This window comes from Syntrophotalea carbinolica DSM 2380 (genome assembly GCF_000012885.1).
Classification (GTDB): Bacteria; Desulfobacterota; Desulfuromonadia; order Desulfuromonadales; family Syntrophotaleaceae; genus Syntrophotalea; species Syntrophotalea carbinolica.
In genome coordinates this window covers 1-57,671 of record NC_007498.2, presented here as the reverse complement: position 1 = coordinate 57,671, position 57,671 = coordinate 1, and the positions used below count along the sequence as shown (strand labels likewise).

48 protein-coding genes and 1 pseudogene (1 of these 49 running past the window's edge) are annotated in these 57,671 nt (G+C 57.2%); 9 read left to right on the top strand and 40 right to left on the bottom strand.

Annotation, left to right across the window (positions count from 1 at the left end):
• Positions 1–768: the 5' portion of a heterodisulfide reductase-related iron-sulfur binding cluster gene (locus PCAR_RS00800; protein ID WP_011339695.1), read on the bottom strand. Its footprint begins 639 nt before the window's first position; 768 of the gene's 1,407 nt are visible here — the first part of the coding sequence; the start codon lies at positions 766–768; its stop codon lies off the left edge, out of view.
• Between the two features lie 83 nt (positions 769–851).
• On the bottom strand, positions 852–1,190 hold the full coding sequence (locus PCAR_RS00795) for an ArsR/SmtB family transcription factor (RefSeq protein ID WP_011339694.1): 339 nt from the start codon (positions 1,188–1,190) through the stop codon (positions 852–854).
• A gap of 253 nt (positions 1,191–1,443) precedes the next feature.
• Between PCAR_RS00795 and PCAR_RS00790 the strand changes: the two genes are divergently transcribed.
• The 3 genes from PCAR_RS00790 (at position 1,444) to PCAR_RS19175 (ending at position 7,648) form a co-directional block, all read left to right on the top strand.
• Positions 1,444–4,644, top strand: a complete 3,201-nt coding sequence (locus PCAR_RS00790; RefSeq protein WP_011339693.1) for an autotransporter domain-containing protein — start codon at positions 1,444–1,446, stop codon at positions 4,642–4,644.
• 210 nt (positions 4,645–4,854) lie between these two features.
• Positions 4,855–6,561, top strand: coding sequence for an ArnT family glycosyltransferase (locus PCAR_RS00785; protein WP_041531190.1), 1,707 nt, complete (start codon positions 4,855–4,857; stop codon positions 6,559–6,561).
• A 28-nt stretch (positions 6,562–6,589) separates the two neighbouring features.
• A complete protein-coding gene (locus PCAR_RS19175) occupies positions 6,590–7,648 on the top strand; it encodes a glycosyltransferase family 2 protein (RefSeq protein WP_011339691.1) in 1,059 nt (352 codons plus the stop codon).
• Between the two features lie 4 nt (positions 7,649–7,652).
• On the opposite strand, the pseudogene PCAR_RS18940 reads toward PCAR_RS19175, so the two are convergent.
• Together PCAR_RS18940 and PCAR_RS18720 are read right to left on the bottom strand one after the other, a co-directional pair.
• A pseudogene (locus PCAR_RS18940) lies at positions 7,653–8,462 on the bottom strand (lysylphosphatidylglycerol synthase transmembrane domain-containing protein); the annotation flags it as partial.
• Entirely contained in the window at positions 8,455–10,077 is a 1,623-nt protein-coding gene (locus tag PCAR_RS18720; RefSeq protein ID WP_011339689.1) for a hypothetical protein, read from the bottom strand. The pseudogene PCAR_RS18940 and the gene PCAR_RS18720, both read right to left, overlap by 8 nt.
• Before the next feature lie 278 nt (positions 10,078–10,355).
• Here PCAR_RS18720 and PCAR_RS00765 point away from each other — a divergent pair, with 278 nt between their 5' ends.
• Positions 10,356–11,762 (top strand): sodium:solute symporter family protein, encoded by a 1,407-nt coding sequence (locus PCAR_RS00765; protein ID WP_011339688.1) that lies wholly within the window; start codon positions 10,356–10,358, stop codon positions 11,760–11,762.
• A gap of 217 nt (positions 11,763–11,979) precedes the next feature.
• Positions 11,980–12,699, top strand: a complete 720-nt coding sequence (locus PCAR_RS00760; RefSeq protein WP_011339687.1) for a response regulator — start codon at positions 11,980–11,982, stop codon at positions 12,697–12,699.
• Between the two features lie 54 nt (positions 12,700–12,753).
• Here the strand turns inward: PCAR_RS00760 and PCAR_RS00755 are convergent, their stop codons facing one another.
• Positions 12,754–14,532: an ABC transporter ATP-binding protein gene (locus PCAR_RS00755; protein WP_148204265.1), complete on the bottom strand. Its 1,779-nt coding sequence runs from the start codon at positions 14,530–14,532 to the stop codon at positions 12,754–12,756.
• Complete coding sequence (locus tag PCAR_RS00750; protein ID WP_011339685.1) at positions 14,529–16,259, bottom strand: ABC transporter ATP-binding protein; 1,731 nt, start codon at positions 16,257–16,259, stop codon at positions 14,529–14,531. Before PCAR_RS00750 ends, PCAR_RS00755 begins: the two co-directional genes overlap by 4 nt.
• A 29-nt stretch (positions 16,260–16,288) precedes the next feature.
• Between PCAR_RS00750 and PCAR_RS18715 the strand changes: the two genes are divergently transcribed.
• Positions 16,289–16,429, top strand: coding sequence for a hypothetical protein (locus tag PCAR_RS18715; RefSeq protein ID WP_158447387.1), 141 nt, complete (start codon positions 16,289–16,291; stop codon positions 16,427–16,429).
• Here PCAR_RS18715 and PCAR_RS00745 read toward each other — a convergent pair.
• The 15 genes from PCAR_RS00745 to PCAR_RS00675 all read right to left on the bottom strand — a co-directional run bounded on the left by PCAR_RS00745 (position 16,398) and on the right by PCAR_RS00675 (position 33,340).
• A complete protein-coding gene (locus tag PCAR_RS00745; protein ID WP_011339684.1) occupies positions 16,398–16,988 on the bottom strand; it encodes a Gx transporter family protein in 591 nt (196 codons plus the stop codon). The genes PCAR_RS18715 and PCAR_RS00745 overlap by 32 nt on opposite strands.
• Positions 16,969–17,349, bottom strand: coding sequence for a NusG domain II-containing protein (locus PCAR_RS00740; RefSeq protein WP_011339683.1), 381 nt, complete (start codon positions 17,347–17,349; stop codon positions 16,969–16,971). Before PCAR_RS00740 ends, PCAR_RS00745 begins: the two co-directional genes overlap by 20 nt.
• Complete coding sequence (locus tag PCAR_RS00735; protein ID WP_011339682.1) at positions 17,346–18,341, bottom strand: FAD:protein FMN transferase; 996 nt, start codon at positions 18,339–18,341, stop codon at positions 17,346–17,348. Before PCAR_RS00735 ends, PCAR_RS00740 begins: the two co-directional genes overlap by 4 nt.
• A 44-nt stretch (positions 18,342–18,385) precedes the next feature.
• Entirely contained in the window at positions 18,386–19,714 is a 1,329-nt protein-coding gene (gene rimO, locus PCAR_RS00730) for a 30S ribosomal protein S12 methylthiotransferase RimO (protein ID WP_041531445.1), read from the bottom strand.
• A 60-nt stretch (positions 19,715–19,774) separates the two neighbouring features.
• Complete coding sequence (locus PCAR_RS00725; RefSeq protein WP_011339680.1) at positions 19,775–20,260, bottom strand: YajQ family cyclic di-GMP-binding protein; 486 nt, start codon at positions 20,258–20,260, stop codon at positions 19,775–19,777.
• Positions 20,261–20,411: 151 nt separating this feature from the next.
• Positions 20,412–21,158 (bottom strand): LolA family protein, encoded by a 747-nt coding sequence (locus tag PCAR_RS00720; protein WP_148204263.1) that lies wholly within the window; start codon positions 21,156–21,158, stop codon positions 20,412–20,414.
• Positions 21,155–22,939, bottom strand: a complete 1,785-nt coding sequence (locus PCAR_RS00715) for a chemotaxis protein CheA (RefSeq protein WP_011339678.1) — start codon at positions 22,937–22,939, stop codon at positions 21,155–21,157. The genes PCAR_RS00720 and PCAR_RS00715 overlap by 4 nt, the downstream gene beginning before the upstream one ends.
• Before the next feature lie 2 nt (positions 22,940–22,941).
• The gene (locus PCAR_RS17565) at positions 22,942–23,382 is read right to left on the bottom strand and encodes a chemotaxis protein CheW (RefSeq protein ID WP_011339677.1); all 441 of its coding nucleotides are present in this window, start codon (positions 23,380–23,382) and stop codon (positions 22,942–22,944) included.
• Positions 23,382–24,659 (bottom strand): methyl-accepting chemotaxis protein, encoded by a 1,278-nt coding sequence (locus tag PCAR_RS00705; RefSeq protein ID WP_011339676.1) that lies wholly within the window; start codon positions 24,657–24,659, stop codon positions 23,382–23,384. The genes PCAR_RS17565 and PCAR_RS00705 overlap by 1 nt, the downstream gene beginning before the upstream one ends.
• 172 nt (positions 24,660–24,831) lie before the next feature.
• A complete protein-coding gene (gene thiL / locus PCAR_RS00700) occupies positions 24,832–25,821 on the bottom strand; it encodes a thiamine-phosphate kinase (RefSeq protein ID WP_011339675.1) in 990 nt (329 codons plus the stop codon).
• Complete coding sequence (lon, locus tag PCAR_RS00695) at positions 25,818–28,193, bottom strand: endopeptidase La (protein ID WP_081424966.1); 2,376 nt, start codon at positions 28,191–28,193, stop codon at positions 25,818–25,820. Before lon ends, thiL begins: the two co-directional genes overlap by 4 nt.
• Positions 28,194–28,283: 90 nt before the next feature.
• On the bottom strand, positions 28,284–29,048 hold the full coding sequence (locus PCAR_RS00690) for an NRDE family protein (RefSeq protein WP_011339673.1): 765 nt from the start codon (positions 29,046–29,048) through the stop codon (positions 28,284–28,286).
• A gap of 2 nt (positions 29,049–29,050) precedes the next feature.
• Positions 29,051–29,626: a methyltransferase domain-containing protein gene (locus PCAR_RS00685; RefSeq protein WP_041531189.1), complete on the bottom strand. Its 576-nt coding sequence runs from the start codon at positions 29,624–29,626 to the stop codon at positions 29,051–29,053.
• A gap of 108 nt (positions 29,627–29,734) precedes the next feature.
• Positions 29,735–30,682 (bottom strand): ADP-glyceromanno-heptose 6-epimerase, encoded by a 948-nt coding sequence (gene rfaD, locus PCAR_RS00680; RefSeq protein ID WP_011339671.1) that lies wholly within the window; start codon positions 30,680–30,682, stop codon positions 29,735–29,737.
• Between the two features lie 102 nt (positions 30,683–30,784).
• A complete protein-coding gene (locus tag PCAR_RS00675; RefSeq protein ID WP_011339670.1) occupies positions 30,785–33,340 on the bottom strand; it encodes a helicase C-terminal domain-containing protein in 2,556 nt (851 codons plus the stop codon).
• A 186-nt stretch (positions 33,341–33,526) separates the two neighbouring features.
• Here PCAR_RS00675 and PCAR_RS00670 point away from each other — a divergent pair, with 186 nt between their 5' ends.
• Together PCAR_RS00670 and PCAR_RS00665 are read left to right on the top strand one after the other, a co-directional pair.
• The gene (locus PCAR_RS00670) at positions 33,527–33,967 is read left to right on the top strand and encodes a DoxX family protein (RefSeq protein ID WP_011339669.1); all 441 of its coding nucleotides are present in this window, start codon (positions 33,527–33,529) and stop codon (positions 33,965–33,967) included.
• A gap of 144 nt (positions 33,968–34,111) precedes the next feature.
• Positions 34,112–34,543, top strand: coding sequence for an iron-sulfur cluster assembly scaffold protein (locus PCAR_RS00665; RefSeq protein ID WP_011339668.1), 432 nt, complete (start codon positions 34,112–34,114; stop codon positions 34,541–34,543).
• Here PCAR_RS00665 and PCAR_RS00660 read toward each other — a convergent pair.
• The 10 genes from PCAR_RS00660 to PCAR_RS00615 form a co-directional block, all read right to left on the bottom strand.
• The gene (locus PCAR_RS00660; RefSeq protein ID WP_011339667.1) at positions 34,494–35,387 is read right to left on the bottom strand and encodes an SDR family oxidoreductase; all 894 of its coding nucleotides are present in this window, start codon (positions 35,385–35,387) and stop codon (positions 34,494–34,496) included. The genes PCAR_RS00665 and PCAR_RS00660 overlap by 50 nt on opposite strands.
• Positions 35,388–35,400: 13 nt before the next feature.
• Positions 35,401–36,843, bottom strand: a complete 1,443-nt coding sequence (locus PCAR_RS00655) for an RtcB family protein (RefSeq protein WP_011339666.1) — start codon at positions 36,841–36,843, stop codon at positions 35,401–35,403.
• A 31-nt stretch (positions 36,844–36,874) separates the two neighbouring features.
• Positions 36,875–37,396: an archease gene (locus tag PCAR_RS00650; RefSeq protein ID WP_158447386.1), complete on the bottom strand. Its 522-nt coding sequence runs from the start codon at positions 37,394–37,396 to the stop codon at positions 36,875–36,877.
• Positions 37,359–37,877 carry a BCAM0308 family protein gene (locus PCAR_RS00645; protein WP_011339664.1) on the bottom strand — a complete coding sequence of 173 codons (519 nt, stop codon included), beginning with the start codon at positions 37,875–37,877 and terminating at the stop codon, positions 37,359–37,361. Before PCAR_RS00645 ends, PCAR_RS00650 begins: the two co-directional genes overlap by 38 nt.
• Before the next feature lie 330 nt (positions 37,878–38,207).
• Positions 38,208–38,474, bottom strand: coding sequence for an ATP synthase F0 subunit C (atpE, locus tag PCAR_RS00640; RefSeq protein ID WP_011339663.1), 267 nt, complete (start codon positions 38,472–38,474; stop codon positions 38,208–38,210).
• A 101-nt stretch (positions 38,475–38,575) separates the two neighbouring features.
• A complete protein-coding gene (gene atpB, locus PCAR_RS00635) occupies positions 38,576–39,280 on the bottom strand; it encodes a F0F1 ATP synthase subunit A (protein WP_011339662.1) in 705 nt (234 codons plus the stop codon).
• 16 nt (positions 39,281–39,296) lie between these two features.
• Positions 39,297–39,665 (bottom strand): ATP synthase subunit I, encoded by a 369-nt coding sequence (locus tag PCAR_RS00630; protein ID WP_011339661.1) that lies wholly within the window; start codon positions 39,663–39,665, stop codon positions 39,297–39,299.
• Positions 39,649–39,897: an AtpZ/AtpI family protein gene (locus tag PCAR_RS00625; protein ID WP_011339660.1), complete on the bottom strand. Its 249-nt coding sequence runs from the start codon at positions 39,895–39,897 to the stop codon at positions 39,649–39,651. The genes PCAR_RS00630 and PCAR_RS00625 overlap by 17 nt, the downstream gene beginning before the upstream one ends.
• 150 nt (positions 39,898–40,047) lie before the next feature.
• Positions 40,048–41,046: an HD-GYP domain-containing protein gene (locus PCAR_RS17560; RefSeq protein WP_011339659.1), complete on the bottom strand. Its 999-nt coding sequence runs from the start codon at positions 41,044–41,046 to the stop codon at positions 40,048–40,050.
• Positions 41,047–41,088: 42 nt separating this feature from the next.
• The gene (locus PCAR_RS00615; RefSeq protein ID WP_011339658.1) at positions 41,089–42,393 is read right to left on the bottom strand and encodes a pyridoxal phosphate-dependent aminotransferase; all 1,305 of its coding nucleotides are present in this window, start codon (positions 42,391–42,393) and stop codon (positions 41,089–41,091) included.
• Positions 42,394–42,980: 587 nt separating this feature from the next.
• Here PCAR_RS00615 and PCAR_RS00610 point away from each other — a divergent pair.
• The gene (locus tag PCAR_RS00610) at positions 42,981–45,374 is read left to right on the top strand and encodes a penicillin-binding protein 1A (protein ID WP_011339655.1); all 2,394 of its coding nucleotides are present in this window, start codon (positions 42,981–42,983) and stop codon (positions 45,372–45,374) included.
• 6 nt (positions 45,375–45,380) lie between these two features.
• Here PCAR_RS00610 and nth read toward each other — a convergent pair whose 3' ends face one another.
• The 9 genes from nth to dnaA all read right to left on the bottom strand — a co-directional run bounded on the left by nth (position 45,381) and on the right by dnaA (position 57,594).
• The gene (nth, locus tag PCAR_RS00605) at positions 45,381–46,031 is read right to left on the bottom strand and encodes an endonuclease III (protein ID WP_011339654.1); all 651 of its coding nucleotides are present in this window, start codon (positions 46,029–46,031) and stop codon (positions 45,381–45,383) included.
• A 125-nt stretch (positions 46,032–46,156) separates the two neighbouring features.
• Positions 46,157–46,891 carry an endonuclease/exonuclease/phosphatase family protein gene (locus PCAR_RS17555; RefSeq protein WP_011339653.1) on the bottom strand — a complete coding sequence of 245 codons (735 nt, stop codon included), beginning with the start codon at positions 46,889–46,891 and terminating at the stop codon, positions 46,157–46,159.
• 29 nt (positions 46,892–46,920) lie between these two features.
• Positions 46,921–47,922 (bottom strand): NAD(P)H-dependent glycerol-3-phosphate dehydrogenase, encoded by a 1,002-nt coding sequence (locus PCAR_RS00595; protein ID WP_011339652.1) that lies wholly within the window; start codon positions 47,920–47,922, stop codon positions 46,921–46,923.
• 12 nt (positions 47,923–47,934) lie between these two features.
• Positions 47,935–48,816 (bottom strand): tetratricopeptide repeat protein, encoded by an 882-nt coding sequence (locus tag PCAR_RS00590; RefSeq protein ID WP_041531188.1) that lies wholly within the window; start codon positions 48,814–48,816, stop codon positions 47,935–47,937.
• Positions 48,746–51,253 carry a DNA gyrase subunit A gene (gyrA, locus tag PCAR_RS00585; RefSeq protein ID WP_011339650.1) on the bottom strand — a complete coding sequence of 836 codons (2,508 nt, stop codon included), beginning with the start codon at positions 51,251–51,253 and terminating at the stop codon, positions 48,746–48,748. Before gyrA ends, PCAR_RS00590 begins: the two co-directional genes overlap by 71 nt.
• Before the next feature lie 67 nt (positions 51,254–51,320).
• On the bottom strand, positions 51,321–53,708 hold the full coding sequence (gene gyrB / locus PCAR_RS00580; RefSeq protein WP_011339649.1) for a DNA topoisomerase (ATP-hydrolyzing) subunit B: 2,388 nt from the start codon (positions 53,706–53,708) through the stop codon (positions 51,321–51,323).
• Positions 53,709–53,724: 16 nt separating this feature from the next.
• Entirely contained in the window at positions 53,725–54,816 is a 1,092-nt protein-coding gene (recF, locus tag PCAR_RS00575) for a DNA replication/repair protein RecF (protein ID WP_011339648.1), read from the bottom strand.
• A gap of 57 nt (positions 54,817–54,873) precedes the next feature.
• Positions 54,874–55,992: a DNA polymerase III subunit beta gene (dnaN, locus tag PCAR_RS00570; RefSeq protein WP_011339647.1), complete on the bottom strand. Its 1,119-nt coding sequence runs from the start codon at positions 55,990–55,992 to the stop codon at positions 54,874–54,876.
• A gap of 249 nt (positions 55,993–56,241) precedes the next feature.
• Positions 56,242–57,594, bottom strand: a complete 1,353-nt coding sequence (gene dnaA / locus PCAR_RS00565) for a chromosomal replication initiator protein DnaA (protein WP_011339646.1) — start codon at positions 57,592–57,594, stop codon at positions 56,242–56,244.
• Between the last annotated feature and the right edge of the window lie 77 nt (positions 57,595–57,671).

Here is a 57,671-nt window from a genome sequence, read left to right as displayed (position 1 = left end):
CAGGAAAAAGCCGCAGGTAGGGCAGGAGTAAATGAGGTCATCGCCGCCGCGCACCGATTCAAGCAGCTTCTCCATATTGGTTCGGGCCAACTGCAGGGTACGATTGCGGTCCCCCTCCACCAGGAAGGGCATACCGCAACATTGCTGTGGCGGCACATAGACGTTAGCACCATTGTGTTGCAGGATCTCCACCACGCTACGACCAATCTGGGGGAACAGATACCCTGCGGTACAACCAACAAAGTAGGCGACTTGGTGATCGCCGTTTTGCGGCTTGTCCAGCCCCTTGGCTGCCGCCCACTTGAAAAAATTCTGTTGAGGAAAGGAGGGCCATTGCCGGTCAGGGTGGATGCGGGTCGCTTTGCGCAACAAAGGACCGAGGATCTTATTCTCCTGCATGGCTTTAACCAGGCGGGGAAAAGTACCGCACAGTCGGGCCATGCGTGGGACATCATTGAGCAGGCGCGTTGCCAGGGGAAGGCCCTCCCGTTCAACATAGCGGGTCTTGGCCTCCATCACATCCATGGGGACTTTCGGACAGGGACACAAGCCGCACAGAGTACAGAGTTCGGCCAGGTAACGCAGTTGCGATTCGGTAATGGGGATTCCTTCTTCCTGCTCCTGATCAACAAGCCGGTAGAGTTCGATGAAAAATGCGCAATCCTCCTCCATCATGGTGCGGCAGGTGTCACAGTCAGCGCATAATCGCATAACGTCACGGAGAACTTCCTGCGGCGTCTTTTGTTTTTTATCCACTTTTCGATCCATCGTTTCACCTTCCTTTACGCTGGCACCATCCCTGAATCCGGGCGATATATCCGAAAATCCGGATATATCGCCCGGAAAAAAAATCAGGCGCAATTTTTCCGGTGCAATGCCTCCAGGAGCCTCTGGCGATTCCTGGCTCCCTCTTTGGTCTGCGGCAGATGCGCCCCCAGAACAGCCAACAATCGGTCCGCCAGGGCGTCGTGGCCATGGGCAAGAGAGTAGTGCACCCAGGTGCCGTCGCGGCGATCCTCAACCAGCCCGGCGTTCTTCAAAATAGCCAGATGGCGGGAAGCGGTCGATTGAGGCAGATCCAGAATCTCCATGATCTTGCAGACACACACCTCCCCGTCGAGCAGCAGGCAGAGAATATGCAACCGTGTCTCGTGGGCCAAGGCTTTAAAAAGGTCCGTCGTTTTTTTCATGCCTTAAAAGTTAATCCGTTTTTCCGGATATAGCAAGATTTTTCTGAACGCATGTTTTTTGTGCAGAATAAGATCGAAAAAATCAAGCCATAGGGCCCTCTGGATAGGCCCATTAGAACAGCCTTTCCCTTTCTTATTGTTTGTGGAAATTTTCTAATTGGATTTTCTATGCCTGCCGCGTGTATGTTTATTTGCTTCAATGAAGTATTCGATTTCATCAAACACTACCCGAGTTTTAGCCGTGGAGAGAATCATGCGTTTCATTCCCCTGCTCTGCCTTCTTCTAGCTTTTGTGTTCTGCAATTACGCCGGTGGCGCGGACCTGCCCTCCTCCTTTGACCTGCGCAACATCGACGGACGCAGCTATATTGGGCCGGTGCGCAACCAGAAAAAGTGTGGCAGTTGCTGGTCCTTCGGCACCCTGGCCGCCGCCGAAAGCACCTGGAACCGGGTCCATGGCCTGTATGACGACCAGGCCATCGACTTTTCCGAAGCCTTTTTGACCTGGAGCCTGAGTCCTCTGTACGATGGCCTGCATGGGTGCGATGGCGGCAGTCTGGATCTCCAGCAAAACACGGCACTGATCGAGTATGGCGTACCACTTGAATCGGACTTTCCCTACACCATGACAGATCCAGGCAGCGATCTGCACTGGGATGCAACGCGCTATAGTTTTCTGGACTGGTACCGCATTCCCCCCAGCGACATCGAAACCACGCGCCGCATTCTCTACCACATTGGAGCGGTTACCGCCGGCGTACTGGTCGAAGATGACTTTTACGCCTACTCCGGCGGCATCTTGACCAACCAAAACACCGCCATCAACAATCCCTTGCCTTACGAATCCTCCGCCAACCACCTTGTTGCCCTGGTGGGCTGGAACGATGAACCCGGGGACGACGGTCTAGGCTATTGGATTTTACGTAACAGCTGGTCTGAAAACTGGGGGGATAACGGCTATGTAAACATCCGCTATACCACCGCCAAAGTGGCGCTGCACAGCGCCTATATGATGTTGGAACCCTGGAGCGGTGCGAATGTCGTCCTGGAAAATCAAGAAGACCTGTCGGCTACTCCCTGGAGTGCCGGCGGTACACTTAACGCTCACGGCTTGGACCTGTGGGGCGGCGCCGCCAGTAGCGTAACCAACCGGGGAACCATCCTGGCCGAAGCATACGCTGAAACCGAACTGGCCACGGCGCGCGGCGTCTATCTGTGGGGTGGACCCGAAGGCCAGGTGATTAACGAGAAGCTTATAGGAGCTTTGGCCTCCAGCGACAACAACCAGGCCAGCGCCTATGCCATCTGCCTGCAGGGCGGTCTTGTGGATAATAGCGGCCAACTGCTCGCCCTGGCCACAAGCCATGCCGACCAGGCACTGGCCTTCGGCGTATGGGCGGCCAACGGTGGCAATCCCCTGGAAATCCGCAACAACGGACTGGTGCTGGCATGGGCTCAAAACAGCGGCACCAATGCCGGCTACGGCATCTGGGCCGACAGTCGCTACCTGACCGAAGTCACCAACAGCGGCAGTATCTTCGCCTTTGCCGACACTTACGCTGTCGGTGTGCTGTTGAGCGGAGGTCCTGCTGTACTGAACAACAGCGGCACCATCCTGGCGGCAGCGTCCCTGGAAGATCCGGACATATTATCCGGCACCAGTATCGGCCTGCTGGCTACCAAGAAAACAACGATTCTCAACAGCGGCACCATCAGCGGCGCTTATGCCTCCATAAAATCCGAGGACGACACCTTACTCGTGCTGGAAACCGGATCCGATCTGATCGGAACGGCCTATCTCAAAGGAAACAGCGATGTCGTTTGGCTAAACGGCAGCGGCAGTGAAGATACGTCCTTTTACGGTGTGGAAACCCTGCTGATGGCCGGCGACGACTGGTCCCTGAGCGGCGCCTCAGCCTTCGGCAGCATCGAGGTCGCCCTGGGGCGGCTGGGGGTGGACGGCGCATTGGCGGGTGAGACATCGGTCCTGGCAGAGGGCATCCTCGGCGGCAACGGTTCGGTAACCGGCACGGTCGCCAACGGCGGCACGGTCGCGCCGGGCCATTCCGTCGGCCATCTCACCGTTGTCGGCGACTACGCGCAGACCGCCGATGGCACCCTGGAGATCGAAATCGGCGACGGCATCGCCGACCTGCTTACCGTCACCGGCACCGCCGATCTGGCCGGCACCCTGCTGATACTGCCCGACGGCTACGCCACCGGCGGCAGCTATACCTTCCTGGAGGCGGGAACCATCGCCGGCGCCTTCGAAACACTGACCAGCGCCGCGGTGCTCTCTGTCACCCTGGACGATGCCACCCCCGGCAGCCTGAGCCTCGATGTGACGCGCAACAGCTACACAGCACTGTCCTCGCCGCACAACCGGGGTCTGGCCAGCACCCTGGACGGTCTGCGGTCCACCGCCGACGGCGATTTCGGTTCCTTGCTCGACAGCCTCGATCTGGCCCTGAGTCAGTCGGCGCTCAACGACGCCCTCGCCTCTCTGACCCCGCGCATCCACGGTCTGGCCAGCACCGTGATCCTGAACGATGCGCAAACCCGCCTGGGCGATCTGCGCCGCCGCCTGCAGCGCGTCGATCCGGACATGCAGCCGGAAGGAAAGCCCTCCGCCTGGTTCGAGATCCTCGGTGAAGACAACCGCTACGGCAGCGATGGCGGGTATTTCGGCGCACGGGAAGAACTTTACGGACTGCTGCTGGGGATGCACCGATCAACCTCCGGTGGCCTGACCCTGGGCGTGGCGGCCGCCGTGTCGGAAAGCCGCCTGGACGGCCGGGACGGCAACGACGACAGCGAAATCAAAAGCCAGCAGGGATACCTTTACGCGGCCTGGCGCGAGCCGCGCCGCGCCGACGGCATGCATATGGAGGCCGTTGTGGGCGGTGGTCTCTGTCAGCTGGACACCGATCGCTCCATCCCGTTCGCCGGCCGCAGACCCCACAGCGAGCATGACGGCAGCCTGATCGGCGCCACCTTCAACGGCGGCTATACGCTAGACGTTAACGGATGGATCATCGATCCCGGCGCCGGGCTGAGCTTCGTGCATCTGCGCGAAGAGAGCTTTCGCGAATCCGGCGCCAACAGCGCCGACCTGAAGATCGCGGCGCGCGACAACGATTCCCTGCAAAGCCAGCTGGGTGTGCGTTTAAGCCATCCGTTGCGGCTCGACACCCTGACCCTGCAACCGGAACTGCGTATCGAATGGCAGCACGAATTCAATCGCAAGACCGAAGCGCTGCAGGCCCGCCTGGCCGGCGGCGACACGTTTATCACACCGGGCCGCGACCTGGCCGGCGACGGCCTGCTGCTCGGCGCCTCGCTGCGGGCCCGGATGTCCGACAACGTCTTCGGAATGCTGGACTACACCTGCGACCTGCAGAGCCACGGCGCCGCAGGTCACGCCCTGCGTCTGCACCTGGCAGTGATGTTCTGATCCCGCTGCCGTCGAGGCCCTTGTCGGCCTCGACGGCGGCACCGCTCCAGTTCGCTGGCCCCTCTTCCCGTCAGCCAGCGGCAAAAAACTATTTGCCGATCTACACATTTCTCTCTAAGATGGCTCCCATTGAATTTAGATCAGACAAAAAAAATAGCGACATGGTTGCTTTTTTGACCTGTGCCTTGCCGCCCGAAGAAAGAGAAACGGTTGAGTCCCCTTCACCCTGATCACGAGCACCCTTTACCGACGGAATTTTCCCGCGGCACAACGCGGCGAGTACTGCTGATCGTTGGCGCACTGCTGACCTTTTATCTGGCCGGGGTCTTCACCCAAGGCTTCGATCGGGACGAGTGGCAAACCATGGTAGCGGCGGCCGGCGTTGCCGATGGCAGCACCCTCTACACCGATATCTGGGACAATCACGGCCCCTTGTTGACGGTTGTCCTGGGTGGTCTGATCAAATGGCTCGACACGCAGGATCACATGCTGCTGATGTTTGGCGGGCGCCTGCTGATGCTGGCTATGCTGGTCGTGATCCTGTGGCTGACCGGCCGACTGGCACGGCGCGCCTGGCCCGACAGCCCCCTTGCCGCTCCTCTGGCCATGGCGGTGCTGCTCTGCAGTCAGGTGTTTTTCGGAAAAGGCCTGGAAATACGTCCGGATGTGCCACTATTGCTGGCCTGGACCACAAGTTTGTGGCTGCTGCAGCGCGGCTTCGACCATAACCGCAACCTCGACTTTTTGCTGGCCGGTACGGTGCTGGGGGTCGGTTTTGCCTTCAGTCTCAAAACCCTGCTGTTGGGAGCGGCGTGCGGCGTAGCCCTACTGGTGGTGGTGATCCGGCGCCGGCGACTGTATCCCCTGTGGCTGCTCACTTTTGGCCTGGGGGTGCTCCCTGCTCCCGTGACCATGTTGCTGTGGCTGCGCCAGGCAGGCTCCCTGCCGGCTTTTCTGGACAGTTATCTGGGGCAGAACTTCGATCGCATCGCCGAATCGTGGCTGCTGGGACTCAAAAAAGCCTGGCAGGCAGAGGAGTTGCTGCTGTTGACGCTGACAGCGGCGGCCTTGTATGCCGTGCGGCGCCTGAAAAAGACATCCCTGCCGGAAGGGATAATCGCTCTGTTGGCCGTTTCGGGCACCCTGCTGCTTCTGTTTCTGCGGCTCCCCACCCACTATGAACAGAGTCTGCTGCCGATTTTGCCGGCCGCGGCGGTGATCATTGCCTGGGCTATCGGTCAATGGTTGCTGCTGGCAAGAAAGACACGCTGGCAGCTGCCCCTGCACAGCGTATTGCTGCTGCTGGCCATCGCCAGCTGTTTTGACCACGCCTGGTTCCGGCATGACAGCGATGAGGACCTGCGCATTGCCCGGATACGCACGGAACTGCTGCCTGATGAGGCGCTGCTATTTGAAGGTGTGGGGCTGCCTCTGTTTCAGCCAAGACCTTTTATCTACAAGGCCTTCGTCAACACCCTGTGCCAACGCATCCGCGAGGGACAACTGGACATCGACCCGGTTCATGAACTGGATCGCAACGATGTCGGCTACGCCGCCTGGGACAAACGGGTAGCGAAAATGGGCGACGACATACGGGCTTTTTTGCAGAACAACTTCCTGCCCCTGCGTGACGGAGGGCTGCTGGCGGCCGGTACGGTTCTGCCGGCGACAAGCGAAGGCAAAATCCGCTGGAAGGTCTGCATCGCCGGACGCTATTTCCTGGAAACCGGCGCCCCGCCCGGCGACCTGCGGGTCGACGGACTGCCGGTGGGCGACGTCGTTGATCTGACCGACGGTCCCCACACCTTTGCCTGGACCGGCGACCACGCCGTTGTTCTAAGTATCGCCCCGCCCCGCTACTGGGCGGCCCGCGATGCCGTTACCGCCTGGAAAACCGGACCGCTGCCCCGGCCCTAAACCAACCCCGACAATCAAGGCTCCGCTCATGACCAAGTTGATCATTCAGATTCCCTGCTATAACGAAGAACAAACCCTGGAAATCGCCCTGCGGCAATTGCCCCGCAGTCTGCCGGGCATTGACTGCGTGGAGTGGCTGATCATCGACGATGGGTCGACGGATCGCACCGTTGAGGTGGCGCGCGCCTGCGGTGTCGATCATATCGTAAGCCACCCCCGCAACCTCGGTCTGGCCCGGGCTTTCATGACCGGCCTGGAGGCCGCGCTGAAAGCCGGCGCCGATATCATTGTCAACACCGATGCCGACAACCAGTACGAAGCGTCCGATATTCCCAAACTCCTCGAACCGATCCTGCAGCAGCGTGCCGAACTGGTGATCGGAGCACGGCCCATATCCACCACCGAGCATTTTTCCCCGATCAAAAAACTGCTGCAGAAATTCGGCAGCTGGGTGGTACGCCAGGCCAGCGGCACCGCGGTGGACGATGCGCCGAGCGGCTTTCGTGCCATCAGCCGCACCGCCGCCACCCGTCTGGTGGTCTTTAACCGTTACACCTACACGCTGGAAACCATTATCCAGGCAGGTCGCCAGGGAATGGCCATCGCCTCGGTACCGATCCGCACCAACGAAGACCTGCGTCCCTCGCGGCTGGTGAAAAGTATCCGCTCCTACGTACAGCGCTCCCTGCAGACCATTCTGCGCATTTCCGTGATCTATTCGCCCGGACGGTTTTTTGCCGCCCTTGCCGTGCTGGCCGGACTGGCCGGCGTATTTTTCATGGGACGTTTCGGATGGTTCTTCCTGCAAGGCGCCGAGGACAGCCATGTGCCCTCGGTGGTGCTCGGACTGGCGGGGATGGGGGCGGCGCTGCTGCTGGCTATTGTCGGGATCCTGGCCGATTTGCTGGCCGTCAATCGCAAACTGCTGGAAGATGTGCGACGCCGCCTGATCGAACTCAGTCTGGACGGTGCTGCGTCGAAACCGCCCTGCGACGCCACGCAGCGAGTTGCCAGCCCACTGCCGGCAGACACAAAAGCGACAGGATCCAATACGCAAACGCCGTGTAGCCCAAAGCAACCATTGTAGCGCCTTCGAGACTCACGCCGTTGAGCATCATCAACTGGACGAATGCGGCGTCGCGGGTGCCCACGCCGCTGACGGTCACCGGTACCAGGCCGGCCAACACACACAGGGGAAAGAGCGCATACGCCACCGACCAGCGCAACGGCAGACCAAAAGCGCTGACCAGGCAACATACGGTCAGGGCCGCCGCCGACCAGACCGCCAGAGAACTGCCTACGGTCTGAAGAACCGCCCCCGGACAACGTACCCAGAGCCGAAAAACCCGCGCCAGTTCGCCCAGTTTGTTACGTACCGCAGACGGCAGGGGGAACCTGTCCAGGGGCACGTACAGGGCCAGCACAAAGGCGCTGCCAACCGCACCGACCAGCAATCCTCCCGCCAGCAATCCCCAACCGATCCCGCTGATCGCAAAACCTGCCAGCCCCAGCAGACCCAGTACCAGCAGGTCAACCAGACGTTCCAGCACCACGCTGCCGACGCCCAGGGTCAATCCGCCATGCTCCCGCAAATAGGTGGCCTTGACCACTTCCCCCCCTTTGGACGGCAAAAAACTGTTGAGAACGTTGGCCATCAGTACCGCGCGCAGGGCCGTGGCATAGGGCAGACGCACGCCCTGGGCGCGCAGCACCCCCTGCCAGCGCAAAGTTCCCAGTACCGGTGCCAGACCGGTCAGTCCCAAGGCCAACCACAGATACCCTTTGACGCTTTGCCGCCAGAGCGAAACCACCTGCGCACCGTCCACCCGGGACACCAGCCAGACCACCAGGCTCGCCGATACCAGCACACTCACGATGCCCGCCAAGCGTTTCTTAGTCATGGGCCTCTTCCTTCCGGCTGAATTCACGCACCCATTCGCCGCCCTGCAGCCGCATCCGGTCCGGTGCGTCCATCCAGGGGCACGCCAAGGTCGATTCCTGGTAGACATTGCTGGCGGCCACATAGATGGAGGTGGCATCAGAACCGGCAGAAAGCCGGCGAAAACCGGTCGCTGCAGGCAGCCGATCCGTTACCCGCAATCGGCCGTCGGCACATTCCAGTACCCGTTCGAAAACCACATCGGTGCGTTGTTTGCCGGTAATCAGCAGCTTTTGCAGCAAGCCGCGCAACAGGTTGGGGAAAAACCGCCCCAGGCTCATGTTGAGCATGCGGAACAGAATCTGTTTGAAGGGACTGGCCAGCTTCTGGGAGCGTACCGCCAGCACCCCCTTGACGCGAAAGACCCCCTGCGCCGGCTGCGCTTCGACGGCATGGTGTTCATCCTGCAGATGCGACACCACCACCCGCCCGTCGGGCAATTCGCCGATCAAGCCGGTGTCGCTGGCCAGACAGCCCTTTTCATCGTAATACTTGAACACGCCGCCCTTTTTCATGCCGGCCACCAGATAGTGACCATGCTCTTTGACCACCGCCAATCCGGCATCGGGCAGCCACTGCACGAAATCGCTGCGGGCATGCAACGATGCCGCCGGCCGCCGGGGGCAGTAGTCCTGCCAGGCCTGCAGCCAGTTGTAGGCCAGGTGGCCGAGCATGCGATCGTCATCGTTATGATAGCGCTTGCCTCTGCCCGCGCCGGCCAGCCAGGCGTCGTTGAGTTGTGCCGCCAGAGGGATGTGCGGCGCCAGCAGCTCGAATCCGTGGGGATAGTAATGATAGGTGTTGCGACTGCCGTATTCGCCGCCGTACGAACCGTCCGGATGCATGAACAGGGCGCAGAATTCCACCGCCTTGCGCAGCGATCCGAGCAGCGCATCGTCACCGCTTTTGCGCCAGTATTTGGCCAGGAAATCTATGCTGCACGTCTGGTAGCCGGGATCGGCACCTTCGTACTCCTGAAACCAGCCTTCCTGCGGGTGCTGCCAGCTCAATACCAGCTCTACCCGCTGTTGCGCACCGCGACGGAAACGCTCATCGCCGCTGAGCAGATAGATACTGTACAGGGTCAGGGCGGCCAGGGCCTGATGATTGCTCAGTCGACCCGACTCGTTATGCCGTAACAGATGTTCTCCGCGACGGCAGAAAAACTCCAGCAACTGCTTGTCGTCAAGCCCCAGGATCTGATAAGCCTCGGTGGCGGCATAAGTCGAAAAAGCCAAGGCCCCCATGGCCCGTTCCCAGGGAAAATAGTCATCGCATGTGCCGTCGTCGTGCGACGCGCGGCGGGCGAAATGCATGCCGGCTACCGCCAATTCGCGCATGCGCTCCAGGCCAAACCAGCGATTTCCAGGGCATTTTTGGGCATACAACAAGGCAAAGGGCAGCACGAATTCCTGGCTCATGCCGCAGGCAAAGTCCCGGGTGCGATAATGCCAGTATTCCCGATCAAAGCAACCGTAAGTACGGCTGTAGGGATTGCGATCGACCAGCCCCGCGAGATGGGGCACATAGCTCATGGCCAGTTCGGCAAACAGGTCTCTTTGAGATTGATGTACCATGCTGTCCTTCCCCTGAAATGCGCTAAAATCGCCCCTGCGAAGATAACGGCTTCAAGTCGCTTATCTCGTTTTTTCAAATGCCGCCAAGTATTCCATAAAACCGCCAAAACAGACAAGGGAAACCCTTGGCATGCGCAGCCCGCAGGCCTCGTAGGCCGCCTCACCGGGACGATCTCCGAGCAAATATGCCTTGACTCCTCCAGCCATTGCCGATAAGCTAAAATGCCTGTCATTACAATGTGTTGCCTGTTTAATTTCATTCTGGAGGAGAAGCCTTTATGACCGACTTGCACCTGACCGACCAGATCATCATTCTTGTTTATCTGACCTTTGTCCTCGGCTTGGGACTGTGGTCCGGACGCCGGGTCAGGGACCTGGAGGATTACGCGGTCGGCGACCGCGGCTACAGCGCCCTGGTCATCGCCATGACCCTTTCCGCCTCGTTTATCGGCGGCGGCTTCACCATGGGCAACGCCGAGAAGGTTTTTACCCTCGGCATTATCAATATTCTGGTCCTCTGGGGCTTCAGTCTCAAAGAGATCCTGGTGGCCGGCTTCATCGGCCCGCGCATGGGGCATTTTCCCAATGCCATTTCCGTGGGCGACGTCATGGAGGTCAATTACGGCAAGATCGGCAAGGTCATCACCGGCGTCTTTTCCGTACTGCTGTGCGCCGGAATCCTCGGTGCCCAGGTCGGCGGCATGGGGTACCTTTTCAACCTCTTTCTGGGGCTGTCGGTACCGACAGGTATTCTACTGGGGATGAGCATCGTCATCCTTTACGATACCCTCGGCGGCATGCGGTCGGTGGTGGCTACCGATGTGCTGCAGTTCTGCGTACTGGCCCTGGGTATTCCTCTGGCCCTGATCCTGGGCATACGCCAGGTCGGCGGCCTGGAAGCCCTGGCCGCGCGGGTGCCGATGGACCATTTCAACCTGACCGCGCATCTTACTCCGGTGCAGATCCTGTCGCTGTTTCTGACCTTTCTGCTGGGAGAAACGCTGGTACCGCCGTACGTACGACGCCTGTTCATCAGCCGTAAGACCCGCGCCATCTGCCGCGGCACCCTGTGGAGCGGCTTATTTTCCATTCCGTTTTTCGCCATCGCCGGCGGTATCGGCCTGCTGGCGCTGGGACTCAATCCGGAGCTTAATCCCAATCTCGCCTTGCCCTATGTGGTCGAAACCGTCCTGCCCATCGGGCTGCGCGGACTGGTTGTGGCCGGCATCATCGCCGTGGTCATGTCCTCCGCCGATTCGTTCCTCAACAGCGCTTCGGTGGCTTTCGTCAACGATATCGTCAATCCCTTGCGTCGACACCCCCTGACGCCCAAGCGCGGACTGCTGTTCGCACGGCTGGCCACCCTTCTTACCGGCTCCATCTCCGTGGTGTTCGCCATCCGCATCAAAAGCCTGATCGATATTCTGATTTACGCCTACAACTTCTGGTCGCCCATTATTCTGGTGCCCCTGGCCGCCACCCTGCTGGGCGTACGCGCCGGAACCGCAGCCTTCTGTGCCGGTGCGGCGGCCGGTTTGGGCGGTGTCTTCATCTGGAACCAGGTGCTTGGAACGCCTGGAGGCTTTGACGGTCTGCTGGTCGGCGTGTTCGCCAACCTGCTGGTATTCTGCGTCACGGCGCGCTTGTGCCGGCAACCGGCGACGGTTCCGGAAGGGGTTGCCTGACAGCGTTTTTCTAAAAAAGAAGCATCCCGAAGCCCTCTGAGTCGTCGCTTTGATTCAGAGGGCTTTATTATGCAAAAACCAAGGCTGAAGCTTCCTTCGACATTCTTGCGAAACCATCGCAGAACGGAAAAATGCCGCCCAAGACTTGGCTAACCCGCCAGAATATTTATACTTAAGTATGTAACAATGATGGAGCGGTTTCAAACCGGAGGTGCACATGCCCGATATCCTCAAAGTACTGATCACCCGCGATTTGTTGCCATATTTCGAATCGGACAGGGATTTTGCCCGACAGGAAGGATTTTCCCTGCAGGTGGTCGAAGATGGCGCCGCGGCATGGAAGGAACTGGATCAGGCCTGGCCTAACCTGGTGATGATGGATCTTAACGCCGCAGGCATGCCGGGAGACGAATTCTGCCGCCGCCTTAACAAGGAACGGCAATTGCGGCATATTCCGGTGGTGCTGATGGTGGAAAGCCAGGAACCCAAGGAGCTCAACCGGTGTCTCAAGGCGCGCTGCGCGGATATTCTGTTCAAACCGTTGAGCAAACATCTGCTGATGGCTGCGGCACGCCGCATCCTGGGGTTGACCTACCGTACCTTTCCGCGCATTCCCATGTGCCTGGAAGTATCCTATGGCGATGCGCCCGGCGAAAGGCAGACCGGCGCGTGCGTCAACCTGTGTAGCGGGGGTATGTTTATCGAAACCGTACGGCCGTTGCCCGTCGAGCAACGATTGCACCTCGAATTCGTTCTGCCCGGCACCACCAGGCATATCGCCTGCCAGGCCAGCGTAGCCTGGGTAAACGACGCCCAGAACCCCGTCAACAAAAACCTGCCGGCCGGCATGGGTCTGCAGTTTCTCTCCCTCAACCTGACGGAGCTACTCGCCATCTGCCGTTATATCCGCCGGCGCAGCATTGCGCCCGAGGGCTGATGCCTGGCTTGCATCCGACCTTCCGAAAGAGCCGGATATACCTGCAAACCCGCGTTACCGCACCGGTGCGGCGTTAAGGTCAAGACGCTGCAAGCGCCATAGCCGCGCGTACAGCCCCTGCCGTGCCAGCAGTTCGGAATGCGTCCCGATTTCACGAATCCGACCCCGATGCAGCAGCACGATGCGATCAGCCCGTTGTACCGAACGCAATCGATGGGCGATAACCAGCACCGTACGACCATGCCGGGAGCGTTCCATCTGCTGCTGCACAACAGCTTCGGTAGCCGCATCCAGGCGGCTGGTCGCCTCGTCGAAAAGTAAAATGGCAGGGTCGGCGGCCAGGGCGCGCACCAGGCATAACAACTGGCGTTCTCCCGCCGAAAGGTTGCGTCCGCGCTCCATCAACTCCCCCTGCAATCCCCCGAGCCCCTCCACCACCGCCCAGGCGCCGCAGCGTTCCAGTAATTCCCGCAACTGCGCATCGGAAAGACGCCCCATGGGATCAAGGTTGTCCCGCACCGTTCCGGCGAACAAAAAGGGCTCCTGGGAAACCCAACCGATGCGACGACGCACCTCGGTCGGATCGAGTGCGTCAAGCTGCTGGCCGTCAAGCAGAATTTGTCCCCGGGTCGGGGTGTAAAATTTCAACAACAGACGGCCGAGGGTCGTTTTGCCGCTGCCCGTATCCCCCACAATGCCGATCATCTCCCCCGGTGCGACGTCCAGTTCCAGATCGGTAAGCACCGCATCGCGACCGTCATAACTGAAGCACACCCGGTCGAAATGCAAGGCGCCGCGTCCCTGTCCGCGAAGTTTGACGCCGCCGGCTTCGACCTGCTGATCGAGCAACCCGAAGATACGCTCCAAAGACGCGTTGCTGGCCTGCAACAGGGAATATTGGCCGCTCAGCTTGCGCAGCGGAGCAAAAAACCGCTGGACATACTCGAGAAAGGCGACCAGGGTACCGAAAGTGGCGACCCCTTCCATTGCCGACAACCCGCCGCGCCAAAGCACTCCGGCGATAGCCAGTGCGGCAATGGTTTCCAAGGCGCTGAACAGGAATACGTCCCAGCGAATGGCGGCAAAAGAACAGCTTCGATAATCCTCCTGCAGGTCCGCGAATTCGGTCAGGGTCCGCTGTTCCTGTCCGAACAGGCGCACCGTGCCGACCCCGGCGATACGTTCCGCCAGATAGCCGTTAAGCTCGGCCAGGCGCGCCCGCACCTGGCGCATGGCCTGGCGCATGCGGCGCCGGAACAGCAACAGCACCATCCCCAGCAGCGGCAACAGGGCAAATGCCACCAGGGTCAGAGTCGGACTCAGCCACAGCATGGCTGCCACCACGAACACCAGGGAAAAGACTTCCCCGAAGGCGGCCGCGACCCCCGAACCGAACAGTTCGCCCACATTCTCAACATCGCTGGTAAGACGTGTCACCAGGCGGCCGGACGGATGATGGTCAAAATACTCTACCGGCAAACGCAACAGGTGCCGGAACCCCCGGCTACGCAAATCCGCGGTAATCTTCTGCCCCACGCCCTGCGCCAGATAGCCCTGCCAGAAACCGAGCAGACTCTCGACACACGCTGCCGCCAGAAACAGTGCCGCGACCTGTGCCAGACCGGCCAGTCGGCCGGGCACGATATGGTTGTCGATGGCGATCTTTACCAAAAAAGGCTGTACCAGACGCGCCGCCGTGGCCATCGGCAACAGAACCATGGCCAGCACGGCGGCAACGCGATAGGGGCGTATCAGACGCACAAACCGCCGGAACAGGCTCCAATCGAGATGACGTCCGGTGACTTCGTCCATATCGAACATTCCGCGCCTCACGACAAGCCCTCCAGTTCACGCTGTAGTCGTTCTTTTTCCAACAACCGGGCGTACACCCCTTTTTGCGCACGCAAGGCATCATAGGTCCCGGATTCCACCAATCGTCCGGCATCCAGCACCACGATGCGATCCGCCCCCGCCAGCAAAGAGGCCTGTCCCGAGGCCAGAAAAACGGTTTTCCCGACCAGCCATCGCCGAAGCTGCCGCCATACGGATTGCGCCGTGGCGGCATCAAGATGGCTGAAAGGATCATCCAGCAACCACAGACCGGCATCCCTGGCCAGAGCCCGGCCGAGGCAAACCCGCTGGCGCTGCCCCCCGGACAGTGCCTGGCCGCCTTCCCCGACACGGGTGTCAAATCCTTGCGCAAAACCCGCGATGTCATCCTGCAGGCAGACGGCCTCGACCACCTTTTGCAACAGATTGTCATCGGCATCGGGCACGGCGTACAGCAAATTATCCCGCAGCGAGCCGGAGAACAATCGACCCTCCTGGGGCACCATGGCGACCCGCTGCCGGTATGCCCCGCCATCCAGTTGGGTCAGATCCCGACCATCTATGAACAACTGTTCCGGCTCAGGAACATAGAGCCCGGCCAGCAATCGCAGCAGGGTACTTTTACCGGAACCTGTCGGGCCGGCCACACCGATCAGACTGCCGGGCGCCACCTCCAGCTGCAAATCCCGTAATACCGGCTTGTCGACATAACCGAAGGTCAGGTTGCGAAAGCACACCGCTGGCGGACCTTGCCGCTGCGCAATAGGCAGCCCTTTGGGCGGCTGCTGCAACTGCAGAATATCCGCCAGACGCTCGGCGCTGGCGGCACCGCGCTGGACCAACCCCAGTATCCAGCCGAGCATCAGCGTCGGCATGGTCAGTTGCACCAGATAGGCATTAAACGCCACCAGTTCTCCCAGGGACAGCTGTTGATCGATGACCCTGCGGCCGCCGAAGTACAAGACCAACAAAGTGCCCAGCGGTGCGATAAGCGCCATGCTGGGACCGATGGCATTGCGCAACCGGGCCAAAACCAGGCTGGCGTGCAGATAACGTTCGTTGAGGGTGTCGAAATATGCGCCGCGCAAGCTCCGCAGGCCATAACTGCGAATCACGGCGTGACCGCCGATGCCCTCCTCCAGCGTCTCGCTGACCTGGCCCAGGCCTCGTTGAACCTTGGCTGAAGCTGCCAGCAGGCGACTGGACAGATAGCGGGTCAGCAAAAACAGCAGGGGATAGGGCAACAACGCAACCAGGGTCAGAACCGGCGACATGCCCAGTAAAACAACCAGGGTCATGCCATACACCATCAACGTATTGACAAAGATCATCAGCCCGAAACCGGCCAGAGTACGCAGATTGCCTATATCGTTGGTGAACCGGGACAACAAATCCCCGGTGCGATAACGGTCGAAAAAAGACCCGCCCTGCTGGAGCAGGCGAGCCAGTAGATGCTGACGCAAATCGTTTTCCAGGCGGCAGGCGGTGTGCAGAAAACAATGGCGGGATCGACTGCGGGTGGCATAGCGCAGCAACGCCATGACCGCCAGCAGCAGTCCGGCACCGTACAGAGTCTGCGCACGGTGCTGCTGTACGGCATCGATCCCGACCTTAAGCAGCCAGGGCCCCAAAAGGCCCAACACATCGGTCACCAGCAGCCACAGCAATCCGGCCAGAAGAATCGACCGGTACGGTTTGAAATAAGGCAGTAAAAAGCGCAATCGGCGCATACGAGCCTCTTGTCGAACAAGGAAGGTCAGTGAGATCGATTCGGAAACAGGTGGACGTGGAGGCCGAAGCGGAAAATGAAAATCGCGAACAGATTGTCGTAAATTCGCAGGCGAACAGTGCCTTTGTCGCTCAGAAATTCACGGAAATACGGATCGATTTACCGATTTAGCCGGTGATTCATTCCGAAGCCCGGCTGCCTCCTCGTGTGTAAAGTGCGACCGCAGCCGCTGCAGCAGAAGATTGGCAGCCAGGCCGTTTATGGTTCCGGTAACCAGGCCCAGCACGAGTAACAGCGGCAACAACCGCCACAATCCGTCGTGCTGCAGCAGCCAGCCGGCCACCAGCAGTTGCCCGAACAAGTGCCCCACCGCCCCCAGCAGCGACACACCGACGGGGCTGAGACGACAACCGGCCAAAACATGGGCGGTCGTCATCAGGGCTGTAGCGATCGTACCACCGGCCAGAGCCAGAAAAAAGGTCGGAGAAAAGAGCGTGCCGAGCAGCAGACTGCCGATGCCGATGCGTGTAAAAGTTACCAGCCAGGCGGCGCGACCGCCGTACAGGAACAGGGCGCAAAGGGTCAGGATGTTGGCAAGGCCCAAACGCAACCAGGGCAACGGTGATGGCAGCAGCACTTCCAGGGTATGCACCCCGATGGCCAGCGCGCTGAACAGGGCCAGCTGAACCTCGCGGCGGGTTTGATGGCGCTCAGCGGCTGAGAAAGTCATAGTCGTTTGCATCCGTTGCCGGACCGCAGATACGAACCAGCAACCTGTTAGGCAGGCAGACGAGCATCTGCCCCTGTCTTTGAATGGAACCCTGCCGTTGGCACAGGTGACGGGGACAGGAGGATGACTCGATCCGGACCTGTCCTTGCTCCACCAGCACCACCGTGGGACCGTAAGGGCCATCCAGGGACACCCGTCGGTGGGTATCGAGCGGGGCGGAGAAAAGCACCCGTCCGTCACGTTCCACGATCACCCTGGCACCTTCGGGACCGCGCATCAGCGGCCAGGCAACCAGGGCAGCGAGGAGCAATATGCCCATAAGACCGCCATCCCAGATCGTCAACCGCGTCGGCAGGGTCATGGCCAGGCAACCCGTTCCCGCAAGCCGGGACTGATCAGCGTGCTGCCGTCCGCGGCAACCACCAGCCCCCAGGTTCGCGGGTAACGTTCCAGCAGCGCCAGTCCTGCCTTGGGCCCCAGCACGAACACCGCGGTGGCCAGCGCATCGGCTAAACCGGCCCGGGCAGACACCACGGTAACACTCTGGCAACGTTCTGCAGGCAGACCGGTGTCCGGGTCGAAAAGATGATGGTAGCGCTTGCCGTTTTGCTCGAAAAACCGCTCGTAATCGCCGGAAGTAACGATCGCCATCGGTTCGGGCAGAACCAGGGTGGCCAGCAGGGCATCGGCCTGGCGGGGATGACGAATGCCAATCCGCCAGGGGCCGGCACGCCGGCCGATGAGGCGCAGATCGCCGCCGGCGTTGACCGCGGCGCATTGAACCCCGGCCTGCTCCAGCACGGCAACGGCACGATCGATGATATAACCTTTGGCTATGCCGCCTAAATCGATCCGGGCATCGGACCGTTTGACCACCTCGCCTTTGTCCACCACCAGCATGCCGGGACCGGTACCGACCAGTGCCGCACGGATTTCCTCCGCAGACGGCCGCCGGGGATGCGCCGATCCGAACCCCCAGAGGGCCTTGAGACGTCCCAGCGTCATGTCGAAAGCACCGCCGCTGGCTTGGCCCACCTGCACCCCTTCGGCAAGAATATCCAGCGTTTCAGGCGCCACCTTGACAGCCCCCACAGACTCTGACAAATGAGCCACATCGCTGTCGCGGCGGGAACCATCGGTCAGTGCCTGCAAACTGGCCATTTCGGCAAAAGCCGCCTCCACATCTTCAATGTAGCGTTGCGGATGCGGGTCGTAAACGGTGATTTCCACCACGGTGCCGAGCAACAGCCGGGTGCGGATCAAAGGTTGCTCCCGGTCCTGCAACACATGCCAGAAGGCTGCAGCGACGCCGAACCACAACAGAACGATGGCCAGCAGACGATAGCGAGACACGGAACCACCTCCGCAACAGAGGAAACAGGGTTATGGGAAGGGGGTTACTCGTCGGACTCGTCGACGATTTCACCGATAAGATCGTATTCCGACGAATCGGTAATACGCAACGGTACGATCTGTCCGACATCGGCCTGACCGGCGGTGATGTAAACCTGCCCGTCGACATCGGGGGCCTGGCGAATACTGCGCCCGCTGAGAAGCAGCTCGGTCTCTTCGCTGTAGCCTTCGACCAGCACCGGCTCAACACGTCCGATCAGGGCCCGGTTGCGGCGGAAAGAAACCCGCTGCTGGGCCTTCATCAGTTTGTTGTAGCGGCTTTTTTTGACCCCTTCGGGCACTTGGTCGGGCAAGCTTGCCGCCGGCGTATCTTCTTCGCGGGAGTAGCGGAACACGCCAACCCGGTCGAAATGGCCCTCCTCGACAAACGCCAGCAACTTGGCGAATTCCGCATCCGTTTCGCCGGGAAAACCGACGATAAACGAAGTCCGCAGCGTCAAATCGGGAATCCGCTGACGCATGCGATGGATAAGATCACGAATGGTATCTTCCCCGACCCGCCGATTCATGCGCGCCAGCACCCGATCATCGATATGCTGCAGGGGCACATCGAAATAACTGCAGATCTTTTCCTCGGTCGCCACCAGCTCGATCAGTTCATCGCTGATACCGTCGGGATAGGCGTACAGCAGGCGCAGCCAGCGCAGCTCGGAAATCTTGACCAGCTCGCGTAGCAGCCCCTCCAGGCTGGCCCCGTCGTGGCGGTCGGCACCGAAAGCCGTGATGTCCTGAGCGATAAGATTGACTTCCTGCGCCCCTGCCGCCACCAGGCGTTCCACTTCGGCCACCACCGATGCGATGGAACGGGAGCGCAGCGGCCCGCGCAGCTGCGGAATGATACAGTAGGAGCAGAGATTGTTGCAGCCCTCGGCGATTTTCACATAGGTCGAATAAAACGGCGAAGAAGCGACTCGCGGAGTGGTGTGATCGTAAAGATACTGCGGCAAGCCCACCGACTGGCGAACATCTTCGCCACGGTCGTGGGCTTCAATGAGTTCCAGGATGCGCGGCACATCACCGGTGCCGAGCAGAATATCGACCTCCGGCAGTTCCTTGGCCATATCTTCCGCATAACGCTGGGACAGGCAACCAGTCACCACCAGCAAGGTACAGTTGCCGGATTTTTTATATTCGATGGCCTCGAGAAGGGTTTCCACCGATTCCTCTTTGGCGTCGCTGATGAAACCACAGGTATTGACGATAATGATATCCGCCTGAGCCTCATCGGTGGTAATTTCAAACCGATCCTGGGGCAGATACCCCAACATCACCTCGGCATCCACCAGATTTTTGGCGCAGCCCAGGCTGATCATACTGACTTTGCGTTTTTCCACGGAGTCTGATTCCTTCACGTCCTGTACGGTCACCCGGTATCAGGAGCGCATGTTGATAAACTGCAGTTCGATACCTACGTCCTGACCCTTGAGAAGCTGTATAACGCTCTGCAGGTCATCGATTTTTTTGCCCGAAACGCGAACCTGGTCGTCCATGATCTGGGCCTGGACCTTGAGTTTACTGTTCTTTATGAGCTTGCAGATTTCCTTGCCCTTTTCCTTGGAAATCCCCTGCACGATCGCCACCCTCTGGCGTACCGCGGTGCCGGAAGCGGGTTCTTTTTTGCCGAAATCGAGACATTTAGGAGAAACATTGCGTTTGGCCAGCTTCCCTTTAAGCACGTCAATCACGGCATCCAACTTGTAATCGTCGGCCCCGAGCAAAACGATGGCCTCGTTTTCCAGCTTGATCTCGTTGTGCGTCCCCTTGAAATCGTAACGCTGGAGAATCTCCTTCAAGGCCTGATTGACGGCATTGTCGATTTCCTGCATGTCGACTTTGGACACAATATCGAAACTTGGCATAGCATACCCCTTCCAGCAAAATTTTCCAGATTGATCAATGGCTTATACCATAGGGCAGGCAAACAGGGAATGCTTTTCCTGCCCGACCCGGAGATTGCCCCCCACCCTGGCAACCGTCGGCCGCCGTTGAGGGCCGCTCGTTAGCCCAGACTCACTGCCCGAAAGCCCCCTGTTCGGGACGCAGAACTTCGGTGCCGGCCGGCGGCGTGAAATGAAACAGAGCGCGCTCCGGGTTCTGATTGAGAAGCGGCGTGCTGAAACGTATGGTCGTACGGTTGCCGCCGCTTCCGAAAAGAGTGGCCGCGCGCAACGGATAGCCGGTCTGGCCGTCCACCACCGCCTTGTCCACCTCGAGCAGCAGTTGCTCAAGATAGGCGGAAGGCTGCAGCGGTCGCAGCAGCAGGCGGTAATGCCCCTCGGGACTCTGGCGGGGCTCCCCCCAGGTAACGGCAAACTGCCGGTTAAGATTGCCAAGGTCGGTAAGGAAGGCCAGGGGGTTGTCCGTGCCGGCCTTACCCTCGGCAGGCATGGGCGATTCCATCACCTGGCGGTTTTCCGGCATATAGACCCACACCGTGCTACCGTCCGACACGATCAACTGGGGATCGGGGAGCAGGTATTCCCAACGAAACCAGGCGGAGGAGCCTTGACACGGAGCCAAGCGCACGATGACCCGACCACTGGCGGTCTGGACCTGGTCCAAAGAACCCAGATAAGCTTCCTGAGTGAAATCGGCCTGAAAATCCCGTATCCGATTGTGCTTTGTCTGATTTTGAAAAGGTGCCTGCAGAGCCGCCGTTACCGTCTCCAGACGAGCCGATTCAGCATGAACGGCCGGGCACACCCAGGCCGCCAGCAGCAGCAGACAAAAAACGTGCAGCATTGCGGGTTTTGTCACAGCATATCTCCTTTGGTCGCTTGCGACCGATAGCTCAACAGCAGCGCACAAGGATCGAGCAGAAAGATGATTCGGCCATCGCCGAGGATGGTGGCACCGCTCAAGCCTTGGATATGGTTCAATGGAAAAGACAGGGGTTTGACGAATACGTCCTGCTGCCCGGCAACCGCGTCCACCACCAGGCCGGCTTCTCCGCCACGCAGCTCGCAGACGATGCTGGAGCCCGTCCCCTGGCCGGCTGTAGGCCGCCCCAGCAGGTTGGATAAAAAATATACCGGCAGCCTGCGATCTTCAAGTTCGGCGACATGATCACCGCCGGCCGCGACCAATTGCCGCGCCGGAATGTCCAGGGTCTGCTCGATCCACATGACAGGCAAAGCGACCGTCTGCCCGCCGGCTTCTACCAGCAACACCGGAACAATGGATACCGTCAGGGGCAGGATGAATCGAAAACAGACGCCCTGGTCCGGTTCCGAAACAAGTTGCAGCGAACCGCCAAGCTTGTCGATCGTATGCCGCACCACATCCATACCGATGCCCCGACCGGAAATCTCCGTCAGGCGCGAAGCGGTGGTAAAACCGGGCTGGCAGATAAGCTGCAGTAACGCGGCATCGCTCATGCCGGCAGCCTGCCCTGCTTCGCAAAACCCCATATCCCGCGCGCGGGCTGCGAGCCGCTCGCGATCCAGCCCCCGACCGTCGTCACGAACATCGAGAGTCACCCGATCGCGATCGCGCTGAGCTGAAATGGTAATGGTCCCGCGATCTTCGATTCCGTGATCCACGGCATTGCGCACCATGTGCTGCAAAGGGTCGGACAAGGCCTCGAGTATGGCGCGATCGAGGTGAACTTCGGTTCCATCCAACTTCAACTGGATATCTTTGCCTGTTTTTCGGCACAACTCCCTGACCAGCCTCGGCAATGTGGCTGTGACCGCCTCCAAAGGCACCATACGGGCATCAAGGACCTGGTGACGCAGATCGGCAAGCAACCGATCAAGGAGCAGAGCGCTGTCTTCAATCTCCTGCGCTTGGCCTTTCTGCAGAGATTCCTGCAACCGATGGCGTGCCGTCAACAGTTCCCCGGTCAACCCGACAAAACGATCCAGCAAACGGGTGGAAACCCGCACCGTGGCCTGACCGACACCGTGGTGCACCGGCATATCCGGAGCCGGGCCGGATGCGCATATCCCCTGCACATCGATCCCAGGAGAAACCTGTCGGCAACGCTGGGCGATCTCCTCGACCGTGCAACTGCAAAGCAGATCGAGCTCCAGTACCTCCGGCAATGTGCCTTCGGCAATCGTGTCCGGTTCGGGCCTGCAATTTTGCAGGGTTCCGAGTCGCATCAATTCGTTTATCAGTAACAGCCAGCGCGAAACCGCCGCCTCCGGCATGCGGATACACAGATGCTGCAGACATTCTTGAGAGGGGACAACCTGATCGGTATCGTCCCTTTCCGGCCGCCCCGCCACCACATCGGCAAGCCTCTGTTCCAGGTCGTCAACGCCCTGTTGTAACTGTGTCACCGCTTCAGCCGGCAGTCGGCCGCTACGCCGTAATCTGTCCAGCCCGTCTTCCATGGCATGGGCCATGGCCGCCAAACGGCGAAATCCCATGCTGGCAGCCATGCCCTTGATGGAATGCACCGACCGGAACAAGGCATCCAGACCCTGGCGGTTCTGCGGTTGTTCGGCCAACACCTCCAGCCAGTGCTGCATGCCGAGGAGATGCTCGCGGGATTCGTCCAGAAAAATTTGCAGATACTGGTGTTGATTCACCCTCAGATCCGATCCGGCCGAGAGGCTGATGTCATACATCCAGCCGGTGTCAGCCACCGCTGCAGCGTCTGCTGCAAAACGACGGCATCGATCAAACCGGCGATGCCGCGGCTACTGATGAACACCTCGTGAACCCAAGGATGCACAATCCCACCGGGCAGACATAACACAGGGGTACACAGACCATGCACCGCGGTTACCGCCAGCGCTAACGGGTGAGATTCCAGGACCACAACCTGATCCACCGGCGCATGGTCCCTACCGAGCAGACGGCCAAAATCAATGACCGGCACCACCGTATCGTGCACATTGATGGCCCCCAGCAGACCGGCCGGTGCCAACGGCACCTGATGCACAGGCTCGCCCTTGAGAACCTCGCGAACATCCCGGATATCAAGTCCGAACAACGACCGGCCCGAAGCCAGCAACAAAGTACGCGCCATCAGGGGTTCCGCAGGGTTCCAAGGTGAAACCGACTGACCCGCTCCTGCAGTTCTTCAGCCAGGGCATTGAGACCCTGGGCGGAAAGAGCCATACGCTCCATGGCGGCCGACTGTTGTTCGCTGGCGGCAGAGGATTCTTCGCTGGCCGCGGCATTCTCCGTGACCACACGAGCAATTTCATCAACGGCATCGGCCATCTTCTCGACCTCGTCCACCTGTTTTCTCGACAGGACACTTATGCCCTCGGCCCGTTCTCCGGCGACCTTGGCCGTGGTGACGATTTCCTCAAAAGTTTGTCCGGTGCGGAGCACCGCCGAACGTCCGGAACTCATCTCCAGAACGTTTTCCTTCAACACCTCCTGCACCTGGGCACTCTCCTCTTGCAGGGTGTTGATCATTTCGGTAATTTCCGCCATGGCGCGTTCCGAGGAATCGGCCAATTTACAGATTTCTTCAGCCACGACGGTAAAACCACGGCCTTGCTCGCCGGCACGCGCCGCCTCGATAGAAGCATTGAGTGCCAGGAGATTGGTCTTTTGCGAAAGGACAGTGATAAAATCGGCCACCTTGCCGATTTTCTGCACCCGGGAACTGAACGTCATCATCTGCTGGCCGTGCTGCTCCACCCCATCGAGGACCTGACCGAGCTTGGTCATGGCCAGAGTGACCACCTGTCCTCCCCGCTCCGCTGTCTGTACCGTTTCCCCCGCCGCCCCGGCGACAGCCCTGGCAGCCTCGGCCACCTGGTCCACCGACCGGGCCATCTGTCGAAAGTGCTCGGAGGCTTTCTCTACCATGGCCGCCTGGGTTTCCGCGCCGTGGCTGATCATTTCCACCGCGCCGGTCACTTCGTGAGCCGAAGCGGTTACCTCCTGGGACATGGTGGATAACCCCTGCGATTCTTCGGCAACTTTGGAGGAAGAGGTGCGGATATAGCCGACCAGTTCCCGCAGGCTGGTCGTTACCTGGTTAAGGGAATCGGCCAACTCCGCGGTCTCATCGGGAAACAGGTTGTTGGGCAGATAAATGGTCTCGGACAGGTCACCGTCGCTGATGCGCTCGGCAGCGTTTTTCAAAACCAGAATATTGGCGGTAAACGCTTTGGAAAAGAACCAGCCGAGCAAAAGACCGACCAGCAAGGCACAGGTCGTCGACAAGGTCTGTTCTAGATAATCGGGCACCAGCCCCGTAGCGGGAACCAGGTAGTTCAGCGCCACGATCGAGGCGACCACGATGATAAACCCCATGACAAACTTGTAGGTGATCTCAACTCTCATGACGGCTCCTTTGATGGGCGGGACGATATAAAAAGACAGCGGCAGGCGCGCCGCCGGTTTTCAATTTATACCTGATAACAGCAAGGATCGTTCCACATGCAGCCAGCCCACGGACAGCTTGGAATCAGACGGATGGGTTCCCTTTTGGTTTAGATCTGTTGGCCAAAAACACCTACTGCGCGAAATGATTGAAGCCCTTGCCCTCGGCGGGACGCAGACTACCGTCGGCGGCGCGCAGTCGCAATCCTTCATCGGCAGAGGTTATGACACCGATACGCGTCAGAGGCAGTGCCAGGGTGCGGGCCAGGGCATCCACTTCCGCTTCGCGCTCCGGCGCTACAGTGAATAACAATTCGTAATCCTCTCCACCACTTAAAGCCAGCTGCAGCAGATGTGGAGCATGCTGCAGAACCGCCCGAAAGGCCCCGGATAAGGGCAACAGCGATTCCTCCAGCAGGGCGCCCACGGAGGAGGCCTTCAGAATATGACCCAAGTCCGCCAGCACACCGTCGGATATATCGATCATCGCAGTTGCCAGTCCGGCTTGCGCCAGAGCCTGCCCGAGAGCCACGCGGGCGGTGGGATCGTGGTGCCGGGAGGCTAAAAACGAATCGGGAACTTCGCCTTTACCCAGCTGCTGCAACGCCAGGGCGCTGTCGCCCAGGGTTCCGGAAACATAGATGATCTGCCCGATACCCGCCCCGGCGCGGCGCACTTCGCGACCCGCTGCTACGGAACCTTCGGCGGTCACGCTGATCAGCAGCGGCCCCGGCGAACGACAGGTATCACCGCCGACCAGGCAAGCACCATAGGCCGTGACCGCTTCGAGAAAGCCATCCATGAAAAGCTGGAGCTCTTCGACGCTGAAATCAGCGGGCACGCCAAGCCCCAGGTAAAGGTGGCGCGGACGGCCACCCATGGCCGCGATATCACTGACATTGACCGACACACTTTTACGCCCCAAACTGCGGCTGTCGGTCCAGGCCCGCTGAAAATGAACCCCTTCGATAAGCAGATCCTTGGTGGTCAGCAGACGCTGGCCCGGCGGCAATTCGAGGACCGCGCAATCGTCCCCGATGCTGTGGCAAACCCCCTCGCCGGATGCTGCCGCCGCGCGAATGCGCTTGATAAAACCGAATTCTCCCAACTCCGCCAGTTTCACGCTTTTCCCTCCAACGCCACCGCCAGAACATCTTCCACCCGGTCGGCAAATACCAACGCCAAACGGCGACGCAACCCCGCCGGTACATCGGCCAGATCCTTTTGGTTACGGCGGGGCAGCACCACGGTTTGCATGCCGGCCCGAACCGCTGCCAAAAGCTTTTCCTTGACCCCACCGATGGGCAAAACCTGGCCACGCAGGGTGATTTCGCCGGTCATGGCAACCTCGCGATTGACCGGTCGTTGCGACAGTATCGAAACCAGCGCAGTCATGATGGTGACCCCGGCACTCGGACCATCCTTGGGGATGGCGCCGGCCGGCACGTGGATATGAATGTCCAGAGACTTGTAAAAATCCGGATCGATACCCCACTGGCCGGCATGGGCCCGGGCGTAACTCAGGGCTGCCTGGGCACTTTCCTTCATGACGTCCCCCAATTGTCCGGTTAGGTGCAACTGTCCGCTGCCAGGCATGATACTGGCTTCGACATGCAGAATCTGCCCGCCGACCTCGGTCCAGGCCAGGCCGGTCACCACACCGACCTCGTGTTCCTCCAGCTTGTCCTCGTCGAGGTAACGGGATGGTCCCAGATAAGAGGCCAGGGTGCCGCTGGTAACCCGCACGGGGCGCAGATCATTTTCCGCCCGGCGACGCGCCACCTTGCGGCAGATGCCGCCGAGTTCGCGCTCCAGGTTGCGCAAACCGGCCTCGGCCGTATATTCGCCGATGACTTTCAACAAGGCATTGCGGGAAATGGCGAGGTCGGATTCCTGCAAACCGTTGGCCTCAAGTTGCCGGGGGATGAGGTAACGCCGGGCAATCGCGAGCTTCTGCTCGGTACTGTAACCGGCCAGCCGGATCACCTCGAGGCGATCCCGCAAAGCCGACGGCACGCTATCCAGAACGTTGGCCGTGGCAACGAACATGACCTTGGAGAGATCGAACGGCAGATTGATGTAATGATCGGAAAAGGCGTGATTCTGCTCGGGGTCGAGCAATTCCAGCAGGGCCGCCGAAGGGTCGCCGCGGAAATCGGCCCCCCCGACCTTGTCCAGTTCGTCGAGCATGAAAACCGGGTTGTTGCTGCCGGCCTGTTTCATGCTCTGCAGAATCCGTCCCGGCAAGGCTCCGACATAGGTGCGGCGGTGACCGCGGATTTCCGCCTCGTCGCGCAAACCGCCCAACGACACACGAACGAATTTGCGCCCCAATGCGCGCGCAATCGACTTGCCGAGACTGGTCTTACCGACCCCCGGCGGACCGACAAAACACAGCACCGGCCCGTTAAGCTTTTTTTTCAGTTTGCATACCGCAAGAAATTCCAGAATGCGTTCTTTGACCTTATCCAGATCGTAATGATCTTCGTCCAGAATGGCCCGCGCCGCGGCCAGATCGATACTGTCGCGGGTGCTCTTCTGCCAGGGCAGATCCGCCAACCATTCCAGATAGGTACGCAGCATGGCGTATTCCGCCGCCTCTACAGGCATGGTCTCCAGACGCCGCAGTTGCTTGTGCGCCTCCTTGCCGACATCGGCCGGCAGTTTGGCCTTGTCGATCTGGGCCCGCAGTTCCAGAAGATCTTCCGCTTTGGCATCGGCTTCGCCCAGTTCCGACTGGATGGCGCGCAACTGCTCCCGCAGAAAATATTCGCGCTGTGAGCTTCCCATCTCCTCACGAGCCTGGGTCTGTATGCGCTGCTGCACGTTGATCAGTTCGGTTTCCCGGAGCAACAACTCCTGGACTTTGTGCAAGCGTCGGATAGGATCGTTTTCTTCCAGCAACGGCTGAACAACCGCGACTTTCAGTCCGAGATTGCTGGCCACAACATCCGCCAGATGACCGGGATCCTCGATATTTTCCATGGCGACCAGTACTTCGTTGGAAAACGAGCGTCCCATGCCGTGCAATTCGGTTAATTGCTCGCGTACCGAACGCATCAATGCCTCTGTTTGCATGGATGATTCGACGACCAGATCCTCGACGGCTTCGGTGGTGACGGCAAAATACGGCACGCTGGAAAGGTAGTGCACAACATGCGCTTTGCCCAGTCCCTGTACCAGGATCTTGCTGCGGCCATCAGGTAATTTGACGGAACGCATGATCATCCCGACACAGCCAAAAGCGTAGATATCCTCTGCGGTCGGAGTTTCCTGGCCCAGCTCTTTCTGACACGCCAGCATGATCAGTCGATCGCCCGCCAAGGCTTGTTCCACCGCAGCCAGAGACTGACTGCGACCGATGTACAAAGGCAGGATCATGTGCGGAAAGATCACCGCGTCCCGCACCGGCAACAAAGGCAGAGCTTCGGGGAGTTCAAAATCTCGGACGGATGGCTGCAAGATTTTCTCCTTGTGGTGATGCCGATTGCACATAACCGGCTGCAACCGCAGCAGGGTGCAACGGTACCTTTATAAATCCATTGTCATGGGTCTTTTATCGTGGGGGATGAAATCCGTACCCCGTCAGCGAACCAAGGTAAAACTGAAACGGCTCTCGCCCTGCATCTTACCGTGGGAATCGAAGCGACGTTCCGAGAACCGGACATGGCCCTCGCGACTGATCGACAGCAACGTCGAACAGCGGGTGCCGTAATCGGGTAACTGGACGAAAATTGCCCCAAGAGCTTGTTCCAGATCGCGGTCGATACCGGTTTCCGGCAGAGTGGCGACATCCGGAAGTTGCCGGTCGGCCAACACATCCCAAAGCTGGTCCGGAACAAAATCGCGCCGCGCCAGCAACGCATGCATGCGCCCTTTTGCCTGTTCGACCTTGGGCCAGGGGGTGTCCAGCAGATGGTTGCTGAGACCGTAACAACCGGGGGGCAAAACCCTCACGCCGACATCGCGATTGGAATAGCTGGCCAATGCACGGCTATCGCCGGCCAGCAGGTTGAACCCGGTAAACCGATATCCCCACCGGGCAAGGCGAGCCAGATAGTGTTGCGGATCATCCTGGCTACGCAAAAACCCGCTTACCAGCAGGCCACGAGATCGTGCCGCCGCCCCCTCAACCGGTTCCCGCACATTGGTCAAAGCCGCCCAGCGTCCCTGCCTCGTCACGCCCAGCCAGGTTCCCCCGCCCCGCAGATCACGACCGGCCAGAACCTGGGGCGCATCGCTCCAGAAAGCTGCGACGGCCGTTGGCCGATGGAAATATTCGTCGCGATTGGCGGCCACCACCAATGGGTAGTCGGGATGCATGCGATGCGCCAGCACAATCAGACACACCGTCAATCCTGCCTTTCCATCGGCCGGCGGGCGACGATACCGGCCAGACCGCCACCGCGATGGGCTTCGTCAAGCCCCTCTTCATGCAGCAGCACCTGCCAACCGGCAAACAAGGCCTGCAACTCACCGGGATCCAGGGAAAAAGCGGGGTTGCCCGGCCCGCCGGGAAAATTTCCGGCGCGGCTGAAGGTTCGCATCACCGCTATGCCGCCGGGCTTAACCAGTCGCTGCATTTCGGGAATCAGGGATCGCTGCAGGTAAAAAAACTGGATCACTACATCGAAGGGATCCAGCACCAGCCGCGGATCGGTTTCCAAATCCTGCTGCAGCCGATCGATGCGAAGTCCGCGGCGCTGCGCTTCAGAGGCCAGTTGGCCCAACGCTTCGCCGGAAGCATCCACCGCTGTCACCGCATAACCGCCTTCGGCCAGAAACAAGGCATTGCGACCCCGACCACAGGCCAGATCGAGAACCCGGCCGGCCGGTGGCAGCAGAGGCAGCACTTTGCGCAGCCACGGATCGGGGTGCAGATCCGTGTTCGCCCTTTCCTGCCAGATTTTATTCCAATCGTCGGCCATGGAATGCATGCTCTCTGTGCGCGGAAACGCGGGTTAAACGCTCTTATGGGTTTGAAAGCACATATTCAGCCCATACACACGCCGGACAACGCAGGCCGCTGCAAAAAATCAGTTCTGCTGCAGCCATTCCATGTAACGCGCCACGCCCTCCTCGACGGTCAGGAAGCTGCCGTCAAAACCGGCACCGCGCAAACGGGTCAGATCCGCTTCGGTAAAACTCTGATAGCGACCCTTGAGATGCTCGGGGAACGGCACGTACTGCAATTCGCCCCCCTCGTGAGCCTTCAGCACCGCGTGGGCGACATCGTTAAAGGTCTGGCTGCGTCCGGTACCGACATTGTAAATACCCGATACCTCAGGGTGGTCAAGAAACCACAGATTGACGTCGACCACATCGCCGACATAGATAAAATCACGCCGCTGCTCGCCGTCGCCGTATCCGTCGCACCCTTCAAACAGATTGACGCTGCCGTCCTTGAGCAACTGGTTGCGCAAATGGAAGGCGACACTGGCCATGCTCCCTTTGTGCTGCTCCCGCGGCCCATAGACATTGAAATAGCGAAAACCCGCTACCTGGCTGTCGGCGGTGGGCAGCACACGCCGCACGTACTGATCGAACAGCGCCTTGGAATAGCCGTAGACGTTGAGAGGCCGCTCGTACTGCGGCTCCTCGCAAAACACCTGGCCACCGCCGTAAGTCGCCGCGCTGGACGCATACAGAAAAGGAATGCGCCGCTCCAGACAGTAATGCAGCAAGGTCTTGGAGTAGGCGTAATTGTTCTCCATCATGTAACGTCCGTCCCACTCGGTGGTCGTCGAACAGGCGCCCTGATGAATGATGGCTTCAATCCGGTCACCGAAGCTGTCGCCGGAAGCGATGCGCCGGAGAAATTCATCCTTATCGAGATAATCGCAGATTCGCGCATCGGCGATATTCGCGAATTTGGTACCGTCGGTCAAATCGTCGACGACCAGGATATCTTCTCGCCCGCGCGCATTGAGGGCCTGTACGATATTGCTGCCAATAAAACCGGCTCCGCCGGTAACAATAAGCATGAATAATGTCTCCTTGTCCGTTGCATGCGATCGGTAACAAACCGACCGGACTTCTGGTCTTCTAGCACGCCAACTGCACGGGCGCAAGCACAAAGCCGCCCCTTACGGGGCCTCGGGTAGCGGCTGTCGCTCGGCTTGTGTGGTCGGCCGCAAAAAATCGGCCAACGCGCCCATGACCTCTTCGGTACCACCTTTGGCCACCGGCACATCGGGAAGGGAGCGCAAAAAAATCCGCCCGTAACCCTTTTTTACCACCCGGCTGTCAAGAATCAGGACCACGCCCCGATCCTCGCGATGGCGGATCAATCGCCCGAAGCCCTGCTTGAACTTGATGACCGCCTGGGGCACGGTGTATTGCATAAACGGATCGCCACCGGCAGCGCTGATCGCCTCGGCGCGAGCTTCCAGCACCGGTTCGGTGGGAACTTTGAAAGGCAGCCGGGTAATGATCACCTGCTCCAGAGAACGCCCCGGCACATCGACTCCCTCCCAGAAGGAATCGGTGGCAAACAGCACGCTGGTTTCATCCTCGGCGAAGCTTTTCAGCAAACGATGGCGATTCGCCTCCCCCTGGCGCAGGCAGCGATACCCGCGCGCCTGCAGCACCGGCGCCAGTTCCCCGTAGACCTGGCGCAACAAACCGTACGCCGTAAACAGCGCAAAGGTGCGACCGTCAGCCGCCACCACGGCACGTTCCGTCAAATCGCGAACCATGGCCGGATAGCCCGAACGCCCCGGTTCGGGCACATCGGTCGGCACCACCACCAACGCCTGGCTGGAAAAATCGAAGGGCGAGTGGAGCAGTAATTCCCGCACCCGGCCGGTTTCAACCCGGTCGAGCCCCACCCGGCTTTTCAAATACTGGAACGATTCCCCCACCGCCAGGGTGGCGCTGGTCAACACCACACTGCGGAAGCGGTCGTAAAGCCCTTCCTTGAGTTGACCGGCAACGTCCAGGGGGGCCGTGCAAAGGCGGGTGATCACTCCGCGGCCACGTCCGATGCGACCCTCGACCACCTCGAACCAGGCACAGGTACTGTCATCCCGGGCGATGAAGAATCGCAGGTCGGCGGCAATAGCCTCCAGGCGATCGGCAATGCCTCGCAGATCGGTCAGCGGTGAAACCAGCTTGTCCGCAACCGCCTCCGGCAGAGTTTCGCTGTCTTTGAGCAACGCTTCCAGCGCCTGAGCCATCTCCTCGCTGGCCCCGGCCAACTCGCGGATACGCTCCACCGCCGAGGACCAGAATGCGCTTTCCCTCATTTCCGGGATCACCCGGCGCCGCAGTTCCTCGGCCCCGACACGGGTACCATGGGCCGTCGCCAGATCCAGCCCTATACCCTCAAGGGTCTGCAGGGCCTTTTCATAGAGAGCATGGCTGCTACCCGACAACGCCTCGACAGCTTCGTAAAACCGCCGGTACATAACATCCTCCGTATCCGGCAGTTCCCGCGCCAGGGCATTGATGAAACGCGGCAGCACCCCCTTGTCCGGTTTGCGCAAATGGCGCAGCTTGCCCAACACCCTGGCAAAAGCATAGCGTGTAACCTGGGAGGCGAAATAGCGGGTCGCCACATCCTCGAGGTGGTGGGCTTCGTCCAGAACAATACGATCGAAGGGCGGCAATACGGCGGCCGTGCTGTAATTATCGGTCTGGTGGCGCAACGCCAAGTCCGACAGCAGCAAAGCGTGGTTGACGACCAGTAAATCGGCCTGAGCGGCCTGGCGGCGAGCCTTGTGGAAAAAACAGGCGCCGTAATGATGGCACTTTACCCGCGCACACTGGTCGGCTTCGCAACGCACCTCTTCCCACACCTCGGAGCGGGGCAGAAAGGTCAATTCCTCGCGCGACCCTTCATGACTGGCGGCCGCCCATTCCAGAATGGCGGTGAGCTCACCGCTGAGCTCAGCATCGAACAATCCCGGCTCCAGCCGCGCCGTTTCCGCCCGTCGCCGACACAGATAGTTGTTGCGCCCCTTGACCAGTACCGCCCGAAAATCGAGGCCGGCAGCCCGCTGTAAAAACGGCAAATCCTTACGAATCAACTGTTCCTGCAGATTGATGGTGTTGGTCGATACCACCACCCGCTCCTCGTTGGCCAACGCCCAAAGCAGAGCCGGCACCAGATACGCAAGACTTTTGCCGGTGCCGGTACTGGCTTCGATAACCGCCAGCTGGCCGCGATTGAAAGCCTCTCCCACGGCAAAAGCCATACGCAGCTGTTCGGGGCGTTCTTCGTAGCCGGACAGCGTCTTGGCCACCACGCCGTTGGGACCGAGCAGGGCGTCGATTTTTTCCGGCGGCAGGTGTCGAGGCTCCCGTGGAGCAAAGGGTTCCACCACCTTATAAACATTTTCCACAGGGTTATCAACAATCAGAAATCCGACCCCCTGGGATCCGAGACGCGAAGCGATCTCCAGGTCGGCCATGGATGGTTCCAGACAGGCCGAGGGGTGGTTATGAATGACGACATCCCCGTAACGGCACTCCTGCACAATGGCCGGCACGGCACTGCCGTTACCACGCGCCAGTACCTGCACCTGCACAACCCGCAAGTCAGCGTCGGTGCGCCCTTGAAAAAAGACCTCCCGACCATCGGCCGCAGCTATGGCCTGCCGCATGACCTCGATGACCTGTGATGTGAAAGTCTTTTCCATCCCCTGCTCCCTGAAATTTGTAAACACGCCATTATAGGGAAGCACGGCATAAAAAGAAAGACCGCCGGCAAAATGAGGGAGAGGCGAAACCGTGCCGATTGACAGCTCTATGCGAGATGATACATTGCTCCTATGGCTTTTTTATGAGAAATGTGTATGTCACCGCCCTAATAAGAGGAGAAAATAATGCTTAGAACCTTATGCACAACGGACAACGACCTTGGCAGCCTGGTTTTGCGGGTAATTCTGGGTGGCGTGTTTTTCCCTCACGGGGCCCAAAAAGCCCTGGCATGGTTCGGCGGCCACGGCATGGCCCCGACGGTAGCCTTTTTCGATCAGGCTTTCGGCGTACCTGCTGCGCTGGCCTATTTGGTCATCGCGGCCGAATTTCTCGGCGCCATCGCCCTGGTTTTAGGGTTGCTGACCCGGTTTGCCGCTTTCGGCATATTTGCCGTCATGGCAGGCGCCATCTACCTGGTCCACTGGCAAAACGGGTTTTTTATGAACTGGACGGGCAGTCAACAAGGCGAAGGTATCGAATATCACCTGCTTGTTTTGGGCATGGCTCTGGCCCTGATGATCCGTGGCGGCGGCCGCGCTTCTTTTGACCGCGTTTTAAGTCGCTGATCGTAAGCATCCCGACACAAAGCCCCGCAATCCGGAAAAGGTTGCGGGGCTTTGTCATGTTTGATGATCCCTTGACTTACGCCTCCCCGCAATCCTAAGATCGGCATTCGGCCAGGGCTTTTACTGTTTTACAAGGAATCCTATATGTACAGCAAACAGGTTATGGAGCATTTCACCCGGCCACGCAACGTCGGCTATATCGACAACCCCAGCGTGGCGATACAGTACGGCGACCCGACCTGCGGCGATTGCCTGTTGGTTTTTCTGCTGATTGAGGAAGACGTCATTCGGGATATGAAATACAAGGTACTCGGCTGTGCCGCGGCCATCGCCACCGCATCCATCACCAGCGAAATGGCCATCGGCCGTACCCTTGAGCAAGCCATGGAATTGACCGAAAAAGAGGTGGCTGTGGCCCTGGGCGGACTGCCGCCGCAGAAGATGCACTGTTCCAATCTGGCGGTGGGGGCTCTCAAAGCCGCCCTGCGCGTCTACCTGGCCGGAGACAATCCCCCCGATGCCGTTGTCAGCGCCCGAGGGCGCGCTTCAAACCATCCGCCAGAGAGCGATTGCTGAGACCGAAAAAGGTTTTCCAGGGCTGAGGATCACAGACATTGCCGTGCAGTAGCATCTGCAACTGTTCAACGGTCAGCGGACAGCCCGGCAAGGACTGCAGTCGCGCCAGCAGCGGTTTGACAAGCCACAGCGGCTGGTGCACCTTGACCACGTTGCGCCGCCGCAAAACGCCACCGATAATATCCAGCAGTTCATCGAACGTCACCATCTGATCGCCGCAACAGGCAAAACTCCTGCCACAGGCATCGGGCCGCGCAAGACTGGCAACGATAGTGGCGGCGACATCTTGCACCGCTACCGGCGCGATACGATAGCAACCGTCACCGAACACCGGTACCACCGGCAGAATGCGCACCATGCTTGCCAGCAGGGTACAGAAATTGTCCTCCGCACCGTACATGACCGAAGGCCGGAAAATGGTCCAATCCAGGGACGAGGCCTTAAGCAGCTGTTCGGCCTTCCACTTGCTGCGATAATATGCGGTACTGCCCTCCGCTTCGGCGCCGTTGCTGCTCATCAGTACGAAACGTTGGACTTTCTGCGCTTTGGCGGCGCTCAGCATATGCGCCGTTGCCTGGCGATGCAAACGATCGAAGGTTACCTTCTGCCGGGGATATTCGCGAATAATGCCCACCAGATGCACCACGGCCTCACATCCCGCCAGTGCCCCCCGTAAGCTTTCCGGCCGCGTGACGTCGCCCTCACGGATCTCGTCGACCGCCGGCGGTAATTTCCCCTCCGAGCCGGGCCGCACCAGGCAAACCGGCCGATGTCCGGCAGCCAGCAACTGCCGGATAACCTCATGACCGACAAACCCGGTTGCCCCCGTTACGAAAACCCGCATGCCACCTCCGCAGCTATCCCTTGACCACCGCCAGGGGCCGCAACCGCGCCACAATGCGACCGATGCCGGCCTTTTGTACGACCTCCACCACCTCCATGACATCCTTGTAGGCCTCGGAAATTTCTTCGGCCACCGTACCGCGACCGGCGGCCCGCAAAACGATACCGCGCGCGGCGAGTTCCTCCTCGATACGCCGACCCCGAGCCACTTTTTTGGCGGCATGCCGCGACAAGACCCGCCCCGCGCCATGGCAGGTGGAACCGAAGGTCTCCCCGAAACCGGCCTCGGTCCCCACCAGTACATAGGAATAACGCCCCATGTCACCGGGAATCAGAACCGGCTGACCGATGCCGCGGTAGCATTCCGGAACATCGGGATGACCGGGTGGAAAAGCACGGGTGGCGCCCTTGCGATGCACGCACAGCCGGCGCCGCACCCCGTCCACCACATGCTGCTCGTATTTGGCTATGTTGTGGCAAACATCGTAAATCACCGACAGACGCAAGGCCTCGGCGCTTTGCCCCAGCACCTGCTCGAAGGATTCCCGCACCCAGGCGGTAATCAGCTGCCGGTTGGCAAAAGCAAAGTTTGCCGCACAGGCCATGGCAGCCAGATACTGACGACCTGCCGGACTGTTCAGCGGTGCGCAGCACAGTTGCCGGTCAGCCAGTTTGATGCCGTATTTAGCCGCCGCCCGCAGCATGATACGCAGATAATCGTCGCACACCTGATAACCGAGACCTCGGCTACCGGTATGGATCGTCACCGTCACCTGTCCCGGAAACAGACCCAGTACCTGCGCCAGTTGCGGCTCCCGGATCTCCTCGACCATCTGCACTTCCAGGAAGTGGTTGCCGGAACCCAACGTCCCCAACTGATCGAGGCCCCGCTCCAGGGCCCGGTCCGACAGCAAATCAGGATCCGCCCCTTCGATGCACCCGCCTTCCTCGATATGCCGCAGATCCCGCTCGCTGCCCATACCCTGCTTGACCACCCATCGGGCCCCCTGCTGCAGGACCTTGCGCTCTTGAGCCACGGTCAATTTCAGATCCCGGCGATGAGAACCGATGCCGGAAGGGACATTGCGGAACAGGGCATCGGCCAGCTTCTGTAAATGCGGCCTGACCTGCTGCACCTCCAGATCGGAACGCAACAGACGCACCCCGCAGTTGATATCGTAGCCGACCCCGCCCGGCGATACCACGCCCTGCTGGTCATCGAAGGCCGCCACGCCGCCGATGGGAAACCCATACCCCCAGTGAATATCCGGCATCGCCAATGACGGCCCGACTATACCGGGCAAGGTGGCGACATTGCGCACCTGTTCCAGGGCATGCTCTTTTTTCAACGCGTCCATCATGGCGCGATTGGCGAACACCAAGCCATCGGTACGCATGTCGCCTTCCCGTGGAATACGCCAGCGACATGCATCTATTTGTTGAACCTTGACGACCATAATTCACCCCTTTTATGGAGGGCGGAGCTGTTTATAAATCGAGATAGACGCGCCCCCGCCAGAGCCCGTGAAAACAGCTCACCAGTAGATGGTGGTAGGTGACGGCCTTGATCTCCCGCTGCGGAACGCCGGCCAGCGGTGCCACTGTCAATCTGGCTTCGAGAAGATCCGGTTGCATTCCGCTTAAAACGATATCCCGGGGCCACAATCCCTTGGACTGAATCAGGTAAAGCAGCTCATTGAGCCAGACCACCAGCAGTTCCTCCACATCCCCGGCACGCACTTCGAGGGTTATTTTTTTCGGTGGGGCTGTGGAATCGGCTTGGCCCGCCAACACCGCCAGCATACCCCTGGCCGCCTGCACAAAAAGCTCTTCGCAACTGGACGCCCGGGCCTCGATACCCATGTCGGCCGTATGTTCCAAAAGCCGAAAGGCGGCATTGCCGCCTTTCCTTTTAGCCGGCTCGGATGTGGCGGACGCCAACGACCGAACCTTCTGCTTCCCCCCCATGTTGTCAGCCTTCACGATGCCAGGTGACGCGGCAGATGGCATGATCATCCGTCCACACCACTTTGAGCTCGCCCTGATGCGCCTTATTCAGTGCCCGCCCCAGGTGCTCGGCAAGTTTCTCCTCGGTGGTTTCAATCAGAAGTTCTTCCCCTTCACGCTCCATGCGCATGATACGCACCAGTGGATTTTTGGCCATGGCTTTACGCTCCTCGTTTTTGAGGATATTGCGAATTTCCGTTTCGTGCGCCCACAGGTAAGAGCCCCGCAGGGTAACGTAGCCCTCGGCGTAGCCATCCTTGATTTTGTGACAGCCCGGACACAGATGCCTGACCACCTTCGTATCGGCGGCTAATTTTTCATAAGCCGTCGCATCGATATACCAACGCTTGTTGCGATAAACGGCCTGACACTCAGGACAGATCACAGGTTCCGGCAACCCTTGGCCGGGAAGATAAGGATCGTTACTGGTCTTGCACCGTCCCCGTTTATCACTGATACCGAATTTTTCGCTTTCTTTTTGCATAGATGAACCCCTTTCCCGTGGATTTTAGAGACCCTCTACGCTTTTAGTATAACACTACGAAAAGGGTTGTGGGACGAGAGCCTGATCGAGATATAAGGCTGAAAAACCATAGCTCTATACCGCTTATCGCAAGGGGCGCGGAACAGGCTGTCGGCAAGGGAAGCGTACCGGAGATATTAAACGAGACACATTCTGAAAGGAGGGACTATACATATACCGATACACACAACACGGCGCAGCAGCGAGCATCGGCATGGCTCATAAGAAAAAGGGATGAAACGGCCCTGTGCCGTTTCATCCCTATGGCTTTATCTATCCCTAACGCAGTTTTTAGCCGGCCACAAGCTCCAGCACGACATCCTTGAAAGGGTTGGCGAACAAAATGATCATGGACACGACGAATACATAGATGGCCAGCGATTCGACCATCGCCAGGCCGATCATCATGGTAGTCAGTATCTTGCCGCTGGCGCCGGGATTACGGGCCACACCCTCAAGAGCGCTCTTGACGGCCAGCCCTTGTCCGATAGCCGTTCCCAAGGAGCCGAAAGCCATACCGAACCCGGCGGTTATGATAACCCAGGTGAAAAAATCCATTGTAAATCTCCTTTGATTTGCTTGATTTCTGAGTCTTCAGACCTAATAACCTATATGCAATCCGCCTATGGAACTGTCGCCAACAGCGGGACACGCATACATCAGTGTGCTTCCTCCAGAGCCCCGGCGATATAAATCATGGCCAGCAGGGTAAACACAAACGTCTGGATAAACGCCACCAAAATCCCCATCAGCATCATGGGAATAGGTAACAGCAGCGGTACCAGGGTAAAGAAAATAACCAGTACGATTTCATGCCCGTACATATTACCGAAAAGACGCAGCGCCAACGACAGGGGACGCGCCAGATGCCCGATGATTTCAATCGGCAGAATCAACGGTGCCAACCACCATACGGGCCCCACAAAATGTTTAAAATATTTTAGCCCGTGCTCTCGGACTCCCACGACATGGGTCATGCCAAAAACCGCCAGCGCCAGTGCGGCATTGGTATTGAGATTGGCCGTCGGGGGAGCAAACCCCGGTATCAGGGCAATAAGATTGGAAAACAGGATAAACAGTGCCAACGTGGCAATCAGGGGAAAATAGCGACGGCCCTTGGGACCCATGGTTTCATCGGCCAGGCGTCCCAGCTCCACCAGAACGATTTCAACCAGATTCTGCAACCCGCCGGGAACCTCTGACAGCCGGCGCTTCAGCAGCAGCGCTACCCCCGTCAGCAACAACATGATCAACCAGGCATGGGTGACATGCACCAAAAAACCGTAGTGCTCCAGGTTTTCCAGGCTTGTGCCTTGGGTAAAATGTTCAACCAGCCACTTGAGAAACAAAAAAGGATGCGTCATGAATACTCTCTTGTTGTCATGCCAGGCCCAAAAGCAACGTCGTCCATAGCAGATTGGCAACCACCACCGAAAGGCCGATACTCAGTGCCAGGGGGTGAGCCTTGAGCGGGCCGATCAACACAAAAATAGCCCCGGCCAGACATGCCAGCCTGATGAAAGACCCGCATTGAAAACCTAAGCCCGAGCGCTGTCCAGGAACCGATAGTAACCGGGAAAGGGAACGGTGCAAAGTCTGAAAACCGCCAATAACGGTCAAACCGCCACCCAGCACCCCCACCGTGACCGCCCGTGACTGCCACAGCAGACTGCCCAGAACCATGGCGCCAAGGATCAACCAGTTGCGCCGGGACAGATCCCGTATGATCGTATCACTGCCGGTTGTCACTTTCATCCTCCTGCTGCCGGCGCAACTCTCGACGGGTAAGGATAAAAATATTGCGGAAACCGGCGGCTATTCCGAACCCAAGAAACAGCAGCGTCAACCAGGGACCGGTATCCAGCCAGCGGTCGAGATAATACCCCATAAACAACCCGATCAGGGTCGACGCCACCATAGAAATTCCGACTCCGGAGAGAAACCCTATGGACTTGATCAGCTGTTGTCGGTTTTCCGCCATATCCGTCTATATCCGGGACGCCGCAAAGAGCCGTCGTAAATCGCCGTGCCGCTGGCGAAATTACCTACGATTATAACCTGCTCAAAGGCAACTAGCTAACACAGGTGGCATGAGGAAGTCAAAAGTTTTCCCCCGACTCAAGCATCGCCGTTATGCGGTAAAAAGCCGGATAAACTCGGCGAAAAGCCCCTGGTCCACATCTGCCACTTCGTATTCCTTCATGATTTTGAGCGCTTCGAAAGTGGAACGCCTCTTGTGATAGGGACGCTCTGCAGTCAGCGCCTCATAAATATCGGCAATGCGGCAAATGCGCGCATAGGGGTGAATATCCGAGCCCACCCTGCCACGGGGATAGCCCTGGCCGTTATCCTTTTCATGGTGCTGCAAGGTAATCGTACGTGCTTCATCGGTAACGATGCCATGTTCGCTTAAAATGGTATAACCTTCTTCCACATGACCGTTAACGACCAGCCGTTCTTCCGGCGTCAAAGCCCCAGGCTTATTGAGGATATCGATGGGAATTCGGCACTTGCCAAGGTCATGCAAAAAAAATCCGGTGCCAAGCTTATGCATATCGTGGGACCGATCCAGGCCAAAAAACAACCTGGCCAGGGCCACACCGAAAATACCGACATTGGTTGAATGTATGTAAGTGGCCTGATCGAAGGCCGTCAACCGTACCAGATGTTTGGTGGCCTGATCGTCACTTACAATCAGATCGACCGTCGGCACGATGATATCGCAAGCCTGTCTTATGAAAGGGCCGCGGGGGTCATCGAAAGCACGACGCATGGCATCGCGGCAGGTGGCCTGTACCGCCCTGGCTTTAACGGATGCCTCAATATTCGGATTGGCGACCAGGTCGTCCAAACGGGCACGCAACATGCGGCTGTAATATGCCGAATCGTCGGTCCGGGCATAGATTTGATCGGTACCGTAGTGCTCCAGACCCATGACAGCCTGACGGCTCAATGCGCTATGCCGGGCAGCCAGAAGAACATATTCGCCGCTGCGGTTACGCCGAAACAGGTCACAGGGCGCTTTTTCGATAAAATCGAGAAAGTCCGCACTTACGGCGAAGAATTCCTCCGTGGGAATAGTTTCGGCCAGTTCCATGCTTGCCTCTGAAGCAGATAGTTTATTTCCCATCAGTATGCAGCATCCTGCAACAATTCATGCCCCTATCAGCGATCAGGAGTTCAGGTACGCCGTGATGCTATCGGCGATGGTCTGGAAAATACGCGTGAACTCCTTTTCGTCGCGTTCCAGCAAGGTAATGCGAAAGCCCATTTCCCGGGTACAGAAAGACGAAAGGGGAACCACGCATATACCGGTCGACGCAAGCAGATAGTACACGAAACGCTTATCGAGAGAAACCCCCGGCGGGCTGACCAGACGCTCCACCAGGCTCCGTACCTCGGCATTTTCAATAGGCAGCGTCTGTTTATGGGTCAAAGCTTCAGACTTGATCACGACACTCATGTAAAATGCGCCATTCGTCCGATTGACCTTGGTGCCGGGTACATCCTTTAAAATCTCGTAGGCAATATTGGAACAGTTTTCGTATCGGGCCCGCCGCTCATCGAGATAGGACGGATATTCGGGATGATCCAGAATGCGCGGTATCGCCTTCTGGGGTAAGGTAGTGGAACAGACTTCAACCATCTTGGCATTGAGAATGCTCTGCATGTAGCGCTTGAAAACCGGGTCGCGCTCGGCATTGTAGGTTTCGATCCAACCGCAACGGGCGCCGGGCCACGGCACATCCTTGCTGATACCGCGTAATGCCATGCCGGGTACGTCGCCGATGAGATCCGACAGGGGCTTGGTCGATTGGCCGTTATAGACGATATTCAGGTAGACCTCATCGCAAATTACGAACAAATCGTATTCCCTGGCGATGGCGATCATCTCGCGCAGAATCCGCTCCGGATAGACCGAGCCCGTCGGGTTGTCGGGATTGATGATCAGAATCCCGGAAACCGCCGGGTTGTATTTCACCGATAGCCGCAAGTCGTCCAGGTCCGGATACCAGTTGTTGTCGGGATCCAGACGATAGGAAATAGGCCGTTGTCCGGCATGGGCGGCTTCGGCCGAGGAATGGGTGGAATAGGTCGGCGAAGGGCCGATGACACGTGCCTCGCGCCGAAGAAAGCCGTATACCTTCTGGATCGCATCCCCCAGGCCATTGAAGAACATGATATCTTCGGCAGTGATTTGGGCCTTGCCGCGCCGATTGGTGCGCTCCGCCAAAAACTCACGCGTCTCCAGCACCCCCTTGGTGGGGCAGTAGCCGTAGGAACAATCCTCCATAACCAGTTCAGCCACCAGCTTTTTCATCCACTTGGGTATTTTTTCGCCCTTGGCCACCGGATCGCCGATATTTTCCATGTTGGTTTTGATGCCCATACGCTGAAGCGTCTCGGCAATCTCCACAATGGCCCGAATCTCATAGGTCAATTCGCCTGCGCCGATATGTACGATATCGTTTCTCATAGATTTATCTGAAATCCCTTCAAAAAGCCTCGGTTCACATCGATTTCACATGCACTATAACGTAAAAAGCCATGAGCTTCCAATGCCCATGGCTTACCTGCAAAGATTCTCCGACTCACCGGGATTTTACATAGCAAGACAACGAGCCATTCTGCGACCTTCAGCCGCAGAGCCCATCGCTCGTGCTATCGTTGTTTCGACCAGTACTCGGTTCCGATGGTGAGCCATGTGTCTTCTCCTTTTACTCTATGGTTGGTTAGCACAGCTACCATCGAAAGTCAATCCCTCGCAGCGTCTGCATGAAGGTTGTTAATCCTCTGCTGACACTGAAGTTTACGGACAAACGGACAACGGCAGGCAAACCTTTATGGCCATCTAGGAGTCTTCTTGTTTCGGTCGCATCATCCGCAGCATGACCACCAGGTTTTTTCCTGTCCGAATATTCGAAATGTCAGATCAGGAAAACCATCCTGCCATCGATTGGAAGCAACCAGCTCCGCAGCCCTGATACGGGGCAAAGCGGTTGGTTCAAGTGGGTGATTTATGGTATAAAGAGGGCTTATTTCTTAAGGAGAGACCATACCCCTATGAACATAAAACGCTCTATTAAAATCATCCTCTGGTCGTGCCTCGGCCTTTTTTTGGCCGGATGTCTCGCTCTGGCAACCGCCTACGGACTGGTATCGGCTTCGTTGCCCAAGGTCGATACCCTGGCCGATTACCGTCCGCCCATCATTACCACCATCCATAGCGACGATGGCACCGTTATCAGCGAATTTTCCAAAGAACGTCGCATCCTGGTCCCCATCGTACGCATTCCCCGTCAACTGATACATGCTTTTGTGGCTGCTGAAGATTCCCATTTCTTTCAGCATCGCGGCATCGACCTGATGTCCATTCTGCGGGCCGCCATTAAAAATGTCATGGCCGGCGGTATTCGCCAGGGCGGCAGCACCATCACCCAACAGGTGGCCAAAAGTCTGCTGTTGACGCCCGAAAAGAAGTTTTCGCGTAAATTCAAGGAAGCCATCCTGGCCTGGCGCATGGAACAGAAATTATCCAAAGACGATATTCTGTTTCTGTATCTCAATCAGATCTACCTGGGCCACGGCGCCTATGGTGTCCAGGCCGCAGCTGAAAACTATTTCGGTAAAAACGTCGAACAACTGTCGCTGGCGGAATGCGCCATGTTGGCCGGCCTGCCGCAGGCACCCAGCCGCTATTCTCCCTACCGGCATTTCGACCGGGCAAAAAGACGCCAGGCTTATGTTCTCAGCCGCATGTTGGAAGACGGTTACATAACCCGGGAACAAATGGAGGTCGCCACGGCGGATAATGTGGCTATCCACCCGCGCAACAATCGACAGATACCCGGAGCGGCCTATTTCACCGAACAGGTGCGCCGTTATCTGGAGGAAACATACGGATCGGAAACCCTCAATACCGCCGGATTAAAAGTCTACACCACCATGGACGTCGGCATGCAGCAAGCCGCTCAGTTGGCGGTGCAGGCCAATCTTCTACGGCATGACCTTCGCCGTGGCTACCGGGGCCCACTACGCATCCTCGATACCGAGCAGGAAGTGGCTTTTCTGGCCGAACAGGAAACCCAATTTCCGCAACCGCCGGAGAAGGGGAGCCTTGTTGAAGGGGTGTTGGTCGGAACGCGCGGCCATAACGCCATCGTACGCATCGGTAGCTTGACCGGCACTCTGCCACTCAACAAGGGTCTGGCCAACAAGCTGCGCGTGACACGACGTGGCACATCGGTTAAAAAGGTCAAGGAACGCGTTATCAGCGTTCCTGCAGGGTCGGTGTTACAGGTAAAAATAGAACAAAGCTCCGATAAAAATTTGCTGCTGTCGCTGTACCAGGAACCAGCCGCCCAGGGTGCCTTCATTGTCCTTGATCCCCACTCGGGTGGAGTCAAGGCTCTTGTAGGTGGATATGATTTCACCCAGAGTCAGTTCAACCGGGCTATCCAGGCCCACCGGCTGCCGGGTTCCGCCTTCAAGCCTCTTATCTACGCCGCCGCACTGGATAAAGGCTATACTCCCGCCACCATTATGCTCGATACGCCGATCATTTACCGCGAACAGGATGAAGACGGAACAGAAAAGGAATGGAAGCCGAAAAACTATGCCGAAAGCTTCACCGGTGTCACGACGCTGCGTCAGGCTCTGGCCCATTCCTACAATGTGGTTACGGTGAAAATGCTGCAGGACATCGGGGTAGGCTATGCCATCAATTATGCTAAAAAACTCGGCATCGAGTCCCCTCTGAACCGGGATCTTACCTTGGCGCTGGGATCTTCCGCCGTATCCCCCATGGAACTGGCCACCGCCTATTGCGTCTTTGCCAACGGCGGAGTTCGCATCAAACCGGTTTACATCACCCGCATTGTCGATCGCAACGGTAGAGTCCTGGAATCGACGGATCCGGCCGATTTTCCCGCAGGCCCTGCTGCCGATCAAAAACTGATCAAGCAATCGCCGCAACGGGTCATCTCTCCTGAAACCGCCTATCTGGTCACCAATCTTCTCGAAAGCGTAGTCCAGGAAGGAACCGGATTCCGGGCACGGGCGCTGCAACGTGCCATCGCGGGTAAGACCGGTACCACCAACGACCAGAAGGATGCCTGGTTTGTCGGCTACAGTCCGAAGCTGCTGGCGGTCTCCTGGGTTGGCTACGATAAGGAACGTTCCCTGGGACCACGTGAAACCGGTTCGAGGGCTGCCGCGCCGGCCTGGGTCGATTTTATGCAAACGGTTCTCAAGGATCGACCACGCCACGAATTTCCGGTACCCGACGGTATCGAATTCCGCCCCATCGATCCGGCCACCGGTCTGCTGATTCCCGAAGACAGCCCCAATGTAACCATTGAAGCCTTTGCGTCGGGAACAGCGCCTACGCGCTATACCCTGGAAACGCAACAGCCCCAGGCCATCGATTTTTTCCAATTGGACATGGAAAACAACTGATCTTGATCAGAGACTGTTTTTAACGTCGATGCGGGGGCAAACAGGCTGTACCGGACATCGACTGCATAATGGACGCTGGGCTTTACACAGGGAACGACCATGATGGATGAGTAAATGACTGGTCTGGGTCCAGCTGGGTGGCGGCAACAGCTGACACAGCTCCCGTTCGATACGTACCGGATCGCGCTCCTGGCTCCAGCCCAGACGTCGCACCAACCTTTTGACATGGGTGTCGACAGGCAGCCCGGGAATGTCAAAGGCATTGCCCAGCACCACATTGGCGGTTTTGCGCCCCACTCCGGGCAGAGCAACCAGATCCTCTATGGTTTGCGGAACCTGGCCGCCATGCCGGTCGACCACGGCGGCCGCGCAGCCGATGAGATTTTTGGCCTTATTGCGGAAAAAGCCGGTACTGCGAATGATATCTTCGATCGTTTCGGGTCGGGCTGTAGCCAGGCTTTGCGCATCCGTAAAGCGCGCAAACAGTTCGCGCGTCACGATGTTTACCTGCCGATCCGTACACTGTGCCGATAAAATGGTCGCCACCAGCAACTGCCAGGGATTTTCAAAATTCAGGGCGCAATGAGCCTCCGGATAGAGCTGCTCGAGAATACGGATGACTTCCTGCATTTCTGCCAGCTGTTTTTTTTGCGCCATATTTTAGCTCCAATGCTTCAAATAATACGGGCCGTTCGACAGTATCTGTCCAACGGCCCACAAACCCTCTTATCCCGGTTTTGCCGGGTTATCAACCCCGTCAACAGACTTATCCACAGGTGGTATTAACCCGGGGCAATTTCCATGCGACCATGCTTGACCCCCTTCGCCTGCAAATAGTTGCGCGGATCGGCGACTCTCACCGTAAACAGCAACGGAAGATGAGTAGAAGCCCGTCGAGCCGTGGCGTACCTGTAAATACGCGAGTCGACGATGCGCAATTGCCCCCCCAGATAAGCCCGATCCCTGCTGCACAACGGCAGCCAGGAAGGAAACGTGGAGGACCAGAAGGGGCTTTTTGCCAAACGCAAAGCCGGCGCTATCGAGCCGTGCCTGAGGGACCAGGGTCCGTCGCCGAAATCCCCCAGCAGCATTACAGGGCATCCTGTGGAATGCGACCCAACGCCGTCCTGCGGATCGAACAGCCGTACCCATTGGCGACGGCGCTGACGAAAATGTTCATGTAAACGGATATTGAAAATATGCAGACAACGGCCGGCAATATTAATATCGGCGCACAGGCAGCTGCCACCTTCGAGATCGAGATAACGCATGGCGCGCATGGGATAGTACGACAGAAAAGCATTGCCGCCAGGACTGTCGGGACCGTAGTAATTCATGGCCAGACGTTGCCCCAGCCAGGCCGCCTGATCGTTATCCAGCGAGCCTGCCACCTCCTGCAGCGCCACCATATCCGGCCCGGCGCGGCTTATAACCTCCAGAATACGGGCAGGGTCCGTACGACCGTCCGTTCCCCGGCAACCGTGGATGTTGTAGGTCATAATCCGGATGGTATACATGCTGCCCTCGACAGTGCGTTTTTTTGTTTTTAATCCATTTCAGCCTTGAGCGAACGCTGCATAAGGTCGGCCACCGCATCCCGAGGATCTTTATTTTCGAACAGAATAAGGTACATCTGCTCGATAATCGGCGTTTCCACTCCGAGTCGTTTGGCCAGCTGGTAGGCGGAAAGGGTTGTTTTCACCCCTTCTGCCACCATCCGCATCCCGGAGAGGATATCCTCCAGCTTGCGACCGCGGCCAAGCTCCAGCCCCACACTGCGGTTACGGGAGAGATCGCCGGTACACGTCAGCACCAGATCTCCCATCCCCGAAAGCCCCATAAAGGTGCGTTCCCTGGCCACCATGGCGACGCCAATCCTGGTCATCTCGGCTAGTCCCCGGGTAATAAGGGCGGCGCGAGCATTGTAGCCGTACCCGAGACCATCGGAAATACCGGCGGCCAGGGCAATGACATTTTTCAGGGCCCCACCCAGCTCTACACCGACAATATCGCTGCTGCGGTAGACGCGAAAATATTCGCAACTGAAAATTTTCTGCACCGTCCGGGCAATATTTTCATCCTCGGAAGCGACGGTAAGTGCGGTCGGTATTTCGGCCGCCACTTCGCGCGCGAAGGTAGGACCGGAAAGATAGGCCGCACGTTGCAGGCGCTCCTCGGGTAAAACCTCCTTTAACACCTCGGACATGGGCATGAGGGTATCGTTCTCGATCCCCTTGGCGGCCGACACTAAAATGGTATCTTTCGCCAGATGGGGTTCAGCCTGGCGTACCACCGCGCGCAACACCTGCGAGGGAGCCACCAGCACCACCATATCCTTACCGGCCGCGACTTCACCGAGGTCCGAGGAATAAGCAAGCTTTTCATGCAGAGTGAAATCGGGCAGATAGAGATCGTTTTTAGCGCTTTTGCGCATGCGCTCGACCAGATCCTGCTCGTAGGCCCAGAGGGTAACGGCATGGCCGTTTTTTGACAGCAGATCCGCCAGAGTCGTTCCCCAACTGCCCGCTCCTATAACTCCGATATTCATAGATGCCTCCTGTCAGATGGCCTTCTTTTTTTTCCTTATCCGATTTTGAACCTGAGTAATGCGTTGTGCCAGAATGGGCTCTCTGGCATACCGACCTTCAAGCCCTGCAAGTACCTGCAGAGCTTTGCGCAGTTCGCCACGCTCCTCATGGATTTCGGCAAGGGTAAAATATCCCTCCAAAGCAAATGAATGCTCGGGATAGTCACGACAAAGCCTTTGTAACACCTGTACCGCATCGGAGAGATTGCCCTCCAGCATAAAGGCACATCCAATACGGTACAGTGCCTCGGGAAGGAGAGAGCTCTCTGGATATTCATTGATCAGACTTTCGAATTCGATGCGCGTCTGCTCAAAATTATTCATGCGAAAATACGTGTCGGCTATCTCGTACTGAACGATCTCTCTCTGCGTTGACGGACCATCCAGAATCTTTTGATAGGCGACCAGTGCTCTACCGTAATCCTGCAGTCGATATTTGTAAATATCGGCCACCTGGCGCCGCGCTCTCTGGCTCCAGGCGGTATCGGGGTAGTCGCGCTCGACCAGCAGAAAAGACAGCAGAGCTTCCTGATCCTGGCGTAGATGCAGAAGCAGGATATCCCCGGCCAGCAGCAGCGCCCGGGCACCGGTTTCCGTTGCCGGATAATGATCATGCAGACTGCGTAGCTGACTTACCGCCGTGCGATAGGCGCCTTTTTCGATGTGCTTTTCGGCACGCCGGTAGAGCTTTTGCGCCATATCGCCCCGGTTGACCGCCATAGCGTACCAACCTATGAGCACCGCCAGCAGCAGCCCGGCCCCGGCCAGCGACAAATAACGTCTTTTATTCGACGTCTTGCGCGCCCTCGCCCGTTCCTCCTTCAAGAGCTGCTTCTTCAGCCTCTGCAGTTCCATTATCCTCTTCTTTTTCGGCAAGTTTGGCAACGGCGACAATACGCTCTCCCGGTTCCAGAACCATCAGCCGGACCCCTTGCGTATTGCGCCCGATAACCGACAGATCGGCCACGCGGGTTCGCAGGACTTTACCGCCATCGGTGATAAACATCAGATCGAAGTCGTCATTTATGAGCTTGATATCGACAACCTTACCGTTACGCTCGGAAGTTTTGATGGTGATAATTCCCTTGCCACCGCGGCCTTGTTGGCGATATTCATCCAGATTGGTGCGCTTGCCGTAGCCATGTTCCGTCACGGTCACCAGGGTAGCGGCCGTGGTATCGGAAACAACCTCCATTCCGATAACCTGATCGTCCCCTTCCAACGCCATACCGCGCACCCCGCGCGACGTACGGCCCATGGCGCGCGCGTCTTTTTCGGGGAAACGAATGGCTTTGCCGTTCTGGCTGGCCAACAGCACATCCATCTCGCCATCGGACAGTCTGGTCGAAACCAGGCGATCGCCTTCATCAATGGTAAGAGCGATGATACCGCCGGACCGGGGGTTGGCATAGGCCATGAGGTCGGTCTTTTTGACGATGCCGTTTTGGGTGGCAAAGATAATGTAGCGGCCTTCGGTGAATTCCCTGACCGGCAGAATGCTGGTCACGTTTTCGCCACTTTGCAACTGCAACAGATTGACGATAGCCTTGCCGCGCGACGCCCGTCCGCCCTGCGGAATTTCATGCACTTTGAGCCAATACACCTTGCCGGCATCGGTAAACACCAGCACGAACGAATGGGTCGAAGCGATGAATAACTGTTCGACAAAATCCTCTTCCTTGGGCCGCATGCCGGTCACGCCTTTACCACCGCGGCGCTGGGAACGATACAGCGACACGGCATTACGCTTGATATATCCGGAATGGGATACGGTAACGACCATATCCTCGTCGACAATCAGGTCTTCGAGGGAAAGATCACCGCGATGATCCACTATTTCCGTACGGCGGGGATCAGCGAATTTTTCCCGAATTTCCGACAATTCCGACTTGATTATTTTAAGGATTTCCACTTCGCTGGCCAGTATCTCCTTGAGGCGGTTGATCAAGGCCAGTATTTCCCTGTATTCGGCCATGATCTTATCCCGTTCCATCCCGGTCAGGCGATGCAAACGCATATCGAGAATCGCCTGGGCCTGGATTTCCGATAGGGCAAAGCGCTCCATCAGACGTTGTTTGGCTTCCCGAGGATTGGCCGATTGCTTGATAATTGCAATCACCTCATCGAGATTTTCCAGGGCGATTTTAAATCCCTCGAGGATATGGGCTTTTTCCTCGGCTTTACGCAATTCGAAAATACAGCGCCGTGTGACAATCTCTTTGCGGTGTTCGATGAAATGCTCCAACACCGCCCGCAGGCTCAGAACCCGCGGCTGACCGTTGACGATCGCCAGCATGATGATGCCAAAAGACGACTGCATGGCGGTCATCTTGTAAAGCTGATTGAGGATGACTTCCGGTATAACATCCTTCTTCAGCTCGACGACAACGCGGATACCCTCGCGATCGGATTCATCGCGCAAGTCCGATATGCCCTCGATTTTACGGGACTTGACCAACTCGGCGATTTTTTCTATGAGCCGCGCCTTGTTGACCTGATAGGGAATTTCAGTGACAACGATTTTCTCCCGACTGGTGCGACGGTCCTTTTCCACCAACGCCCGCGCCCGCATCTGTACAATCCCGCGGCCGGTTTCATAAGCCTTGCGGATGCCTTCGCGACCGAGGATAAAACCGGCCGTAGGAAAATCCGGACCGGGAATCAAGCGGAACAGATCCTCGTCGTCGAGCGTCGGATCATCGATAATGGCAACCAGCCCATCGATGACCTCTCCCAGATTGTGCGGCGGAATCTTGGTCGCCATGCCGACAGCGATACCTTCGGAACCGTTGACCAGCAAATTAGGAAATTTACAGGGTAAAACCAGCGGTTCCTGCAACGAATCGTCATAGTTGGGGCCAAAGTCGACCGTTTCTTTTTCCAGATCGGCCAACAACTCATGGGCCAGCTTGTCCATACGCACTTCGGTATAACGCATGGCCGCAGCACTGTCGCCGTCAAGCGAGCCGAAGTTACCCTGGCCATCGACCAGCGGATAACGCATGGCAAAATCCTGTGCCAAACGTACGATGGTATCGTAGACAGCCGAATCGCCATGGGGATGATACTTACCGATTACATCGCCGACAACACGCGCCGATTTCTTATAAGGCTTGTTGTAAGCATTGCCCAGTTCGTGCATGGCATACAACACGCGTCGATGAACCGGTTTCAGACCGTCCCGCACATCCGGCAGAGCCCGGCCTATAATGACGCTCATGGCGTAATCCATATAGGATTTGCGCAGCTCGTCCTCTATGTTGACGGTTTTTTTGTTTTGTTCCGTTAGCATGCCTTATCCTCCGCGGGAAACCCGGATGGTGCGACTGGCTGGCGCAACATCCGGCATCGGTCTTTTATCAGATATCGAGGTTGGAGACATTGAGGGCGTTGTTTTCGATGAATTCGCGCCGAGGTTCGACCTGGTCTCCCATGAGAACCGTAAATATTTCGTTGGCTTCCACCGCATCTTCAACCTGGACCTGTAACAGTATGCGTTTTTCCGGATCCATGGTGGTTTCCCATAACTGATCCGGATTCATCTCGCCGAGACCTTTGTAACGCTGGATATACTGTCCCTTGCGGGCACGGGCCTGGAAAAAATCGAGCAATTCCTGGCAATTGTTGACCTCGGATTCCTCTTTCCCCTCCATGCTGATCACAGCCCGCTCATTGGCATGGCTTTCCTGAATCTTGGCCCAGGCCTGCAACAACAGGTGATATTCGTGGGAAGACAAAATTTCCAGAACCTGGCGATCGATACGAGCACGAACGTTCCCCAGGGTAAACAAAATCCGGTCGGGTTCGTGGAACAGTTGGAAATCGGCATGCGGAGCGGCCTGCTTCAGTCTCTGAACCAGCGGGGCAAGATCCGCCATATCCTCAAAGCCGTTGCGAATGCGGCCTTCCACAAAAATATTCAGGACCTCGCTATTCACACCTTTGAGGACTAATTTTGAAAAAATATGGTTGTATTCGATGATATTCCGCAGTGTGGGAATAATTTGCTTACCCCGCACCACCTTGTCGTTTGCCTTCAACTCGAGAGTTACTCCGTCAACCCCTTCATCGAGCAGATATTCGGTAAGGGCGCTCTCGTCTTTGAGATACAACTCCCTTTTTCCCCGTTTGGCTTTATAAAGCGGCGGTTGTGCGATGTAAAGATAGCCGCGTTCTATCAACTCAGGCATCTGACGGAAAAAGAAGGTCAACAACAACGTGCGGATATGCGAACCATCGACATCGGCATCGGTCATGATGATGATACGATGGTAACGTAACTTGCTGATATCGAAATCGCCCTTACCGATGCCGGTCCCCATGGCGGTAATAAGGGTGCGAATCTCGTTGGAGGTAAGCATTTTGTCGAAACGGGCCTTCTCGACATTGAGAATTTTACCTTTCAACGGCAAAATAGCCTGGTTACGTCGATCGCGTCCCTGTTTGGCACTGCCGCCGGCACTGTCGCCCTCGACCAGATAGATTTCGCACAAAGCCGGATCTTTTTCCTGGCAGTCGGCGAGTTTTCCCGGCAATGCCAAACTGTCCAGGACCCCCTTGCGCCGGGTCAGATCGCGGGCTTTGCGCGCTGCCTCGCGGGCCCTGGCCGCTTCAATCCCCTTTTCCAGAATGCGCTTGGCAACGTTGGGATTTTCTTCCATAAAGGTTGCGAGTTTTTCATTGATCAGGGTTTCGACATAACCTTTGATCTCCGAATTGCCCAATTTGGTCTTGGTTTGGCCTTCAAACTGGGGGTCCGGCACCTTGACGGAGATGACTGCTGCCATCCCTTCCCTCAGATCGTCTCCGGATATGGAAGCTTTGACGTTTTTCAGCAGGTTATTGGCCGTGGCGTAGCTGTTCATGGTACGGGTCAACGCTGCTTTAAACCCGACCAGATGCGTACCGCCCTCGTGGGTATTGATGTTATTGGCGAAGGTAAATATTTTTTCGTCGTAACCGTCGTTGTACTGGAATGCGACTTCGATCTGCACGCCTTCGCGCTCACCGCTGAAAAAAATGGGTTCGGCATGTAGCGGCGTCTTGGCCCGGTTCAGATAGCTGACAAAGGAAATAATGCCACCTTCGTAATGGAAATCATGGCGTTTTTCCGAGCGCTCATCCACGATATGAATGTGCACGCCACCGTTCAGAAAAGCCAGTTCCCGCAGCCTTTTCGACAAAGTCTCAAAAGAGAAATCCGTTATTTCAAATATTTCCGGATCCGGCCAGAAGGTAATACGCGTACCACGCTTGGTGGTGTCGCCCTCCTCCCGTAAAGGTGCATCGGGAACACCTCGCACGTACCCCTGGCGGTAGATGCGTCCGTTACGGCGGATTTCCAATTCCAGCTTTTTCGACAGTGCATTGACCACGGAAACGCCGACACCGTGCAAACCCCCGGAAACCTTGTAGGAATCGCTGTCGAATTTGCCGCCGGCATGAAGCACGGTCATAACGACTTCGGCCGCCGACTTATTTTGAGTCGGGTGCATATCGACGGGAATACCGCGGCCGTTGTCCTCCACTGTTACCGAGCCATCCAGATGTAAAATAACGGAAATTTCATCGCAGACACCTGCCAGGCTCTCATCGATGGAATTGTCCACCACTTCGTAAACCAGATGGTGCAACCCCATGACACCGGTCGACCCGATATACATGGCAGGGCGTTTTCGCACAGCCGAAAGACCTTCCAGAACCTTGATGCTTCCGGCCCCGTACTCTCTTTGGTTCGTATCCGTCATAAGATCCTCATAACAGTTATTGGTAATCGCAAAGTTTTCCCTCTCGGACTCGAAAAGTTCGCATGCGATTGAATCCCGCGTTTTGTAACGGAGATAGTTCCGTGCAGGTAATAAACACCTGGCCTTGTCTTTGGTGTAAAAACCGGAAAAAGTAATCCTGCCGTTTGCGATCCAATTCACTGGTCATGTCGTCCAGTAAAAGCAACGGCGTATACCCTGTCTCTTTTTCCAGATCGATAATCTGAGCGGTTTTGAAGGCCAGAATAAACGAGCGTTGCTGGCCCTGCGAACCGTAGAGTCCTAAAACCCGATCATCCACCATAAAGACAGGATCATCACGATGCGGACCGACCATGGTCATGCCATATTTTGTTTCCCGGCTTTGTTCCCGTTCCAGATTACTGCGCAATTCCTCCTTTAAATCCGAGAGATTATCGGATTCAGAGGGATAGACCAGATTGACAGATTCCCTGCCGGAGCAGATTTCCCGGTAAATGTCGCGCAACAACGGCAACAGCCGATCGAGATAACGGCGACGAGCCAAACGCACCATGGCCCCGGTCTGTATCAACTCTTCAGTCCAAGGCAGTACTATCGGAGCTGCGGCGCCACTTTTCAACAGAATGTTCCGCTGCCGCAAACAGCGCTGATAAGCCCGTGCGTGATCGAGAAAAGAAGGCCTGGTCTGACATAAGGCCCGATCCAGCAAAGCACGACGTCCCGCCGGAAAACCTTTGGGCAGACTAACCTCTTCCGGTGCAAACAGTACCGATGGAAAACGGCCGAACATCTCATTGCTTTGGCGCGGCCGCTTGCCGTTGATCTCGATATTTTTTTTATCGCCGGTTATGGTGATACTGACCGTTTCGCGCAGACCATCGCGTAGAAATTCTCCCTGAACCCGGGTATGTCGGTCAGCTGAGCCAATCAGTTCTTCGTTGCGTCCCCGGCGAAAACTTTTGAAATGACCTAAAAGATAAATCGCTTCCAGGGTGTTGGTCTTGCCTTGGGCGTTATCTCCACAAAGAAGATTAAAGTTTTCCTCCGGGCATAACTCCGCGGCTTCTATATTACGATAATTGTGCAGAATGATTCGTGTCAGGATCATGAAAATCGCCTTGCTTTGCGCGGGGAAACCGTACCAGCCCACACAATGCGCGACGTACTATAGCCTCATTGGCATGATGACCGCAAGGTAGTCGTTATCATCGAGAGGCGTAATCAGTCCCGGAGACAGTTGGTCCCGAAGGGACAAACAGACCTTTTCGGAGTCTAAATTTGCAAGAATATCAATAAGATAACGTGCATTAAAACCTATCGACAGATCACCTTCGGCATACTCTATTTCAAAATCTTCTCTGGCATCGCCGAATTCCGGATTAGATGAAGATAAAGTTAGCTGATTTTCCTGGAAATCGATTTTGACACCTTTTGACTTTTCACTCGACAATATGGCCATACGGCGTAAGGCATGTAGAAATTCTTCGCGAGGAATGTTGGCCTTGAGATCGTTATTGAGTGGAATAACTCTGTTGTAGTCGGGAAAATCACCATCGACCAGACGCATAACGATTACCGTTTGGGACTTTTTGATAACCGCATTGTTGTCCATAAAACCAAGCAGTACTTCACCATTTCCCTCTTCGGCGATTTTTCGTAATTCCAACACACCCTTGCGAGGGAAAATAACCCCCTTGGCCAATGGTTCCACATGGGAACAATCGAGAGGGGTTTGCATCAAGGCCAGACGGTGACCGTCCGTGGCCACAAATCGCAATATCTGGCGACCCTCATCTTCCATTGCACGAAGGTAAATACCATTAAGGTTGTATTTACTCTCATCCGTCGACATGGAAAAAGCGGTTTTTTCAATCAGGCGTTTAAGGATATCGCCCGGAATCTGGAAAAATTGTTCCTTGTCGATCTGGGGGAAATAGGGAAACTCATCGGCTGATAGACCAACAACATTGAAAAGCGATTTACCGCAGCGTATTTCTATCCAACAATTTTCCTTGGCGGTAAAAGATATTTCCTTTTCCGGTAGTTCCTTGATGATTTCAAAAAGTTTTTTGGCGGATACGGTTATACGACCTGCCGATGTGACGCTGGCAGGGTAGGAAGCCTTCATGCCGACTTCGAGATCGGTGGCAGTGAGGCGTATGTGGTCATCTTCGGCCTCGATGAGTACGTTGGCAAGGATAGGAATGGTGTTTTTCTTTTCGACGATTCCCTGTACTCGTGCCAGGCCTTTGAGAAAGACTTCTTTTTCAATTGAAAAATTCATGTTGCCCCCCCGTCAACAGGAAACGGTTTTTATTATGGTTTTAAAAGATTTTATAGTCGTAGTAGTAGTTGCCTGTGTATATGTGGAATACTGAAAAAATTACTATTAAATCAAGACCTTATGTTGTTCAGGGTAAAGTGGGTAAAATGCGGTGGAAATGGCCGATTTTGTGTATAACCGCGAAATGGCCGATTTATCACCGGATTGTTGTGGTTCATGTCCACACTTTATGCTGCGGTAAATCGCTTGTTAGATGCTTAGCTCTTTTTTCAAATTGTTGATAACCGAACGGAGCTGGTAATCTTCATCCATGGCTTTTTCAATTTTTTTAATCGCATGAATGATTGTGGAATGGTCCTTTCCGCCGAAGCGTTCTCCGATTTCCGGATAGGAACAGGACGTCAGCTGACGGGAAAGATACATGGCTATCTGGCGCGGTAATACCAAGGCTTTCATGCGCTTGGCTGACTTAAGATCCGATATTTTGATGGAGTAGTGAGTAGCCACCAGTTTTTGAATCTCTTCAACGGTTAGTTCTCGGCGTTTTTCCACCAGAATGTCCTTAAGCACTTCCTGGGCCATACTTAAGGTGATGGGAGTAGCTGTGAGACTTGCGTAAGCACCAATACGTACCAGGTAACCTTCGAGTTCACGAATGTTGCTACTTACCGCGCTTGCCAAAAATAAAGCTACTTCCTTGGGTAGATCTATACCGTTCTGTTCAGCTTTCATTTTAAGAATAGCTTGTTTTGTTTCCATGTCCGGGGCTTGAATATCGGCAATCAATCCCCATTCAAATCGTGATCTCAGTCTTTCTTCTAGGCCGGGTATTTCTTTGGGAAATTTATCGGATGTTACAACAATCTGTTTATGGGAGTCGTATAACGCGTTAAAGGTATGGAAGAACTCTTCCTGAGTACGTTCTTTTCCTGCAATAAATTGAACGTCGTCAATCAGTAACACGTCCATAGATCTGAATTTGGTGCGAAACTCATCCATCTTTGCATAGCGGAGTGAGTTGATCAGCTCATTCATGAATTTTTCGGAAGTGTAGTAACACACCTTCATTTCCGGATTTTTTTTCAGAATGGCATTTCCCACGGCATTGACAAGATGGGTTTTTCCCAGACCGACCCCTCCGTAAATAAATAAGGGGTTGTAGGTCGTGGCAGGATTATTAGCTACCGCTGTGGCCGCCGCGCTGGCGAATTGGTTGGAAGAACCAAGAACAAAGGTTTCAAAGGTATATCGCGAATTCAGGTTGTAGGCATTGGCTCGCGGTGGTGTTTTTTCCTGTTTCGGTTTTGGCGCCGGGGTTGCGGGGGGACTGGTTTCAGCGGCGGGAACAGGCTCTTTGGCGGTTTTACTGGCAACGGTAAGGCTTATTTTATAGGCCGCCCCTGCCGTATTCGACCAACATTCCTGAATAGTTCCGTAATAATGTTTCTTTAACCAGTCGAGGACAAACCGGTTCGGTACTTCGAGTTCCACCACATCGTTATGTACGCCGATGAAGCGAATCGGCTTGATCCATGTCGCAAAATGCTGCGGGGTCAAGGATTGCTTAAGGCTATCCAGAGTCTTTTGCCAGATTTTTTCCATGGACATTCAATTTTTTAAAAGGAGAAAATGTAAAGATTGTGTAGGAAGGCCGATTAAAATAAACAATCCACATTGTT

Coding starts and splice junctions, on each gene's coding strand:
- PCAR_RS00760 (WP_011339687.1), top strand. CDS start 11,980: ATGCCCGATATCCTCAAAGTACTGATCACCCGCGATTTGTTGCCATAT.
- rfaD (WP_011339671.1), bottom strand. CDS start 30,682: ATGCTTATTGTTACCGGCGGAGCCGGTTTTATTGGCAGCAATATCGTA.
- recF (WP_011339648.1), bottom strand. CDS start 54,816: ATGATCCTGACACGAATCATTCTGCACAATTATCGTAATATAGAAGCC.
- PCAR_RS00675 (WP_011339670.1), bottom strand. CDS start 33,340: ATGGAAAAGACTTTCACATCACAGGTCATCGAGGTCATGCGGCAGGCC.
- PCAR_RS00660 (WP_011339667.1), bottom strand. CDS start 35,387: ATGCGGGTTTTCGTAACGGGGGCAACCGGGTTTGTCGGTCATGAGGTT.
- gyrA (WP_011339650.1), bottom strand. CDS start 51,253: ATGCTAACGGAACAAAACAAAAAAACCGTCAACATAGAGGACGAGCTG.
- PCAR_RS00685 (WP_041531189.1), bottom strand. CDS start 29,626: ATGGCCGACGATTGGAATAAAATCTGGCAGGAAAGGGCGAACACGGAT.
- dnaN (WP_011339647.1), bottom strand. CDS start 55,992: ATGAATTTTTCAATTGAAAAAGAAGTCTTTCTCAAAGGCCTGGCACGA.
- PCAR_RS00610 (WP_011339655.1), top strand. CDS start 42,981: ATGAACATAAAACGCTCTATTAAAATCATCCTCTGGTCGTGCCTCGGC.
- PCAR_RS00670 (WP_011339669.1), top strand. CDS start 33,527: ATGCTTAGAACCTTATGCACAACGGACAACGACCTTGGCAGCCTGGTT.
- PCAR_RS17565 (WP_011339677.1), bottom strand. CDS start 23,382: ATGGCGCGTACTTTGTTGCTGGCTTCGGGCCGGTCGTTGTTCGGACTT.
- PCAR_RS00705 (WP_011339676.1), bottom strand. CDS start 24,659: ATGAGAGTTGAGATCACCTACAAGTTTGTCATGGGGTTTATCATCGTG.
- PCAR_RS00765 (WP_011339688.1), top strand. CDS start 10,356: ATGACCGACTTGCACCTGACCGACCAGATCATCATTCTTGTTTATCTG.
- PCAR_RS00615 (WP_011339658.1), bottom strand. CDS start 42,393: ATGAGAAACGATATCGTACATATCGGCGCAGGCGAATTGACCTATGAG.
- PCAR_RS17555 (WP_011339653.1), bottom strand. CDS start 46,891: ATGTATACCATCCGGATTATGACCTACAACATCCACGGTTGCCGGGGA.
- gyrB (WP_011339649.1), bottom strand. CDS start 53,708: ATGACGGATACGAACCAAAGAGAGTACGGGGCCGGAAGCATCAAGGTT.
- PCAR_RS00665 (WP_011339668.1), top strand. CDS start 34,112: ATGTACAGCAAACAGGTTATGGAGCATTTCACCCGGCCACGCAACGTC.
- PCAR_RS00745 (WP_011339684.1), bottom strand. CDS start 16,988: ATGACTTTCTCAGCCGCTGAGCGCCATCAAACCCGCCGCGAGGTTCAG.
- PCAR_RS17560 (WP_011339659.1), bottom strand. CDS start 41,046: ATGGGAAATAAACTATCTGCTTCAGAGGCAAGCATGGAACTGGCCGAA.
- PCAR_RS00595 (WP_011339652.1), bottom strand. CDS start 47,922: ATGAATATCGGAGTTATAGGAGCGGGCAGTTGGGGAACGACTCTGGCG.
- PCAR_RS00625 (WP_011339660.1), bottom strand. CDS start 39,897: ATGGCGGAAAACCGACAACAGCTGATCAAGTCCATAGGGTTTCTCTCC.
- PCAR_RS00750 (WP_011339685.1), bottom strand. CDS start 16,259: ATGCGCCGATTGCGCTTTTTACTGCCTTATTTCAAACCGTACCGGTCG.
- PCAR_RS19175 (WP_011339691.1), top strand. CDS start 6,590: ATGACCAAGTTGATCATTCAGATTCCCTGCTATAACGAAGAACAAACC.
- PCAR_RS00645 (WP_011339664.1), bottom strand. CDS start 37,877: ATGCAAAAAGAAAGCGAAAAATTCGGTATCAGTGATAAACGGGGACGG.
- PCAR_RS00740 (WP_011339683.1), bottom strand. CDS start 17,349: ATGACCCTGCCGACGCGGTTGACGATCTGGGATGGCGGTCTTATGGGC.
- atpE (WP_011339663.1), bottom strand. CDS start 38,474: ATGGATTTTTTCACCTGGGTTATCATAACCGCCGGGTTCGGTATGGCT.
- dnaA (WP_011339646.1), bottom strand. CDS start 57,594: ATGGAAAAAATCTGGCAAAAGACTCTGGATAGCCTTAAGCAATCCTTG.
- PCAR_RS18720 (WP_011339689.1), bottom strand. CDS start 10,077: ATGGTACATCAATCTCAAAGAGACCTGTTTGCCGAACTGGCCATGAGC.
- atpB (WP_011339662.1), bottom strand. CDS start 39,280: ATGACGCATCCTTTTTTGTTTCTCAAGTGGCTGGTTGAACATTTTACC.
- PCAR_RS00790 (WP_011339693.1), top strand. CDS start 1,444: ATGCGTTTCATTCCCCTGCTCTGCCTTCTTCTAGCTTTTGTGTTCTGC.
- PCAR_RS00590 (WP_041531188.1), bottom strand. CDS start 48,816: ATGGAACTGCAGAGGCTGAAGAAGCAGCTCTTGAAGGAGGAACGGGCG.
- PCAR_RS00795 (WP_011339694.1), bottom strand. CDS start 1,190: ATGAAAAAAACGACGGACCTTTTTAAAGCCTTGGCCCACGAGACACGG.
- PCAR_RS00655 (WP_011339666.1), bottom strand. CDS start 36,843: ATGGTCGTCAAGGTTCAACAAATAGATGCATGTCGCTGGCGTATTCCA.
- lon (WP_081424966.1), bottom strand. CDS start 28,193: ATGTGCAATCGGCATCACCACAAGGAGAAAATCTTGCAGCCATCCGTC.
- nth (WP_011339654.1), bottom strand. CDS start 46,031: ATGGCGCAAAAAAAACAGCTGGCAGAAATGCAGGAAGTCATCCGTATT.
- rimO (WP_041531445.1), bottom strand. CDS start 19,714: ATGATCAGCCTGGGCTGCGCCAAAAATCTGGTGGATGCCGAGGTGATG.
- PCAR_RS00650 (WP_158447386.1), bottom strand. CDS start 37,396: ATGCCATCTGCCGCGTCACCTGGCATCGTGAAGGCTGACAACATGGGG.
- PCAR_RS00725 (WP_011339680.1), bottom strand. CDS start 20,260: ATGCCAAGTTTCGATATTGTGTCCAAAGTCGACATGCAGGAAATCGAC.